Source organism: Streptococcus cristatus (genome assembly GCF_003943535.1).
Taxonomy (GTDB): domain Bacteria; phylum Bacillota; class Bacilli; order Lactobacillales; family Streptococcaceae; genus Streptococcus; species Streptococcus cristatus_L.
Genome location: NZ_RJPU01000004.1, coordinates 115,344 through 165,158 on the forward strand (window position 1 = coordinate 115,344; position 49,815 = coordinate 165,158).

The following is a 49,815-nucleotide window of genomic DNA, read 5'->3' on the forward strand; positions in this document are numbered from 1 at the left end:
AGCTAACGGTTTTACCGTTACAAGGTCGTCAATACGAAAGAAATTTCCGGCCTTGTATGAAATAGCGAGACTTGTTAATAAACAGGTCTCTTTTTTGTTTATTTTGAAAGAGGCCCATCAAAAGGAGGAGACATTTTGTCAAAAGAACAAAAGCGCCAAGCTTTTTATACGCAAAGTCCTGAGGAAGTTTTGCAAGCTATGGAAGCTTCCGAACAAGGGTTGACCAGCAGCCAAGCCCAGCAACGTTTGGCGGACTACGGTCGCAATGAATTGGAAGAAGGAGAGAAAAAGACTCTCTTGATGAAATTCATCGAGCAGTTCAAGGATTTGATGATTATCATCTTGTTGGTAGCGGCGGTCTTGTCTGTCGTGACGTCAGGTGGTGAGGATATTGCGGATGCTGTGATTATCCTAGCCGTTGTCATCATCAATGCTATCTTTGGTGTTTATCAAGAAGGCAAAGCTGAAGAAGCCATTGCGGCTCTCAAATCTATGTCCAGCCCAGCTGCGCGTGTCCTACGTGATGGTCATGTCACAGAAGTGGATTCTAAGGACTTGGTACCTGGTGATATCGTCAGACTGGAAGCCGGTGATGTTGTCCCAGCAGATATGCGACTTTTGGAAGCTAATTCCCTGAAAATTGAAGAAGCCGCTCTGACAGGTGAGTCTGTGCCAGTTGAGAAAGATTTGACTGTCGACGTAGCTGCAGATGCTGGTATTGGCGACCGGGTCAATATGGCCTTCCAAAACTCCAATGTCACTTATGGACGAGGAGTGGGGGTTGTTGTCAATACAGGGATGTACACTGAAGTCGGTCATATCGCAGGTATGTTGCAAGATGCAGATGAGACTGATACGCCACTTAAGCAAAATCTCAATAACTTGTCTAAGGTTCTGACCTATGCGATCTTAGTGATTGCTGCGGTGACCTTTGTAGTCGGTGTTTTCATTCAAGGAAAAGATCCGCTTGGTGAATTGATGACATCTGTAGCCTTGGCAGTGGCAGCTATTCCAGAAGGTCTGCCTGCTATCGTTACTATCGTCTTGGCTTTGGGAACACAGGTTCTGGCTAAGCGTAATTCGATTGTCCGTAAATTGCCAGCAGTAGAAACGCTTGGCTCAACTGAAATTATCGCTTCAGATAAGACCGGTACCCTGACCATGAATAAGATGACGGTCGAAAAAGTTTTTTACGACGGAGTCCTGAATGAAGCTGGCCAAGATATTGAACTTGGATTGGAGCTGCCGCTCTTACGTTCTGTTGTCTTAGCCAATGATACCAAGATTGACCAAGAAGGCAAGCTGATCGGTGACCCAACGGAAACAGCCTTCATCCAGTATGCTTTGGACAAGGGTTATGATGTCAAAGGATTTTTAGAGAAATATCCTCGTGTAGCTGAGCTGCCATTTGACTCAGACCGTAAGCTCATGTCTACCGTTCACCCATTGCCAGACGGGAAATTCCTCGTGGCAGTCAAGGGAGCTCCTGATCAACTCTTGAAACGTTGTGTTGCGCGTGATAGGGCTGGAGATATTGCAGCGATTGATGATGCTACTTCACAGTTGATCAAGTCTAATAACTCAGAAATGGCTCACCAAGCTCTGCGTGTCTTGGCTGGTGCTTACAATATTATTGATGCAGTTCCGACTGACCTGACGTCTGAAAATCTAGAAAATGATTTAATCTTTACTGGTTTAATCGGTATGATTGACCCAGAACGTGCCGAAGCAACAGAAGCGGTTCGCGTAGCTAAGGAAGCTGATATCCGTCCGATTATGATTACCGGTGATCATCAAGACACAGCAGAAGCCATTGCTAAGCGCCTAGGAATCATTGAGGCAGGAGATACGGAAGACCATGTTCTGACAGGTGCTGAGCTCAACGAACTTTCTGATGCGGAATTCGAAAAGGTTGTTGGTCAATACTCTGTCTATGCCCGGGTTTCTCCTGAGCATAAGGTTCGTATCGTGAAAGCATGGCAAAACCAAGGTAAGGTCGTTGCCATGACAGGTGACGGTGTTAATGACGCGCCAGCTTTGAAGACAGCTGATATCGGTATCGGTATGGGAATTACAGGTACAGAAGTTTCTAAAGGAGCTTCTGACATGATTCTGGCGGATGATAACTTTGCGACAATTATCGTTGCAGTCGAAGAAGGACGGAAGGTCTTCTCAAACATCCAAAAGACCATTCAATACCTTCTTTCTGCTAATACAGCTGAAGTGCTGACTATTTTCTTGGCAACCCTCTTTGGTTGGGATGTCTTGCAACCAGTTCATCTGCTTTGGATCAACTTGGTAACGGATACTTTCCCAGCTATTGCTCTGGGAGTTGAGCCTGCTGAGCCAGGTGTCATGACTCACAAGCCTCGTGGCCGTAAGTCTAGCTTCTTCTCTGGTGGTGTCATGAGTTCCATCATCTATCAAGGACTGCTGCAAGGTGCTCTAGTGTTGGCAGTTTATGGCTATGCTATTGCTAATCCTGTACATATTGGTGATGTAAAAGCGATCCATGCGGATGCCCTTACCATGGCTTTTGCGACCCTTGGACTTATTCAGCTCTTCCATGCTTACAATGTGAAATCTGTTTACCAATCTATCTTTACAGTTGGGCCATTCAAGTCTAAGACATTTAACTGGTCTATTCTGGTTTCTTTCATTCTATTGGTTTCAACCATTGTGATTGATCCGTTGGAAAAGATTTTCCATGTGACCAAGTTAGATGTGACTCAATGGGCTGTTGTCCTGATCGGCAGTTTCTCAATGATTATAATTGTTGAAATTGTTAAGTTCATCCAACGTAAATTAGGTATGGACAAGAATGCTATTTAACAGCAAAAAGTCATCTGCGGATGGCTTTTTTACGTACAAGGCGATATAATCAAATTCAAAGAAAGCAACTCGAAAGGACGGTGAAAGTATGTATCAAAACTTACGAAAGAAGTTGGAAGAAGCTTCTCCTTTATATTATGAAGAAGAAATCTTATGGTTACTGGATCATATTGGTCATCCAGAAGCGACAATCCGTGATAAGTTAGTCTTTTCGTCCTTAGCGAGGGGACTTCAGTCTGAGCTGTTTTCAGCTGAACAGTTTCGTTTCTTGGCTCAAGAAGCAGTCAAAAGGCAAGGACTTTTTTACAAGAGTGACGAAAATGGTCAAGCAACCTTAACACGTTCCTTCACGGCTTTGCTTTATGCTAATCTCTTAAACTGTGATGGTAATCCAAACTCTTTGTATTATCAGGCTTTATCAGTACAAGAAAGAACCTATTTACTAGATAAGGGGCTAAGCTATTTGTCAGTAGAAAGAGACACAAGGGGTTACTCCAGGAAATACGGTTGGGTTCATGCCTTCGCTCATGGAGCAGACTTATTGACAGAAGTGGCTTGTCATCCGGACTTTCCCTCCAGTAGGACGCCAGAGATTTTAGAGGTCCTTCATCAAGTGTTTAAAAGAGTTCCAGTCCGTTTCGGAAATGATGAGGATTGGCGCTTAGCTCAGGTGCTCTATCAAGCCGTCCTGAGAAAAAACTGTCCCAGCATGAATTGAGACTGTGGCTTCGATCACAGAGTTTTCCATTGGATAGCAACCAAGACTTCCTTGCTTTTTCCAATTTTCGCTCCTGCTTATTAGAAGTCTATGTGCAGTTGGACAGTAAAAAGCAGCTCTCAGATGAGCTGAGAACTGCTATTCAACATTTCCATTACTGAACTTCAATCACCGTTAAAGCATCTCGCAATTCGTCTGCTAGGTGTTTTTTCTTATAGTCTCGAAATTCGACTAAATCTTTAACAGCATTATAACGCTTGTGCAGGCGGTACATCTGGGGAATCTGATACTGAGGAAAGTCATTAAAAAAGTTCCGAGTTAGTTCCCATTCACGGATGTAGCCCAGAGGACGCATATGATAGCAAACACTTTCGATGACACGGCTTTGGTGGCGGTGATGAAGATGGCCGAAAACAACCTCTTTCACCTTGTATTTGATAAAGAGCCGATGAAAAGCTTGGCTTCCTAGGAAGGCGTTGAAGCGCTGGAAGTAGGGATGGTCGTATAGAAAATCTTGATGGGGGACAAAATGCAGAGCAACAATAATGGGACCATCTAAAGTCATCAGCAGTTTTTCTAACTCTTGTAGCGTCTGAGCTGTAATGCTAGGGTCGTCGAGTTGACGCTTCAATCTGCGGTCAAACCAGAAATTAGTCTTGGTTCTCAGATGCTCTTCCTTGCTTTTTTCTGGAACAAAGCTATAGTCGTACCAGCCAGAAAAGCTGACGAGCTTGGTTTGGCCAAACTGCTGGACCTGAAAATCATAGTTTGAAATTTCTCGCTCAGAAAGTCCCAGCATATCGTGATTTCCCAGATTAAAAGAAAGGGGAATCTCTTGCTTCAAAGTTTCAAGAAAGGGCAAACTGATCTTGGTCAGGTCGTTGGACAGGTCCCCAGCGATGTGTAGGTGGTCAATCCCTTCCTCTTTTAAAAGCTGGCGAAGAGCTTGGTGCTCAAAATCCCCAAACTGATTGGAGTCCAGATGGAGGTCGCTCATAAATCCGATTCTTGTCATGATTTTAGTCTAGCATATTTTGCAAAACTTGGAAATATTTAAGCGTCTTATGGAGAGCCTTACCTCTATTCGAATACCTAATAGATTATTAAAACCTTGTAATCCAGGATAATTCTTCCAATCCCATGTCATTATATTACTTTTTTAACAATTCCGTAACAAGCCGCTCCCATTCTTGCCTATCTACTAAAAATTGTATAAAATGAAGGTGCTTCATTATCGGATTAGGCAAATGTCTGAAAATGTGTTATAATAAAACGATATATGAAAAGAGGTATTTATGGACATTTCAGAAATTCGTCAAAAGATTGACGCAAATCGTGAAAAATTAGCTTCTTTCAGGGGGTCTCTTTGACTTAGAAGGTCTGGAAGAAGAAATTGCCATCTTAGAAAATAAGATGACGGAACCCGACTTTTGGGATGATAATATTGCAGCCCAAAAGACATCTCAAGAGCTCAATGAACTCAAGCAAACCTATGAAAATTTTCATCAGATGACCGAGCTTTTTGATGAATCGGAAATCTTGCTTGATTTTCTGGCTGAGGACGACTCGGTTCAGGAAGAGCTGGAAGAAAAGTTGACCGAGCTTGAGAAAATGATGACCAGCTATGAGATGACTCTCTTGCTGTCAGAGCCTTATGATAATAACAACGCCATTCTTGAAATTCACCCAGGATCTGGTGGTACAGAGGCTCAGGATTGGGGCGATATGCTGCTGCGGATGTACACGCGCTTTGGTAATGCCAAGGGCTTCAAAGTAGAAGTCTTGGATTATCAGGCTGGTGATGAGGCGGGTATTAAGTCAGTGACCCTTTCCTTTGAAGGGCCGCATGCTTACGGTCTACTCAAGTCAGAAATGGGTGTTCACCGCTTGGTTCGGATTTCGCCATTTGACTCGGCGAAACGCCGTCATACTTCCTTTACCTCAGTAGAGGTTATGCCAGAGTTGGATGATACGATTGAAGTAGAAGTCCGTGATGATGACATTAAGATGGACACTTTCCGTTCGGGCGGAGCCGGCGGACAGAACGTCAATAAAGTATCAACTGGTGTGCGATTAACCCATATTCCTACAGGAATTGTCGTACAGTCTACCGTTGACCGAACCCAGTATGGCAACCGTGACCGAGCTATGAAAATGCTGCAGGCTAAGCTCTATCAGTTGGAGCAAGAGAAAAAAGCGGCAGAAGTCGACTCACTCAAGGGAGATAAAAAAGAGATTTCTTGGGGCAGTCAGATTCGTTCTTATGTCTTTACTCCTTATACCATGGTCAAAGATCATCGAACTAGCTATGAAGTAGCTCAGGTAGATAAGGTTATGGACGGAGACTTAGACGGATTTATTGATGCCTATTTAAAATGGAGACTCAACTAAAAACAGAGTGAAATCGCTAGATAAAAACTCTGATGAAAGGAATTGTACTAATTCATGTCAATGATTGAAATGAAAGACGTTGTTAAAAAGTATGACAACGGGACAACTGCTCTACGTGGTGTATCTATACATATCGAACCAGGTGAATTTGCCTATATTGTAGGACCATCAGGAGCAGGTAAATCAACCTTTATTAGACTCCTCTATCGTGAAATTAAAATCGATAAAGGAAACCTTGCTGTAGCAGGTTTTAACTTGGGAAAAATCAAGAAACGGGATATTCCAATGCTACGCCGTAGAGTCGGTGTGGTTTTCCAAGACTATAAACTACTTCCTAAAAAGACCGTTTATGAGAATATTGCCTATGCTATGGAAGTTATCGGTGAGCATCGTAGAAATATTAAGAAACGCGTCATGGAAGTTTTGGATCTGGTTGGCCTTAAGCACAAGGTTCGTTCCTTCCCTAATGAGTTATCAGGGGGAGAACAGCAACGGATTGCGATTGCGCGTGCCATTGTTAACAATCCCCAGGTCTTGATTGCTGACGAGCCGACTGGTAACTTGGATCCAGATAATTCATGGGAAATCATGAATTTGCTGGAGCGCATTAACCTGCAAGGAACTACAGTCCTGATGGCGACTCACAATAGTCAGATTGTAAATACCCTACGTCACCGCGTCATTGCTATCGAAAATGGTCGTGTGGTGCGTGATGAGGCGGAAGGAGAATACGGATACGATGATTAGAAGGTTTTTCCGTCATTTGATTGAATCGCTTAAGAGCCTTAAGCGGAATGGTTGGATGACAGTCGCAGCTGTGAGTTCAGTTACGATTACTCTCAGTTTAGTTGCTATCTTTGCCTCTGTTATTTTAAATACCGCAAAGCTAGCGTCTGATATTTCAAACAACGTTCGTATTGTTGTCTATATGCGCAAAGACATCGCTGACAACAGCAAAACAATCGTTAAAGAAGGTCAGACAGTTAAAAATAATGATTACCACAAGATTTATGACGCCCTAACTTCGATGGATCATGTCTCAAAGGTTACTTACTCAAGTAAAGAAGAGCAGTACGAAAAGCTGACAGAGACGATGGGAAGTGAATGGAAGGTTTTTGAGGGGGATTCAAACCCACTTTATGATGCTTACATTGTCGATACGACAGAGCATAAATATGTAGATTCCGTTGCGGCAGAAGCCAAGAAGCTGGAAGGTGTTTCGGAAGTGCAGGATGGTGGAGCTAATACGAAAAAACTCTTTGCCTTATCTGATTTTATCCGAGTATGGGGACTGGTCGGGGCAGGCTTGCTCATCTTTATTGCAGTCTTCCTGATTTCCAATACTATTCGGATTACGATTATTTCACGGAGTCGTGAGATTCAGATTATGCGTTTGGTAGGGGCAAAAAATAGCTATATTCGCGGTCCCTTCCTCTTTGAAGGTGCTTGGATTGGCTTGCTAGGTTCAGTTTTACCAGTAGCCTTAGTTTATTTTGGTTATAATATGGCCTATCAAACCATGAATAAAAATCTTGTTGCGCAAAATCTTTCCATGATTGAGCCACACTTGTTTGTCCCAGCTATGATTGGAGCTGTGTCAGTCTTGGGAATCTTAATTGGTTCACTTGGTTCATCCATCTCCATGAGACGCTTCTTGAAGATTTAATAAAAAAACAGCCGTGTAGGCTGTTCGGATTGAAAACAAACATCATTTGGTGTTTGTTTTTTTATTGTGTTAAAAATATAAATTATTGTTATCGCTTTGTTTTCGATAGGCTGAGTCTGATTATAATGAGGGTCAAAAAGAATGCAGACAGGAGGCCTTTTGTGGTACTGTTTAGAAAAGGCTTGTCAAAAACATAAAAATTATAAGCAGAAAAACCTAATCCAAGGAGAGTTAGTATAGCTGAAATAGCCAGCAGAATTAACCAAATTTTTCTTTTCTCCATTATGAAGACCATCCTTTCTTTTCTATGAACTAAGTATATCATAATAAGCAAAAAGTGACATGACATGGAAGTCCGATTGTAGAGCCTATTTCCTGACTTTTCATTCTAAATTCATCTGCAGATGTAGAAATAGTCATTTACTAGATAAAAAATGAGGCAGTCTTGATTTCTGCCTCGTTATTAGTTTATTAGAAAAATGGATTGAAATTCTTTTCGTGGCCAATCGTTGTGTCATTTCCATGGCCGGGATAGACACGATAGTCTTTGGGCAAGACAAATAATTCTTCGCGGATGCCAGCAAGGAGCTGGTCCATATTACCAGTCGGTAGATCTGTACGGCCGATGGTTTCACGGAAGAGAGCATCACCAGTCAGAACGACCTGATCTTCTGGGAAAATAATGGAAACTCCTCCGATAGAATGACCAGGTGTCTGCACAGCATAGAAATGAAAGTCGTCCAGTTGGTAGTCTTGGTGATAGGTGAAATAATGTTCGGCAGGTCTGAGAATGACATCTTCCAAATCTGCATGGCGGTCAAGACCAGATAGATTATCAGTAGGAGTATAGAGCCAGCTTGCTTCGCTCTCCGCTACATAGACGGGCGGATTGGCAAAGTTATCTCGGACCTTATCCAGACTCATGATATGATCGTAATGCGTATGAGTCAGTAAAATAGCTGTGATGGGCTTAGCAATTTCTTCTAGCTTGCGTTGGATTTTTCGCCAGTCGCTGCCGGGGTCAACTACGATGACATGACGGTCATTTTCAAGGATATAAGTGTTTTCAAAAGCGATGAGATTGACAATTTTGTGAACTTTCATTGGGCTTCCTCTGTGTATGTTTTCTCAATAAAGAGTGTAACAAAAAAGCAGAAATTTTGCACAAAATTTATTTTGAGGCTCAGCTTATTTTCAGATGTCTCAGGCTGGCATTTGTGATATAATCATAGCAGTATGACACAATCGAACTATAAATATGCTGTCATCGACTTGGAGGCTACAGGTGCGAACAGCAATGCAAAAATTATTCAAATCGGCATTGTCATCATTGAAAACGGGGTGATTTGCCAAACGTATGAAACAGATGTGAATCCGCATGAGGACTTGGATGAGCATATTAAACAGCTGACAGGATTGGATGATCAGCGCTTGCGCCAAGCTCCTGATTTCTCGCAGGTTGCCCGTGAGGTTTATGAGCTGATTGAGGATGCGATCTTTGTCGCCCATAATGTCAAGTTTGATGCCAATCTATTGGCGGAAGCTCTCTTTTGGGAAGGTTTTGACCTGCTGACTCCAAGAGTAGATACGGTGGAACTAGCTCAGGTTTTCTATCCGACTTTTGATAAATATGCCTTGGGGAACCTGTGCGAACTTCTGGAGATTCCTCTGGAAAATGCTCATACCGCTTTGGCAGATGCTCAGGCGACAGCTCAGCTATTTCTAAAAATCCAGAAAAAGATGGCAGGACTGCCAAAAACTTTGCTAGAGAAGGTTCTGGAATTTTCCGATAGTCTCATCTATGAGTCACGGCTAGCGATCGAAGAGATTTTTCAGTCGATGCCAGACTATTCTGGTCAGGCTTTGCAGGAGACGTACGGTATCTTTTTGAAAAAGCCGAGAATCCTGCCGCCTGAAAAGAAACTTTCTCAGGACTTTCTGACCAACCTTTATCTGCTGGGATTGGACGAGCGCCCTGAGCAGTTGAGATTTGCGCAATATGTGACTGAGGCGCTTAGTCAGACTGCGGCTAGCTTTTTGGAGGCCCAGACAGGGCTTGGCAAGACCTTTGGCTATTTATTGCCTATTTTGGCTCATGGTCGGGAAAGAGTCTTGGTGACCGTTCCAACGAAGATTTTACAGGATCAACTGATACAAAAGGAAGGTCGACTCTTAGAGGAAGTCTTTCATATCTCCTTTCATAATCTCAAAAGTCCCGAAAATTATCTGAAATTAGATTATTTTTATCAAAGTCTCTCGGTCTTGGATGATAATCGACTTGTTAATCGTTGTAAAATGCAGCTTTTGGTTTGGCTGACAGAAACGGAGACGGGTGATTTAAATGAAATAGGCCAGGCTTACCGTTTCGAGTCTTACTTTAGCCAGATACGCCATGATGGGAAATTAAGTAAGCATTCGCTCTTTTATGAAGAGGATTTTTGGCGACTGGGGCAGGTCAAAGCAGCTAGCAGTCGTGTCGTGATTACCAATCATGCTTATCTTTTGACACGCCTTGAAGATGACCAGTCTTTGCTGGACAATCGGATGCTGGTGGTGGACGAGGCTCAAAAAATGTTTTTTGCCTTGGAAAGTTTTTCGCAGGCCAGTATCAATTTGACCAAGCAATTGCAAACTATCAGCCAAGCTCTGCAGACAGAAAAACGGATTTTACAAGAAAGACTCTTGCAAAGCATCCAATTTGAATTGGCAGATGCTGCTGAAAAGCATCGGGGCAAGACCAGTGAATTGGATTCACAGAAGATAGCCAAGCTGCGTCAAGATGTGTCTGAGCTGGATGAAAGCTTGCTACCAGAGCTCAGGGAATTGTTTTCAACCAAGTACCAATACTACTGGCTAACGGAAGAACAATTTGCAGATCATCGTGTGACAAGGCTTCATGCTGGGCGCTCAGAACTCATGAGATTTAAGGATTTCCTGCCTGAGACAGTTAAGGTTATCTTAGTCTCCTCTACTTTAGAGATTAATTCCAAGGTAAATTTGCCTCAGTTATTGGGCTTTGAGGATTATCATTTTTATAAACTTCCTCAGCAAAAGAAGCCCCTGCAGAAACTTTTCTTAGATCTAGATTTTCCAGATGTGGTGGAGTTATCAACGCAGGAATATGCTGAGAGGATTGTCGCAAGCTTAGAGAGCTTAGCTCCACTGAATTTGCCGATGGTGGTTCTCTTTACCTCCAAGGATTTATTGCTGGCCACTTCAGACCAGCTGACCATGCCGCATTTGGCCCAGTATAAGAACGGCGAGCCAGCCAATATCAAGCGGCGCTTTGACAAGGGAGAGGCCTCTGTCCTACTGGGAGCTGCTAGTTTCTGGGAAGGAGCGGATTTTGCTCAGCAAGAGCAAATCATTCAGCTCATCACGCGGATTCCTTTTGATAATCCCAAAGATTTCTTTGTGCAAAAAATCAATCATCATCTGAAGGCAGAAGGCAAAAATCCTTTTTACGATTATCAGTTGCCGTCAGCTATTTTACGATTGAAGCAGGCCATGGGGCGAACCCGTCGCAATGAACACCAGAAGTCGGCGGTTATTCTTCTGGACAATCGTATTTCAACCAAGCGCTACGGTCGGCAGATCCAGCAAAATCTAAACCAGCTGGCATCTCTAGAAATGCTGTCGCAGCGGGATATTGTAAAGGAATTAAAAGAATTTTTCGACTAAAACTGCTTGAAAACAGTCAATTTTATCTGGCTGTTTTTCTAAATGATTGCAAATTTTCTCAGCTACTGATGCCAAAAATCTGCTATAATGAAAAGACTAGGAAGAAGGTTGTGACGTGAAAAAGAATCTACTAGGAATTGCTCTATCGTTTGCGATAGCAGCTATTTCCATTTGTTTAGGAAATTGGTTTCCGCTGATTGGATCCAGTGTGTTTGCTATTGTCTTAGGAATTTTGCTCAGTAATTTATGGAAACTTCCAGTTGCCTTTCAGCCGGGCTTGACTTATTCAGGAAAGAAACTGCTTCAATATTCTATTATCTTTTTAGGTTTTTCCATGTCCATTGGCAAGGTCTCTGCAACGGGCTTGTCCTCTCTGAAGATTAGTATTTTAACTATTTTGATTGCTTTCTTGGCGGCCTATGCAGCTGGAAAGTTCTTTAAGATGAGACGCGTTTTAACCATTTTAATTGGCTTTGGAACAGCAATCTGCGGTGGTTCGGCTATTGCAGCCGCTTCGCCCATTTTAGAAGCAGAAGAAGAGGATATTGCACTTTCTATTTCAACCATCTTCTTTTTCAATATTTTAGCTGTTTTCATCTTTCCTTTTTTAGGGCATCTCATGCAAATGTCCGATGGATATTTTGGAACTTGGGCAGGTACGGCTATCAATGATACTTCGTCAGTCGTTGCGGCAGGTTATACTTACAGTCAAGCGGCGGGAGATTTGGCAACCATTGTCAAACTGAGCCGAGCCTTGATGATTGTACCCGCCTGTCTCATCTTTGCAGGCTATCGATATGTCCGAGATAAGCGGTCGGCTCAAAAAGTAGACCTCAAGAAGATTTTTCCTTGGTTTATTTTGTGGTTTGTCTTGGCTTCTGTAGTGAGTAGTTTGGGAATTTTCCCATCAAATCTAGTTCCTTACACGAAGCTGTTGTCCCAATGGCTGATGGCTATGGCCTTAGCCGGGATTGGAGCCAAGGTTTCATTCAAACAGTTCAAGGAAGCTGGAGCGGGTCCTTTATTAACCGGAGCTTTTGCTTGGTTCTGCGTCGCAGTTTCTAGCTTGATTATCCAATATTTTTTGTAAGAAAGGAAAATTATGCCTTCACAGCAAAGAACATTTGAGTCTCGGATTGATTACAGCTTGCTTTTACCTGTCTTGCTCTTACTATCAATCGGAGTTACGGCTATTTATATAGCGGTTAGTCATGATTATCCAAATAATGTCTTGCAGATTGTTGGTCAGCAAGTTGTTTGGATTTTATTAGGCTTTCTGATTAGCTTTATCGTTATGTTTTTTAACACTAAGTTTCTTTGGAAGATGACACCTTTTCTGTATATTCTAGGCTTAGGACTTATGGTTCTTCCGCTTGTATTTTATAGTGAGAGCTTAGTGGCTTCTACAGGGGCGAAAAACTGGGTATCTATTCGCGGTGTTACTCTCTTTCAGCCATCTGAATTTATGAAAATCTCATATATTTTGATGCTTTCGAGAGTTGTAGTGAAGTTTCTGCAGCAAAATAAGAACTATGAGCGGACCATTGCTTTAGATCTCTTTTTGATTGTAAAATTAGCATTATATACCTTGCCGGTTTTGTTGCTTTTGGCCTTGCAGAGTGATTTAGGAACAGCCCTAGTATTTGCTGCAATTTACTGCGGCATTGTTCTCTTATCTGGTGTTTCGTGGAAGATTATTCTACCGGTTTTCTTGACAGTATCCCTTCTTTTTACTGTCTTTATGTTGATCTTTATTTCAAATGGTGGCCGCGCTTTTCTCCATGGTTTAGGGATGCCGACTTACCAGATTAATCGGATCTCAGCCTGGCTCCATCCGTTTGAATATGCTCAGACAGTAACCTATCAGCAGGCACAAGGACAGATTGCTATTGGAAGTGGTGGTTTGCTAGGTCAAGGATTTAATGTCTCAAATCTTCTAGTACCTGTCCGTGAAAGTGATATGATTTTCACCGTGATTGCGGAGGATTTTGGTTTTCTTGGTTCGAGTTTGGTGATTGTTATTTATCTGTTCTTGATTCATCGTATGCTTCAGATTACTATTAAGTCCAACAATCAGTTCTACACCTATATCTCGACCGGTCTCATTATGATGCTGCTCTTTCATATTTTTGAAAATATTGGTGCTGTGACAGGGATTTTGCCTTTGACAGGGATTCCTCTTCCTTTCATTTCTCAAGGTGGCTCCTCCATCGTCAGCAATCTCATCGGAATCGGTCTCCTACTGTCTGTCTCTTATCAAAATAGCTTAGAAGAGGAGAAGCATGCGGTGACTCCGCCTGTTCGTAAAAAAATTGTACTTAGAAAAATAAAATAAGAAGTGGATACCTTGTATCCTAGAAAGGTGTTGTACATGAAAAAAGTAGCTCTCATGTTAGCCAATGGCTTTGAAGAAATTGAAGCCCTCACTGTTGTCGATGTCTTGCGTCGCGCAGGCTTTATCTGTGATATGATTGGTTTTGAGAAGTCTGTGACAGGCTCTCACCAGATTACTGTCAAAGCCGATCAAGTCTGGAATGGGGATTTATCCGCATATGATATGGTCGTTCTTCCGGGTGGTATGCCAGGATCAACAAATCTGCGTGATGACGACCGCTTGATGGCAGTTCTGCAGGAATTTCAAGCAGAAGATAAATTTGTCGCAGCGATCTGTGCGGCTCCTATTGCCCTTGATCGCGCAGGGCTCCTGAATGGCAAGAACTTCACTTGCTACGATGGAGTGGAAGCCAATATTGAGAACGGTAGCTATCAGAAGCAGACCGTTGTCGTAGATGGCAAGCTGATCACCAGCCGTGGCCCATCCACAGCCCTGCCTTTTGCCTATGAGTTGGTTCACCAATTAGGCGGAGATGCGGATCAATTGGCAAGTTCTATGCTTTTTAAAGACGTTTTTGAGAAGTAAAAAATTCACTCGATTTTCGAGTGAATTTTTTCTGTCTAAGTTGGATGAAAAATCTATGAAAATATGCTATTTCATCATAAATAAAAGCCCTTTTTTTCAAAAAATATGATATAATAAAGGGTATGAATTATCAAGATTACATCTGGGATTTGGGTGGGACTCTCTTGGATAATTATGAGACTTCAACCGCAGCTTTTGTCCATACCTTGCAGGATTTTGGTCTGACTGGGAGTCATGATGAAGTTTATAAGGCTCTCAAGGTCTCAACAGATTATGCGGTCCGCCAGTTTGCCCCTGGAAATAAGGAATTTTTAAAGGCTTATAAGGCAAATGAGGCCAAGGAATTGGAGCATCCGATCTTATTTGAGGGGGCCTCAGAATTATTAGCGCAAATTATCCAGCAGGGTGGCAGAAATTTTTTGATTTCTCACCGAGATGATCAGGTGTTAGAGATTTTGCAGAAGACGCAGATCAGTGCTTATTTTACAGAAGTAGTGACGGCTACTAATGGTTTTAAACGCAAGCCAGACCCTGAGTCTATGCTGTATTTAAAAGATAAATACCAGATTGAGTCTGGATTGGTTATAGGAGATCGGCCGATTGATATCGAAGCTGGTCAGGCGGCAGGATTTAGCTGCTATCTCTTTGATAATATGAGAAATCTTGAAGAATTTGTAGATATTGAACTAGAAAAGGAATAACATGACAGAAGAAAAGCAACAAGACATACAAGCGCAAGAATATGACGCCAGTCAGATTCAGGTCTTGGAGGGCTTAGAAGCCGTTCGGATGCGCCCTGGTATGTATATCGGTTCGACCTCCAAGGAAGGTCTGCACCACTTAGTATGGGAAATTGTTGACAACTCGATTGATGAGGCCTTGGCTGGCTTTGCCACTCACATTCAAGTTTTTATTGAAAAAGATAATTCGATTACAGTTGTTGACGATGGTCGAGGCATTCCGGTTGATATTCAGGAGAAGACAGGCCGTCCGGCTGTAGAAACCGTCTTTACTGTCCTTCACGCAGGAGGAAAATTCGGCGGTGGCGGCTACAAGGTTTCAGGAGGTCTGCACGGTGTAGGCTCTTCCGTTGTAAATGCCCTGTCCACTCAGCTGGATGTCCGCGTTTATAAAAACGGCCAGATTCATTACCAAGAATACCGTCGCGGTCAAGTCGTTGCTGACTTAGAAATCATTGGTGAGACTGACCGTACAGGTACGACCGTTCACTTTACGCCAGATCCAGAGATTTTCACTGAAACAGTAGAATTTGACTTTGAAAAGCTCAATAAGCGGGTACAAGAACTGGCCTTCCTCAATCGTGGTCTCCGAATTTCCATCACTGATAAGCGAGATGGAATGGAGCAGGTCAAGGATTACCACTATGAAGGTGGGATTGCCAGCTATGTTCAATACATCAATGAAAAAAAGGATGTAATCTTTGAAACGCCGATTTACACTGATGGCGAAATGGACGACATTACGGTTGAAGTGGCCATGCAGTACACGACCGGCTACCATGAAACAGTCATGAGCTTTGCCAATAATATCCACACCCATGAGGGTGGAACGCATGAGCAAGGTTTCCGGACCGCCTTGACACGGGTCATCAATGACTATGCCAAGAAAAATAAACTTCTCAAAGAAAATGAGGACAATCTGACTGGGGAAGATGTGCGTGAGGGACTGACAGCAGTTATCTCTGTTAAGCACCCCAACCCTCAGTTTGAAGGTCAGACCAAGACCAAGCTGGGCAATAGCGAAGTAGTCAAGATTACCAATCGCCTCTTCAGTGAAGCTTTCTCAGATTTCCTTTTGGAAAATCCTGCGGTGGCTCGAAAAATCGTTGAAAAGGGAATTTTGGCTTCTAAGGCTAGAATTGCTGCCAAGAGAGCTCGGGAAGTAACCCGCAAGAAGTCTGGTTTGGAAATCTCTAATCTGCCAGGGAAATTGGCTGATTGCTCGTCCAACAACCCACAGGAAACAGAACTCTTCATCGTGGAGGGGGACTCAGCGGGTGGTTCAGCTAAATCTGGGCGTAACCGTGAATTTCAGGCTATTTTGCCGATTCGCGGTAAAATTCTCAACGTTGAAAAAGCCAGCATGGATAAGATTCTGGCTAATGAAGAAATCCGCAGTCTCTTTACTGCTATGGGAACTGGTTTTGGGGCTGACTTTGATGTCAGCAAGGCTCGCTATCATAAATTAGTCATCATGACCGATGCGGACGTGGACGGAGCTCACATTCGGACTTTGCTCCTGACTTTGATTTACCGCTACATGAAGCCAGTTCTGGAAGCAGGCTATGTCTACATCGCCCAACCACCCATCTACGGTGTCAAGGTCGGCAGCGAGGTAAAAGAATACATCCAGCCAGGTGCTAACCAAGAAGAAGAACTGCAAGCTGCTCTTGAGCGCTATAGCGAAGGTCGCTCTAAGCCGACGATTCAGCGTTACAAAGGTTTGGGAGAAATGGATGACCATCAGTTGTGGGAAACGACCATGAATCCAGAACACCGTCTAATGGCGCGAGTTTCTGTCGATGATGCAGCGGAAGCTGATAAGATTTTTGATATGCTGATGGGAGATCGTGTAGAGCCTCGTCGTGACTTTATCGAAAAAAATGCAGTATATAGCACACTTGATGTCTAAAAAGTTAGAAAAAACAACCATTACAAATGAATTTGTGATATAATCAATATGTTTGCTTTTTAGTAAAAGAATGAAGGAGTTTTATATGTCTAATGGACTGATTATTCTCATTATTGTAGTAGCAGCACTATTAATTTTAGGCTATTTTACTGCTATCTATATGAGAAAACGAAATGAAGCGAAGCTTCGAAGTTTGGAGGAGAAAAAAGAGGAGCTTTACAATCTTCCCGTGAATGATGAAGTGGAAGAAGTTAAAAATTTACATTTGATTGGGCAAAGTCAAGTGACTTTCCGTGAGTGGAATCAAAAATGGGTAGACCTCTCTTTAAATTCATTTGCTGATATTGAGAACAATCTCTTTGAGGCAGAGGGCTACAATAATTCTTTCCGTTTCCTCAAAGCCAAGCATGCGATCGAAAATATTGAAAGCCAAATTGATTTAATCAGTGAGGATATTCATGCGATTCGTCAAGCTTTAGAAGATCTTAAAAAACAAGAATCTAAAAATAGCGGACGAGTTTTACATGCCCTAGATCTATTTGAAAATTTGCAGCATACTGTGGCTAGCAATCCTGACGCTTATGGACGAGCTCTTGCAGAAATTCAGAAGCAAATGGAAAATATTGAGTCTGATTTCTCTCAATTTGTTACTCTTAATTCTTCAGGGGATCCTGTGGAAGCGGCAGAGATCTTAGACAAAACAGAAGATCGCATCTTGGCACTAACACAGATCGTCGAAAAAGTTCCAGCAATTGTAGAAGACTTGACTGAGAAATTACCAGATCAATTAGAAGATTTGGAGTCTGGCTACCGTAAATTATTGGAAACCAATTATCATTTTATTGAGACTGACTTAGAGGCGCGTTTCCAACAACTTCGTGCTAGTTTGAAACGAAATGAAGAAAATATTGCGGCTTTGGAGTTGGATAATGCCTTGTATGAGAATGAACAAATTCAAGAGGAAATCGATGCTCTGTATGCTATCTTTACTCGAGAAATTGAGGCTCATAAAGTCGTTGAGAAGTTGGTGAACTACCTTCCTGACTATTTAGAACACACTAAAGAGAATAACCAACAGCTTCAAAGTGAAATGGAACGTTTATCACATTCCTTCTTGCTACCAGAACCTGAAATAAATCATATCAAGGATTTGAAATCTGAATTATCTGCTCAAGAAGCAGTGGTACACTCTTCACTTGAAGATACAGCTGAAATGAAGAAACCTTTCTCATTGGTTAGAGAAGAGTTGGAAGCTATTCAAGATCGATTGAAAGAAATCGAAGATGAACAGATTGAACTTGGTGAGCAACTAGAAAAGATCGAAAAAGACGATGTCAATGCCCGTCAAAAAGTTACGATTTACGCCAATAAATTGCATACGATTAAGCGATTTATGGAAAAACGTAACTTACCGGGTATTCCAGAGTCCTTCTTAACAATTTTCTTTGGAGCAAGCGACTATATTGAGGAGCTGGCTAGAGAGTTGGAGGCAACTCGTGTGAATATTGAATCTGTTAACCGTTGGTTAGAGATTCTGGCAAATACAATGAATGAATTGGAAGAAGAGACATATCGAATTGTTCGAAATTCTACCTTAACAGAGCAGTTGCTACAATACTCTAACCGTTATCGTTCCTTCGATGATAATGTGCAGGCAGCCTTCAATGAATCCCTTCATGCCTTTGAAGTTGAATTTGATTATGCAAAATCTTTGGAAATTATTTCAAAAGCCTTGGATATTGTTGAGCCTGGAGTTTCAGCACGTTTTATCAATTCATATGAAAAAACACGCGAAAATATTCGCTTCTAAGAAAGTTCCTTCGGGAACTTTTTTCTTTGCAATCTAGCTTGTCTTGTCACTGAAAATCTTGTATAATACAACAAATCACAGAAAACATGAGGTGAGTAGATGGGTCAGGTCAAAGGTTTATTGGTTATGGATGTAGATAGCACTCTTATTATGGAAGAGGGCATTGATTTACTGGGCGAGGAAGCAGGAGTTGGGCAGCAAGTAGCTGATATTACCGAGCGAGCCATGCGCGGGGAATTAGATTTCGAGGCTGCCTTACGGGAGAGGGTTTTACTCTTGGAGGGACTTCCGGAAACTATCTTTTCTCGGATAGCTGACAAGATTCATTTCACGCCTGGCGCCAAAAAATTAGTAGATGGGCTGCATGCGCGTGGCTACAAGGTTGGTTTGGTGTCAGGTGGTTTTCATGAAACGGTGGATAGACTGGCTGAGGAGCTAGGAATTGACTATGTAAAGGCCAATCGCTTAGAAATCAAGAACGGCTTCCTGACAGGTCGTGTTTTAGGAGAGATTGTTAGCAAAGATACTAAAGTTCAGATGCTGAAAGAATGGGCTCAAGAAAACGATTTGGAATTAAATCAAACCATTGCTATGGGGGATGGCGCCAATGATTTGCCTATGATTCAAACGGCAGGCATTGGAATTGCTTTTAACGCCAAGCCAATTGTAAGAGAGCAAGCACCCTATCAAATCAATGTTTATGACCTCTATCAAGTAATGGATATTTTAGATGGGAAGGAAAAATAGGAGGCACGATGCATATCTTATTAGCACCAGATTCTTTTAAGGAAAGTTTGTCTGCCGTTCAGGTAGCAGAAGCCTTGAAAGAAGGTTTCTCCCAAGCCTTGCCAGAGGCGACTTTTGACTTACTGCCTATTGGAGATGGTGGCGAAGGGACTGTGGCTGCCTTGATTTCGGCTATGAAGCTAAAAGAGTTTCGTCACTGGGTGACTGGACCTTTCGGCCAGCCAGTCGAAATGAAATATGCAAGACAAGACCAGCTCGCTCTCTTTGAAATGGCAGATTTAGTGGGACTGGCTTTAATTCCTAAAGAAAAACGTGATCCCTTAGGCTTGGAAACGAGAGGTCTGGGAGAGCTGATTCTTCATTTAGCTGAAAATGGAGTCAGGAAGATTCTGGTCGGTGTTGGAGGATCGGCAACGAACGATGGAGGTATCGGTATGGCAGCTGGTCTGGGCTATGAATTTTTTGATGAAAACAATCATCAACTGCGGCCTGTCGGCTCTTCTCTAGGGAGAGTTGTCCGAATTTCTGCGGACCGTGTTCCAACTTGTCTGAATGATATTGACATCGAAATTTTGACAGATGTGTCCAATCCTTTATGTGGCCATCAGGGAGCAACGCAGATCTTTGGACGGCAGAAAGGCCTGTCTGAATGGCTTCTTTCATCTGTCGATCAGGAAATAAAGAAGTTTTATGAGCTGGCCAATCCGCAGATTTTCATCCAAGCTGGTGCTGGTGCAGGAGGAGGCATGGCAGCAGGGCTGGTCACATTTGCCAAGGGGAAAGTCGTGTCAGGAATTGATACCTGCCTGGATTTGCTGGATTTTGACCGCAGGGTTAAAGAAGTGGACTTGGTTGTTGTTGGTGAGGGGCGCATGGATAAGCAGTCTTTGGCAGGAAAGGCCCCAGTTGGAATCGCAAGGCGGACACCAAAAGAGATTCCTGTTCTTGCAATCTGTGGCAGTTTGGCTGATGATTTGCCTCCATTTCCTAGGGAGAATATCCATGCAGCTTTTCCCATTATCTCGCAAGTGGTGGATTTGGACGTAACCTTAGCTCAAGCGAGGGAAAATCTGGTTCGTACAGCTCGCAATATTGGCAACCTATTAGCTATCAAAAAAGGCGGAAGTTAATCCGCTTTTTTCAGAAAATATTCGACTTCTTTGACGATTAAGCCGTTTGCAAATTCAAATAGATCGCAGGAAAGGTCTCCGTGGTCATTGACCAAAATTGTTAGAATCCGACTTTGCTCGGAATTGCTGTGATAGTATTGGCAACAAAACTGTGTGGAACTGTCCTGATAAGCCTCCTTTATCCTGTGGAGGTAGCCTTCTTTTCCTTGAATGATTTCTGGGGATTCTCCATGTAACTCCCAGACGGTATGCTCGTCTAAAAAAGTTTGATAAATGTCCCAGTCACGCTGATTTCCGCCTCGAAAAAGGTAAATAATTTCTCTAAATTTGTCATTTATGAAACATTTTTTTCCAAAGGGAGGTTTTCTTGTGGGTAGACGATTTACTCTCTGCTGGGTGGAGAACGTCGGCAAATTGCTTGCTTAAGTCCTTTTCTTCAACGGTCACAGGATGATCACTATGGATAACCAAACCGAAAGGAGAGGATTGGCAAAAAGCAGAGACGATAGTGGCCTCGCAGCCTGAGTCTTTGGCTGTTTTTAGGTAGAAAACTTGTTGGCTGGATATGACTTCAGGCGATATTTTGACTGTGACGGGCTGATAGTTTTCAGTGATCTTCTCAACTATTTCTTTAAAATGCTGCTTTAGAAGAGAGGAATTTGCATCTGTAATAGAGCAATAAGCAATCACCCGCTCTTCAAAAGTTTCCAGAAATTTACGCTGTTCATCAGGATTGAGCTTAGCATTCCCCTGAGATTTTTCCATGATAATGTTATTTAGATCTGTCATATTTCTAGTATATCATAAATAAAGGATTTCTGATTTTCAAACTGTTAAGAATAAGATAGGATGTAACCGATTGCATTTCAAAAATTGTGATTTTTCAAGCAAAGCTGCTGTTTTTCCTTGAAAAAAAAGTGCTTTTGAGGTATCATAGACTAGTAAATAATTTTAAACAATAAGGAGAGTCAAAATGTCAATTATTACTGATGTTTATGCTCGCGAAGTCCTAGACTCACGCGGTAACCCAACACTTGAAGTAGAAGTTTATACTGAATCAGGTGCTTTCGGACGTGGTATGGTTCCTTCAGGAGCTTCTACTGGTGAACACGAAGCAGTTGAACTTCGTGATGGTGACAAATCTCGTTACGGCGGTCTTGGTACACAAAAAGCAGTTGACAACGTGAACAACGTTATCGCTGAAGCTATTATCGGTTACGATGTACGTGACCAACAAGCTATCGACCGTGCAATGATCGCTTTGGACGGTACTCCAAACAAAGGTAAATTGGGTGCGAACGCAATCCTTGGTGTGTCTATCGCTGTAGCTCGTGCTGCTGCTGACTACCTTGAAATCCCACTTTACAGCTACCTTGGTGGATTCAACACTAAAGTTCTTCCAACTCCAATGATGAACATCATCAATGGTGGTTCTCACTCAGACGCTCCAATCGCTTTCCAAGAATTCATGATCGTACCTGCTGGTGCACCATCATTCAAAGAAGCTCTTCGTTGGGGTGCTGAAATCTTCCACGCTCTTAAGAAAATTCTTAAATCTCGTGGTTTGGAAACTGCTGTTGGTGACGAAGGTGGATTTGCTCCTCGTTTCGAAGGAACTGAAGATGGCGTAGAAACTATCATTGCTGCTATCGAAGCTGCTGGTTATGTTCCAGGTAAAGACGTATTTATCGGATTTGACTGTGCTTCATCAGAATTCTACGATAAAGAACGTAAAGTATACGACTACACTAAATTCGAAGGTGAAGGAGCTGCTGTACGTACTGCTGCAGAACAAATCGATTACCTTGAAGAATTGGTAAACAAATACCCAATCATCACTATCGAAGATGGTATGGACGAAAACGACTGGGATGGTTGGAAAGCTCTTACTGAACGTCTTGGTGGTAAAGTTCAATTGGTTGGTGACGACTTCTTCGTAACAAACACTTCTTACCTTGAAAAAGGTATCGCAGAAGGCGCTGCTAACTCAATCCTTATCAAAGTTAACCAAATCGGTACTCTTACTGAAACATTCGACGCTATTGAAATGGCGAAAGAAGCTGGTTACACTGCCGTTGTATCACACCGTTCAGGTGAAACTGAAGATTCAACAATTGCTGACATCGCAGTTGCAACAAACGCAGGACAAATCAAGACTGGTTCACTTTCACGTACAGACCGTATCGCTAAATACAACCAATTGCTTCGTATCGAAGATCAACTTGGTGAAGTTGCTGAATACCGTGGATTGAAATCATTCTACAACTTGAAAAAATAATTCATTCTAATGGAATGAAGCAAATCCCTTGAGGCTAACTCAAGGGATTTTTAATAAATAAGGGGAGACTTTTGGGATGTTTTATTTCATTTTGTATATCCTAAGCAGAGAGTGGCTAGCTCTTACTATTTTATTTATAGGCCTCTTTTTGGCTTATAAACGCAAATCATGCTCTCTGGCGCTTTTGGCAGTTCTTTTATTTCTTATAATCACTAGTATATTCTGGTATCTTCAGTTCAGCCCATGGTTTGCTTTTCCCTTTTTATTTCTTGTTTCCTATTTATTGGTAAAAAGATATAGGTGGGTTCTTTATCCCGCTCTTGCTCTAGGAGCATTGTTAGTGGCATTTTCTCCTATTCTTGGGATATTTTTTACGGTTTATGTTCCGGTGAACCATTATGCCTATCTTGAGGAAAAAGGGCAGACAGTAGTGGTTCGGGAAGATTACTATGGAGCATTTTTTAGTAAGAGCGATATAGAAATTATAACCTATGTAAATGGTCAACTTCCTTATGCAAATAAGATGGTTTATGAAAAGGTTGACTTACATGATTTTAATAAGGACAAAGATGTCGATAAGGATGTTTTTCTTGCTCAACCTTTGACAAGGGAGCGGTTGGAAGAATTAGAGAATTTTATGAATCGGAAATAGACTAATAAGGCTCGATCAAATATAAAAGCTGTTGGAATTTTATCCAACAGCTTTTTTTAATTAAGATTTTAGAAAATAGACTTAACTTTGTTGATGACGTCGTTGAGCCCTTTTGAATTTGCTACTAAATCTTTTGCCTTATCTAAGTATTCGCCTAGCTCATCTTTGTGATCTTCGACAAACTCCTTAGCTGCGTCAAAATCTTTCTTTTCGATCAATTCTTTGACTTGGTTAAACAATTCTACTGGATTCATCTTGAATGCTCCTTTGATAATTTTTTTGATTATTGGAAGGTCACGCAGACAGCTTCTGGCACATAGAAATCATGAGAAATTTCTGTTAATCGGCCTGTTTCAGGATCGCGTTTGAAGACAGTTGCGTTGTCCGAATCTTGGTGGACAGCGATGAGGTAGTTTTGGTCAGGTGTAATATTGAAATCGCGTGGATTTTTGCCCTTTGTTGGCGTGATTTCAATGAGCTGTAGACTTCCATCAGCTAGAATTTGATAAACAGCTATTGAGTCATGGCCGCGGTTAGAGCCATAGAGGAATTTCCCATCAGCAGAGAGACGGATGGCTGCTGTGCCGTTAAAATCTTCAAATCCGGCTGGGAGAGTTGAGATGGTCTGTAGGTGTTCAAACTGACCAACGCCATCATAAATCAATACTTCGATGGTAGAATTTAATTCGCAGATAAGGTAAGCAATTTTATAGTGGTTATGAAAGACAATGTGGCGTGCCCCAGCTCCAGCAGCACATGTGTAGGTGGCCAATTTGTTCAGTTGTCCGTCTTCCGTTACATCGTAGGTAGTGACTTGATCTGTTCCGAGGTCACAAGTAATCAGATATTGATCGGGAGTCAAGTCAGCATAGTGGACATGGGCAGAGGCTTGATTGGCGTGAGGTCCTTGCCCGACATGAGTGTCTGAATCACCCAGTTTTAGACTGCCATCTTCTTGCTGCTTGTAGACCAGCACTTGTCCCTTGTGGTAGTTAGCTCCGTAGACAAGACCTCTTTCATTATCTACAGCAACATAGCAAAGCGGAGCGCCTTCCTCAACCACGTGATTGAGCAGCTGCCCTTCTTGGTCATAGGCAGCAATCCCACCTCGTCCATCTTTTGCGCCAACGGTGTACAGATGCCCAGCTTGGTCAAAGGCTAGGTAAGTTGGGCTTGGCTCTTCAGCTACTAATTCTAAGTTTGAGAGTTGTCCCTTTTCAGTGTCAAAATCTGCCTTATAAATTCCTTTGGAATCTCGTCGGGTGTATGTTCCAAAATAAACTGTTTGAGTCATGTTTCCACCTCATTCTTTTAAAATCAATCTATTATACCATAAAACGACTTAAGAAGCTGTTTGGATAGGAAAAGTCCTGCATCTAGAGGAAAAGTCCAAATTTTATCAAAAAATAGATAAAAAACAGATGGTGGGTAGGAAGGGGATAGACCACTTTGATAGAATGGAATTGTTCAAAAAAACAAATACGATCAGGAAAGCTCAAAATTCCTGTTTTCTAAAACAAAGGAGAAATCAAATGAACGTAAAAAAATTCGCTATGCTTGTAACTCTTATCGGAATGTCTGTCTTCTTCCTAGCTGCATGTGGCTCTAAGAATGCTGATAATAAAGAAATTAGCGATGGGAAAAAAGTAGATTTTAAGAAAGATGCTGTTGATCAAAAAACGAAAACAGTAGACGGCAAGGAAGTGACAGAGTACACCATGCCGGACGGAAACGTGATTCAAATCCCAGCGGATGGAGAAGAATTACCAACAGATGAATCTGAATCAACTGATAAATAAAAGTTAGAACTTGTAGGTTGGAGGCAATATGTTTCAAATAAAAAAAATGAATCGTAAAACCATTCTATTGGGAAGCACGGTCATTCTTGCTTGTGCAGGGCTGGGAGGCTATGTACTTCTTCATCAGGTTAATCAACAACAAGCCATGAAAATGGTCGATAATAAGATTGATTCACTGACGGTCCAAGATGCTGTTAATAACAGTAAAAAAACAAGCCTGGTTTTATCTGGAGAAGTAGTTGCTAACAATAGTAGTAAGGTCAAGATTGACCCATCAAAAGGTGAAGTTAAGGAAGTATTCGTTAAAAATGGCGATACTGTTACACAAGGCCAGCCCCTCTTTTCCTATGTGACCTCTCAAGAATTGACAGCCCAGTCTGCTCAGTATGATGCTCAAGCTAAGGCCAATAGTATTACGGCTGCACAAACTAGCGCATCTATCAAATGGGAAACCTATAACCGAAAGCTAGCTAATCTCAATACTCTTAAGAATAAATACAATTCTAGTAAGGATGAGTCTTTGTTAGATCAGATAAAATCTGCTGAAGATGAACTGGCTCAAGCGCTAAGTGACGCTAAGACTGCTGACAATGAAGTAACGAATGCTCAGATTGAGGCCGAAAAGGCTCAGGTGACAGCTCAGACGGAATCAGACCGTATGAAATATGATACCGTGACGGCTGATACAGCGGGAACCATTACGTCGATGAACGAAGACTTGCCAACTCAGTCTAAAGCTAAAAAGGAAGAAGAAACCTTTATCGAAATCATGGACAAGTCCAAAACTTTGATCAAAGGGACTGTCAGCGAATTTGACCGTGAGAAGCTGAGCGTGGGTCAGAGAGTAGATATTGTAGACCGCAAGGATCCTAAGAAGCGCTGGAGTGGCACCGTCACTCAGGTCGGCACCTTGACAACTGCGAATGCTGGAAATAGCAATGGTGGAAATAAACAACAGGAAAACCCCAACCAAGGCAAGTTCCCTTATACTGTCGAGCTGGATCAGGGTGGTGAAATGCCACTTGTAGGCTCCCATTCTTATATCAATGTTGTAGAAAATGCTCCTGAAGCCGGCAAGGTTGTTGTCAATAAAGCCTATACTTTCAGTAAAAATGGTAAGACCTATGTCTGGAAGGTAGAGGGCAAAAAGGTGAAAATGAAGGAAGTTAAGACCAAGAAAGTTTCTGACCGTTTGGTAGAGATTACAGAAGGTCTGACTATGCAGGATACCATTTCGACGCCTAGAGAAGGCATGAAAGACGGGATGGAGGTAGGACAGAATGTTAAAGCTTAAGAACATCCACAAATCTTATCAACAGGGCAGTCAGGAATTTCCGATTTTGAAAGGAATTGATTTGCATGTGAAAGAGGGGGATTTTCTAGCGATTATGGGGCCGTCTGGATCAGGTAAGTCCACTTTGATGAACATTATCGGCTGTTTGGACAAGGCTAGCGCAGGTTCTTATCATATCGAAGGGACTGACGTCTCTGACTTATCCGACAACCAACTATCTGATTTGCGTAATCAGAAAATTGGCTTTGTTTTCCAGAATTTCAACCTCATGCCCAAGCTGACAGCCTGTCAGAATGTTGAACTGCCTCTGACTTACATGAAAGTTCCTAAAAAAGAGAGACGCGAGCGCGCTTTGGAAATGCTACGATTGGTCGGTCTGGAAGAAAGAAGTGACTTCAAGCCTATGGAGCTGTCCGGTGGTCAAAAGCAACGGGTAGCCATTGCGCGTGCCCTAGTGACCAATCCCAGCTTCATCTTGGGAGACGAGCCGACTGGGGCGCTGGATACCAAGACCAGTGTTCAGATTATGGAGCTGTTCAAGCAATTTAATGAACAAGGCAAGACCATTGTCATCATTACCCACGAGCCGGAAGTGGCTCAGCTTTGCAAGCAAACGGTTGTCTTGCGGGACGGTAATATAGAGACTCGGGCATTAGGATAGAAGGGGGCTATATGGAAGATATTTTTGTAGCTCTAAACTCCATCCTGTCCCACAAAATGCGCTCTATGCTGACCATGCTGGGGATTATCATCGGGATTGGCGCAATTATTGCTATCTTTTCCATCATTGAAGGAAATACAGAAAATACCAAGCGCCAGCTGATCGGTGGCACCAATAATACCATTAAGGTTGTTTACGATAAGAAGAGTTCGATTGACCCTTCTATTCCAGAGAAATCCCAAGCGCAGAAGCCTTCCTACATTCCCTTCATGGGAGAGGATGTCTTATCCAAAATCAAGGAAATTCCTGGAGTTAAAAATGCTTTGATGACCTATGGGGCAGACGAAAAGATTTACTATCTCAGCCAAAAGTCATCTAGCAAGGTTCAGGCAGTTTCCCAGTCAGTAGCTGATATCAAGCAGCAACGGCTGTTGGAAGGGGAAGGCTTTGACTCAGAAGCCTTCAAAAATCAAGAGCAAGTAACCTACCTAGAAAAGTCTCTTTATGATACTCTTTTTCCTAAGGGAGACGGCATCGGTAAGTATGTAGAAGTCAAGGGCAATCCTTTTAAAGTTATCGGCGTCTTTGAGTCTACTGAGCAGAGTGGCCTAACCTCTGGTTCGGAAAAGGTAGCCTATATTCCTCTGCAACAATGGCATCGGATTTTTGATACTATCAATGTCAGCCCAGAAGTCACCGTTCAGACCCACAAAGCCGATGATTTGAAGAAGGTAGCCAAGAAAGTTAGTGATTACCTCAATCAGCAGATGCCTCAGTCAGACTATATGTTTGGTGTGCTAAATCTGCAAGAATTTGAGCGTCAACTGGATAACCTCAACCAGTCTAACTTTGTCTTGCTAGCGGGTATTGCCAGCATCTCCCTTTTAGTCGGAGGTATTGGGGTTATGAATATCATGCTGGTCTCAGTGACAGAGCGGACGCGTGAAATCGGGATTAAAAAGGCTCTGGGAGCTCGGCGAAAAATCATTCTCAAGCAGTTCCTGATCGAAGCGGTCATCCTGACTCTGATGGGAGGAGTTATTGGTGTGGTAGCAGGTATCGCCTCTGGCTTTGCTATTACCCAGTCTCTGGCCTACCCATATATTTTATCTCTATTTTCGGTCTTTGTAAGTTTGCTCTTTTGTTGTATAATAGGAGTAGTATTTGGGCTCCTGCCGGCTGTGAAAGCATCCAAGCTGGATCCAATTGAAGCCCTGCGATTTGAATAAATAAAGGAGAATCAAGCGTATATGCACAAGATTTTAGTAGTGGAAGACGATACTACGATCAATCAAGTCATTTGTGAATTTTTAAAAGAAAGTAACTATGCAGTTACACCAGTCTTTGATGGAGGCGAGGCTTTGCTTCAATTTGAAGCAGAGTCTTTTGACTTAGTTATTTTAGACATGATGTTGCCAACCATGAGTGGACTGGATGTCCTCAAGGAAATTCGCAAGACTTCTCAGATTCCGGTCATGATCCTGACAGCACTAGATGATGAGTACACTCAGCTAGTCAGCTTTAACCATCTCATCAGCGACTATGTGACCAAGCCTTTCTCACCACTGATCTTAGTCAAACGGATTGAGAATATTCTGCGACGAAATACGGTTGCTTCAGAGATTACTGTTGGTGAATTGACCGTCTCTATCGATGATTGTACTGTTTATTGGCAGGAAGAAAAGATGCCACTGACCAAGAAAGAGTACGAAATCTTGCAGGCTCTAGCCAAGAGAAAGGATCACTTAGTGACCCGCGATCAGCTCATGAATACCATTTGGGGCTATAGCGAGCTGGACAGCCGTGTACTGGATAATCACATCAAGAACATTCGTAAGAAGATTCCAGGTATTCCTCTGAAAACCATCACAGGTATGGGCTATCAGCTTGGAGGAGAAGACACGTGAAGATTGTCAAAAAGAACTTCCTCTTAACGACTTTCATCATCTTTGTCGTTGTGACGATCGTTCTATCCACCCTTTATTTCGCCATGCCGGTTTATTACCAGCAGGTCAAGGGGGGAGAAGCCCAGCGTGAGTTTGCTCAGGTAGCCAAGCAGGTCAAGGGAAAGTCTAGCCAAGAAATTAGTGAGCTTTTGAGCAATTATAGCAAAAAAAACAATCAAATCTGGTTCACCTTGCTGGCTAAAGACAATACGATTCTTTATCCAGCGCTCGAAACGAATGGGGACAGCTCTCTCCAGCTGACCATTGTTCCGACCATTGCCAATAGCAATTATGAGAGTAAGACCCTGTCAGAAAGTTTTCGGACGTCGGATGGCAAAGAAGTAGTCCTGCGAGGGGAATACTCCCTACAACCCGTTTCGGATGCCAGTCGGATTTTACTCAATCTCTATCCCTTTGTATTATTCTTGTCGCTGAGTCTGGGTGGGCTTGCCGCCTATCTCTATAGTCGGACCTCCAGTCAGCGGATTAAGGATATCTCTTCTAGCACTCGACAAATGACGAGTCTGCTTCCAGACGTTTCCTGTCAGGTGAAAGGGCATGACGAGATTGCTGATTTGGCTCAGGATATCAATCACTTATATGCTAACCTCTTAACTAGTATGGAAGCCCTGCGCTTGGAAAATGAAAAAGTCGCAGAAAGCGAGCGTGAAAAGGCAGAATTTCTCCGAATGACTTCCCACGAACTCAAGACACCCATTACCAGTATGATGGGAATGATTGACGGGATGATTTATGGAGTTGGTGATTTTAAAGATCGGGACAAATACCTACAGAAGTGCCGCGAAATATTGGAAGAACAATCAGGCTTAGTTCAGTCTATCCTAGCCATTTCAAAACTGGAAATGACCATGGAGACAGAGCGAGAAATCTTCTCTCTCAAAGAGCTGCTTGAAGCAAATATCAGTACCTACAAGGTTCTGGCGGACCTCAAGCACTATCATTTTAATGTCCAACTCTCAGAAGCAAAAGTCCGAGGTAATAAGACTTATTTACTAAAGGCTATTAAAAATCTGATTGACAATGCCTTCCATTATACGGTGGAAGGTGGAGAAATCTTGGTTCGTTTAGAAGATGGGATGTTAATTGTAGAAAATGAAGCTGAGCGAGTGTTGGATGAGTCACAGATTCAGCAGATTTTCCAGCCATTTTATCGACCGGACTACAGTCGCAATCGCAAGGATGGTGGTACAGGACTGGGACTCTTTATCGTGCAGCAAATTTTGGAAAAGCACCATCTCACTTATCGCTTTGAAGCAGTTGAGAATAAGTGGATGCGCTTCACAATTTTTTTACCTCAAAGGGAACAGATATGAGGCTGGGCCAAAAGTCCTAGCCTCTCAATTGTCTTTGGATTGTCGAGCAAGACGCAGTGGTTGAGTGGGCTCTACTAGGCTGATTTCATCAGCTTTTACAGCCCTACTAAACTGTGCGGAGGTGGGACGACGAAATCGAATTCTAACGAATTACCGATTTCTGTCCCACTCTCATTTTTGCTTGGATTTTTATAGCATAAATGTTTGAAAAGCACTTTTATTCAAGTTTTGTTTTAAATTTAAAAGAAAAGTGCGAAAAACGCTTACAATATCACAAAATAATTGACTATTACCTTTATTAGGAGTAAACTAATGGGGTACATTTAAAAAATATAAAAGGAGAATTCATCATGAATTTAACATTTTTAGGACTTTGTATTGCCTGCTTTGGCGTCTCATTAGCTGAAGGTTTGATTATGAGTAATCTGTTTAAAGCAGCTTCACGTCAGCCAGAAATGGTTGATCAATTAAGAAGCTTGCTCATCATGGGTGTCGCTTTTGTTGAAGGTACTTTCTTCGTTACTTTGGTTATGTCTTTCATTATCAAATAGTTTTTTCTATTTTAGAAAAGGGGGTGTCAAACCTTGGAAGAGAGTCTTAATCCGACTATTCAGCTAGGCCCAATATCCTTTGATTTGACCCTGCTTGCTATGTCACTTGTGACCGTTTTGATGGTCTTTGGCTTTATCTACTGGGGCAGTAGAAAAATGTCCATCCGACCAAAAGGAAAGCAAAACTTACTTGAGTACGTCTATGATTTTGTCATTGGCTTTACTAAAGAAAATATTGGGGAACACTACATCAAAGATTATTCTTTGTTTATGTTTTCCTTGTTTCTTTTTATTGCAGTTGCCAATAATATCGGTTTGATGGCTAAAATTCAAACCACCAATGGCTACAATCTCTGGACCTCACCGACGGCAAATTTGGGCTATGACCTAGCCTTGTCCTTTATCATTACATTGATTAGTCATGTGGAAGGAATCCGTCGTCGTGGTTTTAAAGATTACTTAAAAGCTTTTGCAACACCTGGATTTATGACTCCAATGAATATCTTGGAAGAATTTACCAATTTTGCCTCCTTAGCTCTGCGGATTTTCGGAAATATCTTTGCAGGGGAAGTTTTAGCTGGCTTGTTGCTTACCTTGTCACAACAAGCATTTTATTGGTATCCAGCTGCTTTCCTAGGTAGTATGTTATGGACAGCCTTCTCGATATTTATTTCATGTATCCAGGCCTATGTCTTTACCATGCTGTCTTCGATGTATATCGGTAAGAAAATAAACGGTGAAGAATAGTAAGTAGAAAGGAAGAAAAGGAATGCACGTAACTATCGGTGCCATTATTGGTGACTTTATTCTCATCGCTGGTTCCTTCCTTTTATTAATTTTTTTAGTAAAGAAGTTTGCCTGGGGCAATATTACCAGTATCTTAGAAGAACGTTCTAAAAAGATTACGGATGATATTGACGGGGCTGAGTCAGCCCGCAAAAAGGCTGAGGAACTTGCGCAAAAACGTGAGAATGAATTAGCAGGAAGTCGTCAGGAAGCAACGACGATTATCGAACATGCTAAGGAAACAGCTGAAAAAAATAAGGCTGGAATTTTAGCGGATGCAGCTGAAGAAGCTGGACGTTTGAAAGCAAAAGCCAATCAGGAAATTGCTCAAAGCAAGGCAGAAGCCTTGAATAGCATTAAAGACGATGTGGCTGACCTAACAGTAAGTCTTGCAAGTAAGATCTTGAGCCAGCAGCTTGATACAAAAGCACACAGTGAGCTCATTGATCGTTATATTGATAAATTAGGAGATGCTTAATGGACAAAAAGCACTATGCGGTAATTGAAAAATATACCTTGCCTTTTGTTCAATTAGTATTTGAAAAAGGTCAGCAACAAGATGTTTTTGAAAAACTAAGCCAAATTAGGACCGTGTTTGAGGAAACAAATCTTGCTGACTTTTTATCACATATTGGCGTTGATGATGGAGAAAAGGAGAAGGCTCTTCGACTTTTTCAAAACTCAGATTCACAGCTGATTGATAACTTTATCGAAGTCGTTATTCTCAATCATCGAGCAGATTTGTTCTACGATATGTTGGTAGAAATTCAGCATCAGATTGAGAAACAAAGCAATGAATTTGAAGTGACGGTTAAATCTGTTCAAGCCTTGACAGAAAGTCAAAAAGACAGATTGAAACCAATGATTGAGCAAAAAATGGGCCTCAAGGTTCGCTCGCTCAAGCAGGAATTGGATGACAGCCTGATTGGTGGCTTCGTCATTTCAGCCAATAATAAGACAATTGATGCAAGTATAAAACGTCAATTACAACTCGTAAAAGAAAATTTGAAATAGAAAGTGGTGTGAATTTTGGCGATTAACGCACAAGAAATCAGCGCTTTAATTAAGCAACAAATTGAAAATTTCCAGCCAAATTTTGACGTCACAGAAACTGGGGTCGTCACTTATATTGGTGATGGAATCGCTCGTGCCCACGGTCTTGATAATGCCATGAGTGGCGAGCTCTTGATTTTTGAAAATGGTTCTTATGGTATGGCCCAAAACTTGGAGTCAACCGATGTCGGAATCATTATTTTGGGTGATTTTACAGATATTCGTGAGGGCGATACGATTCGCCGCACGGGTAAAATCATGGAAGTTCCTGTCGGAGATGCTTTGATTGGTCGTGTCGTAGATCCGCTTGGTCGTCCTGTTGACGGCTTGGGTGAGCTTGCTACGACTAAAACGCGTCCTGTGGAAGCGCCAGCTCCAGGAGTCATGGAGCGGAAATCCGTTTCTGAGCCTCTACAAACAGGTCTAAAAGCCATTGACGCACTGGTACCAATTGGTCGTGGCCAGCGGGAATTGATTATCGGTGACCGTCAGACTGGTAAGACCAGTATTGCCATCGATGCGATCCTCAACCAAAAAGGGCAAGATATGATCTGTATCTATGTTGCCATTGGTCAGAAGGAATCTACTGTCCGTACACAGGTGGAAACTCTTCGCCAGTACGGAGCCTTGGATTATACTATCGTGGTAACAGCGTCAGCTTCTCAGCCTTCTCCATTGCTTTTCTTGGCTCCTTATGCCGGTGTAGCAATGGCTGAAGAATTTATGTACAATGGCAAGCACGTCCTCATCGTTTATGATGACTTGTCAAAACAAGCGGTAGCTTATCGTGAACTTTCTCTCTTGCTTCGCCGTCCGCCAGGTCGTGAAGCCTTCCCAGGGGATGTTTTCTACCTTCACAGCCGTCTGCTTGAGCGTTCGGCTAAGGTTTCTGATGAGCTGGGTGGTGGTTCAATCACAGCCCTACCATTTATCGAGACACAAGCAGGAGATATCTCAGCCTATATCGCGACCAACGTGATTTCAATCACGGATGGTCAGATTTTCCTTAGCGATAGCCTCTTTAATGCAGGTATCCGCCCAGCTATTGACGCCGGTTCTTCTGTATCTCGGGTAGGTGGATCTGCACAAATCAAGGCCATGAAGAAGGTTGCAGGAACTCTGCGTATTGACCTTGCTTCATATCGTGAGCTGGAAGCCTTTACCAAATTTGGTAGTGACCTCGATGCAGCAACTCAGGCTAAGTTGAACCGTGGGCGCCGTACGGTAGAAGTATTGAAACAGTCAGTTCATGAGCCACTGCCAGTTGAAAAGCAAGTTGTGATCCTCTATGCGTTGACTCACGGCTTCCTTGATGCAGTACCAGTAGATGAGATTCTTCGGTTTGAAGCAGAGATTTTTGCTTACTTTGACGCTCATCATGAAGACATTTATGAAACCATTCGTCAGACAAAAGATTTGCCGAGTGAAGAAGTGCTGGACGCCGCTATTACTGAATTTATCAATCAGTCTAACTTCAAATAAGAATAGAGGTGTCAGATGGCAGTTTCATTAAATGATATCAAAAATAAAATTGCATCCACAAAAAACACCAGTCAAATCACAAACGCGATGCAGATGGTTTCTGCATCTAAGTTGGGAAAATCCGAAGAAGCAGCAAAGAACTTTCAAGTCTATGCTTCTAAGGTTCGGAAACTCTTGACCGACCTTTTGCATGGTCATGAGGCAGAAAATGTTAGCCATCATCCACTGCTCAAGAGCAGACCGGTTCAGAAAACGGCTTATATCGTCATTACATCTGATCGTGGTTTGGTCGGTGGCTACAATGCAACCATCCTCAAATCAATGATGGAATTGATTTCTGAATACCATGAAAAGGATGACTATGTCATTATTTCGATCGGTGGAATGGGAGCTGATTTCTTCCGAGCACGAGGTATTCAGCCGATTTATGAATTGCGCGGCTTAGCCAATCATCCGAGTTTTGATGAAGTTCGGAAAATCATTTCCAAGACTATTGAAATGTATCAGAATGAGCTTTTTGATGAACTTTATGTGTGTTATAACCACCATGTCAACAGTCTGACCAGTCAGATGCGGGTAGAGCAGATGTTGCCAATCGTCGATTTGGATCCTAGTGAAGCAGATGAGAACTATATCCTTAATCTAGAACTAGAATCCAGTCGAAATGCGATTTTGGATCAGCTTTTGCCTCAGTTTGCTGAAAGTATGATTTACGGGGCTATTATTGACGCAAAAACTGCTGAAAATGCTGCTGGTATGACAGCCATGCAGACAGCAACGGATAACGCAAAAAAAGTTATCAATGATTTGACCATTCAGTATAACCGTGCTAGACAAGCAGCTATCACGCAGGAAATTACTGAAATTGTGGCGGGTGCAAGTGCACTGGAATAGTGTCACAGAAAATAAATAGTATAAAGAGGAGAAAAGAATGAGCTCAGGCAAAATTACTCAGGTTATCGGACCAGTTGTAGACGTAGCGTTTGCAGCTGGTGACAAGCTACCTGAGATCAATAATGCACTTGTAGTCTATAAAAATGACGAAAAAAAATCAAAAATCGTCCTTGAAGTAGCTCTTGAGCTTGGTGATGGAGTGGTTCGGACCATCGCTATGGAATCAACGGATGGGTTGACTCGTGGCATGGAAGTGCTAGATACTGGCCGTCCAATTTCTGTACCAGTCGGCAAAGAAACACTTGGTCGCGTCTTTAACGTTTTGGGAGATACCATTGACTTGGATGCTCCTTTTGCGGATGATGCAGAGCGCCAGCCAATCCATAAGAAAGCTCCAACCTTTGATGAGTTATCTACTTCATCAGAAATCTTAGAGACAGGTATCAAGGTTATCGACCTTTTAGCCCCTTATCTTAAAGGTGGTAAAGTGGGACTCTTCGGTGGTGCCGGAGTTGGTAAGACCGTCCTGATTCAGGAATTGATCCACAACATTGCCCAAGAGCATGGTGGTATTTCCGTGTTTACCGGTGTTGGGGAACGTACCCGTGAAGGGAATGATCTTTATTGGGAAATGAAAGAGTCTGGTGTTATCGAGAAAACAGCCATGGTCTTCGGTCAGATGAATGAGCCGCCAGGAGCGCGTATGCGGGTTGCTTTGACTGGTTTGACGATTGCAGAATACTTCCGTGATGTGGAAGGGCAAGATGTCTTGCTTTTCATTGACAACATCTTCCGCTTCACGCAAGCGGGTTCTGAAGTTTCTGCCCTTTTGGGTCGGATGCCGTCAGCCGTTGGTTACCAACCAACACTTGCGACAGAAATGGGACAATTGCAAGAACGTATCACATCGACTAAGAAGGGTTCTGTAACCTCGATCCAGGCCATCTACGTGCCAGCCGATGACTATACTGACCCAGCGCCAGCGACAGCTTTTGCCCACTTGGACTCTACAACCAACTTGGAACGTAAATTGGTTCAATTGGGGATTTATCCAGCCGTGGATCCGCTCGCCTCAAGCTCTCGAGCTCTTTCTCCTGAGATTGTTGGTGAAGAGCACTATGCAGTGGCTGCCGAAGTGAAACGCGTATTGCAACGTTATCATGAATTGCAGGATATCATTGCCATCCTAGGTATGGATGAGTTGTCAGATGAAGAAAAGACTTTGGTTGCGCGTGCGCGCCGGATCCAATTCTTCCTGTCTCAAAACTTCAACGTTGCGGAGCAATTTACTGGTCAGCCGGGATCTTATGTGCCTGTAGCTGAGACAGTTCGTGGCTTTAAAGAAATCCTCGAAGGCAAGTACGATAAGTTACCAGAAGATGCCTTCCGTGGTGTCGGTTCAATTGAGGATGTCATTGCTAAAGCTGAAAAAATGGGATTCTAAGAGGTGAATGATGGCTCAAATGACAGTACAAATCGTTACACCGGATGGTCTGATCTATGACCACCGTGCTGCATTTGTTTCCGTAAAAACGATTGACGGAGAAATGGGGATTTTGCCTCGCCATATCAATACAATTGCTGTTTTGGAAGTGGATCAAGTCAAGGTACGCAGAATCGATGATGATAAGCATATTGACTGGATTGCGGTCAACGGTGGCATTATAGAAATCGCTGATAATGTGATTACCATTATCGCGGACTCAGCTGAGCGTGAGCGTGATATTGATATCAGCCGTGCCGAGCGAGCTAAGCTACGTGCTGAGAAAGAGATCGAAGAAGCCCAAGACAAGCATTTGATTGACCAAGAGCGACGTGCTAAAATCGCTCTCCAGCGTGCCATCAACCGTATTAACGTTGGAACAAGAATGTAGTGAAAAAAGAATGGAATTTCCATTCTTTTTTATTGTCCCATACTCCTTTCCGCTAGAAATAGCTCTTCTTATGGTATAATAAAATCTATGATAGAATTAATGTTTCGATTATGCAGTCATCTGCTCTTTATCTTTATGGCTTTTCATCTTTTGTCTACAGTGGTCTGTTGGGAAAGATTTCTAAAAGTAAATGCCGATAATGCCATCAAAATTCGTTTTTTGATTTTGTTGCTGAGTATTGCCTTGGGCTACATGGCTAGCCTGTTTTTTATTGGTATTTATGACATGAGTCGGGCAATTTTTAATGGAGCATTATAAGGTCAGATTGTTGATTTTATGATATGATAGTAAGGATGAATTTTTAAGATTTGGAGTAACTAGTTAGTATGGAAAAAATTATTATTCAGGGTGGAAATAACCGTCTGGTTGGCAGAGTTAGGATTGAAGGAGCTAAAAATGCGGTGTTGCCGCTGTTGGCGGCAACAGTCTTGGCCAGTGAGGGAAAAACAATACTCAAGAATGTGCCAGTCCTTTCGGATGTTTTTACCATGAACAATGTTGTTCGTGGCTTGAATACGCAGGTAGACTTTAACCAAGATGAAAATACTGTAGTTGTAGATGCGACTAAACCATTGACCGAAGAGGCTCCTTATAAGTATGTCAGCAAGATGCGGGCTTCGATTGTTGTATTGGGTCCCATTCTTGCTCGTAATGGGCATGCAAAAGTATCCATGCCGGGCGGTTGTACGATTGGTAGCCGTCCGATCGACCTCCATTTGAAGGGCTTGGAGGCAATGGGTGCTCAGATTACGCAGACTGCGGGTTATATCGAGGCCAAGGCAGACCGCTTGATGGGAGCCCATATCTACATGGACTTCCCAAGTGTTGGCGCGACACAGAATATTATGATGGCGGCAACTTTGGCTCAAGGTACCACTGTTATTGAAAATGCTGCTCGAGAGCCTGAGATTGTTGATTTGGCTTTATTGTTAAATAAAATGGGCGCTAAAGTCAGAGGGGCAGGAACGGAGAATATAACAATCATCGGTGTTGAAAAACTTCATGGAGCTGAGCACAATGTCGTGCAAGACCGTATCGAAGCTGGAACCTTTATGGTTGCTGCTGCCATGACAGGTGGTGATTTGTTGATTGAGGATGCGATTTGGGAGCATAATCGTCCGCTTCTGTCAAAGATGCAAGAAATGGGTGTAGAAGTGACGGAAGAAGACGAAGGGATCCGTGTTCGCTCGGATGTTTCAAAGTTAAAAGCTGTTTCTGTCAAGACCTTGCCCTATCCAGGATTTCCAACCGATATGCAGGCTCAGTTTACTGCCTTGATGGCGATAGCTCAAGGAGAGTCTGTCATGGTTGAGACGGTCTTTGAAAATCGCTTCCAGCACTTAGAAGAGATGCGACGGATGGGTCTTCACTCCGATATTATGCGGGATACCGCTCGGATTTGGGGTGGTAGCAGCCTGCAAGGAGCAGAAGTGATGTCGACAGATCTTCGAGCTAGTGCGACCTTGATTTTGATGGGCTTGATTGCTGAAGGGGAGACAAAAGTCAGCAAATTAGTCCATTTGGACCGTGGCTATTATAAATTTCACGAAAAGCTGGCAGCTCTTGGTGCTAACATCAAACGCGTAAAGGAAGAAGATGATGAGTGAAAATTGGAAATATTTGGCTAGACAACTAGGCATCATTGCCTTGGTGCTGGTAGTCGCTTTTATCATTTTTTGTCTTGGTCTGGTCATCGGATATGGTGTGATTGGAAATGCAGATAATCCTTGGTCTATCTTATCACCAGATACTTGGAAAGAGCTTATTTCTAAGTTTACTGGTCAGTGATCTGCCGAGAGTGTTCGTTAATTTACCGACTGTGCAGAATCTTTGCACAGTCCTTTTAAATGGATAGGAAAATATGCCAAAAAGAAAGAAATTACAAAAAAAGAGCACTAAATCTACTCAGACTATAGCTGGGCTTCTGGTTGCTCTGACGTTATCACTGGGAGCTTATTTTTTTGGAAATGGCACTCAGTCACCAGCGGTAAATACATCGTCAGTCATTAGTCAAAATAGGGATACCAGCACACCAGATCAAGCGCTGGCTGAGAGTGTTCTCACTGACTCAGTGCGTTCGCAACTCGGTGGAAAAATCGAGTGGAATGGAGCTGGAGCTTTCATTATCGATGGGAATAAAACGAACTTAAATACCAAAGTGTCGAGTGCGCCTTATGCGGATAATAAAACGAAGATGGTTCAGGGGCAGACGGTTCCAACAGTTGCCAATGCCTTGCTTGCCAAATCGACCCGCCAGTATAAATCACGGGAAGAAACGGGAAATGGTTCCACTTCTTGGGTTCCTGCTGGTTGGCACCAAGTCAAACATCTATCAGGTGAATACAACCATGCAGTAGATCGCGGGCATCTCTTGGCTTACTCTCTCATCGGTGGCTTAAAGGGCTTCGATGCTTCCACTAGCAATCCAGCCAATATCGCAGTCCAAACAGCCTGGGCCAATCAGGCCAATAAAGACAACTCGACGGGACAGAATTATTATGAAACTCAGGTTCGTCGTGCCTTGGATCAGAATAAGCGAGTCCGCTATCGTGTCACTTTAATCTATGTTTCGGAAAATAATCTGGTGCCATCAGGCTCGCATTTAGAAGCTAAGTCCAGCGATGGAAGTTTGGAATTCAATGTCTTTGTTCCCAATGTCCAATCAGGAATTGCCCTTGATTATCGCACTGGCAGAGTGAGCATTAGATAAATGTAATTTAAAAAATATTATCCATTTGAAGTTAGCAGCTAGGATTGATTGTAGATTTCAAATGGATTTTTCTATCTTTCTTCTAAGAATAATCTACATTTCTACTGTAAAATAATTTGACACTTCTTAAAATATTTGATATATTAAAAAAGAGTATATTAACATAAAATAAGAAAGGGATAGAAGGGGTTTATAACAGCCTAAAAATTTTAAGGTTTATTGTAAACGCTTACTATTGGTGGTTGTCAAATGGATAGAGATTTATTTGATAAAAGATGTAAGTTTGGGATTCGCAAGCTAACTTTAGGTGTTTGCTCTGTTATAATCGGAGCAATCTTGTTTGGGGTCAATCAAGTATCGGCTGACAGTCTAGCAGATACAACAACTAGCCCAGCAGGAGTAGTTGCGGTATCTCAACCAAGTGTGGCACCTCCTGCTACTGAAGTTACGGGAGAGACAACATCTTCTGAGGTAAATGGGAAAGTAGAAAACGAGGATAAGCCTGCAGCAGCAACTGCTACTGCACCAGTATCTACAGAAAATGTAGCTACACCCGTATCTCCATCAACAGATACAGGTACCACTTTAGAAAAACCTTCTGATGCAACTGCTGAGACAGAAGAAACGGTTGAAAGAGACTATTATTCCCGTTCTTTAAAGAATGTCAAGCCTGTCTTGGAAAAAGAAGATATTACGATTAACAAAACAGATCACGCCAAAGAGGATCTATCCAGCGAGCTAGATAAAGTAAAAAAATTAAAGAATGCAACGGTTCATTTGGAGTTTAAGCCAGATGCAAACTCACCAAAGTTTTATAGTGTATTCTCTGCTTCTAGCTCCTCGCATGTCAACGAATACTTTACTCTTGCGGTCAATAATGGAACAGCAGTTGTCGAAGGTCGTGATCGCAATGGGCAGCAATTCTATGAAAATTATAACAATGCCCCTCTGAAAGTCAATGCTGGTCAGTGGAACTCCATCACCTATACAGTAGAAAGACTAAAACCAGATTCGCCAGAGGGTCGCGTGCGCCTCTATGTCAATGGGGTTCTATCAAGAACCAGCTATCAGTCAGGGAAATTCCTGAGTGACATGCCGGATTTGACCAACATGCAGCTGGGTGCTACAGTGCGTGGTAAGCAAAACCATTGGCCAGGAACGTTTGCCGTTCGAAATCTAACTATTTATGACCGCGCTCTTTCGCCAGAGGAAGTAGCTCAGCGTAGCCAAATTTTAAAACGGAAAGAACTCGAAGGACAGCTAGCTCCTGGTGCCTCCCTGAGTGAAAAGGCAGATGTATTTGAGAGTGGAGCTGGCGGTCAGGCTAATAGTCAAGGAATTAAAAGCTATCGAATCCCAGCCTTGTTAAAGACTCAGAAAGGCACCTTGATTGCAGCTGCGGATCAGCGCCGCTTGCATGCGTCAGACTGGGGGGATATCGGCACAGTTATTCGCCGTAGTACAGATGGCGGCCAGACTTGGGGGCCAGAAAAGACGATTGTCAATTTGCGCAATAATCCCAAAGCAACGGATCCGAATCAAGGTTCCCCTGTAACCATTGATGTGGCTATGGTTCAGGATAAAGACGGAACCATTCATGCCATCTATGATATGTTTACAGAAGGGCGGGCTGTTTTTGACCTGCCTGCTAAAAACGAAGAAGCCTATACAACGGTTGATGGTAAGATTTATCAGATTCTTTATCACGAAAATGGTCAAAAATATACAATTCGTGAAAATGGAACAGTCTATGATGCAAACGGTGCAGCGACAACCTATCGTGTAGTGGTCAATCCACAGGAAAAAGACTATCGAGATAAAGGTGACCTTTATGACGGAGATCGCCTGATTGATAATATTTATTTCACGACTAAGAAAGATTCGCCTTTCCGTGTCGCTCGGACTAGCTATCTATGGACATCAGTGAGTAAGGATGATGGACTGACTTGGTCTGCTCCGCGTGATATTACTCCTATGGTCAAGGAAAACTGGATGAAGTTCTACGGGGTCGGCCCTGGTACAGGCATTCGTCTTCATACAGGCCCGCACAAAGGACGTTTAGTTATTCCGACTTATTCGACTAACGAATCTTCCCATTTACATGGTTCTCAGTCTTCTCGGGTTATCTATTCAGATGATAATGGACAAACTTGGCATTCTGGAGCAGCAGTTAATGATGGTCGCAGAGTGAATAATACAGAGATTCAATCCAGCACCATGAATCATCCTTCGGCTCAAAACACTGAAGCAACCATCGTGCAGTTAGCAAACGGCCAGCTAAAAATGTTCATGCGTGGATTGACGCGAGACCTGCAAGTTGCAACCAGTGAAGATGGAGGTGCTACTTGGCTTCCTGAAGTGAAACGCTACAAAGATGTGCCTGATGTCTATGTACAAATGTCAGCGATTAGCACAGTCAAAGATGGACAAGAATATGTGATTTTGGCGAATGCAAGCGGGCCTGGCAGAAATAATGGTCATGTTCGAGTTGCCAGAGTGGATCAGGCTGGCAATCTGACTTGGATTGCTCATCGGGAAATCAATAAAGGAAAATTTGCCTACAACTCTCTGCAACAAATCAATGATCAAGAGTTTGGCTTGCTCTATGAAGGAGCGGAAGGGAATAAAAATGACTATACTCTCTCCTTCAAGAAGTTTAACTGGGATTTCTTACTGAAAAACAGTGTTTATCCTACAGAGGCTAAGGTAGTCAGCGCGAAATACACAGAAGAAGGACTCGTTGCCCTGCGTTTTGATCACGAAGTGATTGTCAATGAAGCGCCAGTATTTGAGCTAGAAAACGGCAAGGAAGCTACCTTTGTTACTCAGGCAGACAGTAAGACACTCCTGTTTTACGCAGATGATGATTCGGCTGGTCAGAAGATTACTAAGATAAAATCAGGCAACATCGAAAGTATTCATAATTTGGCTGTTTCTGTAATCGGAACGAGACTTCCAGCCGCAGGTTCGGCTCCAGAAGCAGTCACACCTTATATTGCACCAACACCAACAGTTCCAGATCCTGATTTAGTTGCAAGATTTGCAGCTAAGAAGACAGCTGAGTGGACTCCTGTCGGAACAACAGAGCAGCATGGAACAGTCACTACGGTTGAGAAGAACGGTGTACGTTATAACCAACTCTCCTCAAAATCTACTCATGATAACAACCAAAACCCAGCTCTCTTCCAGAAAGAAGGCTTGCAGGTAGATCAAGAAGGAAATGCTAGCGTCAACTTAACTTTTGTAGAAAATTCTGAAACAAACCACGGCCGCTTTGGTGTCTTTATGAAATATAAAGATACATCAAACAATGTCTTTGTCGGTTATGACAAAGAAGGCTGGTTCTGGGAATATAAAACGCCAGGCAATGGCAATAGTGCTTGGTATCGTCAGACTCGTGTACCAGCACCGAAAAAAGGTTCAAGCAATAACTTGGTGGTAACTCTGAAAGCAGATGGTCAGCTCAATGCGACCAATAATGGCGAGCAACTCTTTAATACAGTGACCTTACCAGCTGCAGTCAAGGAAAATCTCAAGAATGAGCGCAAGATTTTGGTCAAGGCCGGTACTTATCAGGGCACTGAACTGACTTCTGTTTTGATAAAGACAGATAACCAAGAAGGCATGACCCCAACTCAGCCGACAGGAGAAAAGGAAACAGGTCCTGTTGTAGATGACTCTAAAGTCACTTATGATAAGATTCACTCAGCAACGATGGAAGTTCTGATTGATAAGGCGTTCCCGCGTGTCAAGAGCTACACAGTCAACAAGCACACACTGACAGGTCAAGTCAAACAGCTGGATCAAGTCACTATTAACTCTCATGCTATCAAGCCGAAAGTGACTTACCGCAAGGTTGATGAGCAGACAGCTGAGTATGATTTGGTCTTGAAGGATCCAGAGCATTTGATTGATGCAGAAATGACCGTTCGCTTGAAAGTAGTGGACAACCAGTTGCACTTTGATGTGACAAGAATCGTCAACCACAATCAAGTCGAGGCTGGTAAGCCAGTCGATGATGTTAGAAAATTAATTTCTTCTATCAACTTTGCAGATAATGCTTTAGTATCTGTATCTAGCGAGCAGGCAGGTGCCAAGTTTGATGGAGCGACCATGTCCAACAATACCCATGTCAGCGGAGATGACCATATCAATGTGACCAATCCGATGTCGGATTTGCGCAAGGGCTACATGTACGGATTTGTCTCAACAGACAAGCTGGCGGCTGGTGTATGGAGTAACTCTCAAAACAGCTTTGGCGGTGGATCAAACGATTTTACACGCTTGACTGCTTACAAGCAAACAGTGGGTAACGCTAACTATGTCGCAATCAAGAGCTCACCATGGCAATGGCAAAAAGAGCATAAAGGAATCGTTTACCCAGATTATACTTTGGAATTGCCAAGTGCTAAGGTGGTCGTGACCGAAGACGCCAACAAGGATAATCAAGTAGACTGGCAGGATGCTGCTGTAGCTTATCGTCAAATCATGAACAACCCGCAAGGCTGGGAAAAGGTTAAAGACATTACCGCTTATCGGATTGCCATGAACTTTGGCTCTCAAGCACAAAATCCATTCCTGATGACTCTGGATGGTATTAAGAAAATCAATCTTCATACCGATGGACTTGGCCAAGGTGTCCTCTTGAAGGGATATGGAAATGAAGGGCATGACTCAGGTCACTTGAACTATGCAGATATTGGTAAACGAATCGGTGGAGTTGAAGATTTCAAAACTCTGATCGCCAAGGCTAAGGAATATGGTGCTCACATAGGTATCCACGTCAACGCATCAGAAACCTATCCAGAATCCAAATATTTCAAAGAGGAAATCCTACGCAAGAATCCTGACGGTAGCTATAGCTATGGCTGGAACTGGCTGGACCAAGGTATCAATATTGATGCTGCCTATGACCTCGCTCATGGTCGACTCAAACGCTGGCAAGATTTGAAAGAAAAACTTGGCGAAGGATTAGACTTTATCTATGTTGATGTCTGGGGTAATGGTCAGTCAGGTGATAATGGTGCTTGGGCAACTCATGTCTTGGCAAAAGAAATCAACCAACAAGGCTGGCGCTTTGCGATTGAGTGGGGCCATGGTGGTGAGTACGACTCTACCTTCCAGCATTGGGCAGCTGACTTGACCTATGGTGGCTATACCAACAAGGGGATTAACAGTAGCATTGTCCGCTTTATCCGCAACCACCAAAAAGATTCTTGGATTGGTGACTACCCGTCCTATGGCGGCGCAGCCAACTATCCGCTGCTTGGTGGTTACAGCATGAAGGATTTTGAGGGCTGGCAAGGACGGAGTGACTACAATGGCTACGTGACCAACCTCTTTGCTCATGATGTCATGACCAAGTATTTCCAACACTTCACTGTCACAACATGGAAGAATGGTAATCCGGTTACCATGAATGATAATGGCGGTAGCTACAAGTGGACACCAGAAATGGAAATCGGTCTAACAGACAAGGACAACAATCAAGTTACTATTCGCCGTAAATCAAACGATGTGGCAAATCCAGGCTACCGTGAGAGAACAGTTACACTTAATGGTCGCGTGATTCAAGACGGCTCAGCTTATCTAGTACCATGGAATTGGGATGCCAACGGTAATAAGCTGGAAAAAGCTCAAGAAAAGATGTATTATTACAATACAAAAGCAGGCCAGACAACTTGGACCCTGCCGAGTGATTGGAATGATAAGGTTTACCTCTATAAGCTGACCGACCAAGGTAAGGTTGAAGAGCAAGAGCTGACAGTGACGAATAATCAGCTGACGCTGGATCTTTTGGCAAATCAGCCATACGTTCTCTATCGTACAAGACAGGTCAACAAGGAAATGTCTTGGAGCGAAGGAATGCATATCTATGACCAAGGCTTCAACAGTGGCAAGCTGGATCATTGGACAATTACAGGCGACAAGTCTAAGGCTGAGATTGTCAAGTCACAGGGTGCCAATGATATGCTCCGTATTCAAAACAATACAAGCACTGTGACTCTGACTCAGAAATTAACGGGTCTCAAGCCAAATACTAAGTATGCTGCTTATGTCGGAGTGGATAATAGAAGTGATGCTAAGGCAAGTATCACAGTCCAATCAGGTGGTAAGACAATCACCAACTATACTAATAAATCTATTGCTCAAAACTATGTTAAGGCATATGCTCACAATACAAATCGTAGCAATGCGACAGTGGACAACACCAGCTATTTCCAAAATATGTATGTTTACTTCACGACAGGTGATGACGTGTCCAATGTGACTCTGACCCTGAGCCGTGAAGCAGGTGAAAAAGCAACTTACTTTGATGAAATTCGAGTCTTTGAGAATAATTCTACAATGTATGCCGGCGGTCATGATAACCAAAAAGGTGTCTTCAAACAGAACTTTGAAAATGTCGGTCAAGGGATCTTCCCATTTGTTATCGGTGGTATCGAAGGTGTTGAGGACAATCGGACTCACTTATCAGAAAAGAACGCACCATATACACAACGTGGCTGGAATGGTAAGAAGATTGATGATGTTATCGAGGGCGACTGGTCACTCAAGACCAATGGTTTAGTTAGCCGTCAACGCATGGTTTACCAAACTATTCCGCAAAACTTCCGCTTTGAAGCAGGTAAGACTTACCGAGTAACCTTTGACTACGAAGCGGGCTCTGATGGCACTTACGCCTTTGTCAGCGGCAATGGTGAAGTAACTTGGAAGCAAGCAGGTAACCAATGGACTAGTGATTTGGGCAATGCACAAGTGCATGAGCTACCAAACACTTGGAAAGGCCCTCAAAAAGCCAAAAGAGCGACCTTCCTCGTTACGGGAGCGCCAGATGGCAATACTTGGATTGGTATCTATTCTACTGCTAGAGGTGGGAATACAAATGGTGATGCAGGCGGAGATGCAAACTTCCGTGGCTACAATGACTTTGTAATGGATCGTCTACAAATTGAAGAAGTCGAGCTGACAGGTAAGATGCTGATTGACGAAGCAGTGAACAACTACCTGCCACTAGTTGCCAGAACGAATTACACTACTGAGTCTATGAATGCGTTGAAAGATGCGGTTTATAATTTGACTCAGCAGGATGATGACATCTCAGTTGATGTTGCTAGACAGGCAATCGCTGCAGTGGATCACCTCAAGGCTGCCTTGGTAGAGAAGAAGACTTCCCTCAAAGCAGCAGACTTTGAATCTCTGGAAGCACCTGCACAGCCAGGAGAAGAGTTAGCTAAAGCCTTTGATGGTAACCGCTCTAGCCTGTGGCATACACCGTGGTCTGGTGGTGGTGCTAATAAACCGGCTACTATGGTCTTGAGAGAACCAACTGATTTGACAGGTTTGACTTATGTACCACGTTCTTCAGGATCAAATGGTAATCTCAAAAATGTAACTCTGGTGGTAACGGATGAAGCAGGTCAAGAACACCGTTTCTCAGCCAATAATTGGCCAAATAATGCAGCAACTAAAACTATTGACTTTGGTCGGGTTATCAAGGCTAAGAAGATTGTCTTGACAGGTACTCAGACTTATGGCGATAGCGAAAATGAATACCAATCAGCGGCGGAACTAGTCTTTAATCTACCAACAACAAGCGAGGCTGCTCTGGACACAAGTGCTTATGATAAGGCTCTTGCGCGTGCTAAGATGTTGACAAGTCAGGCTAATCGTGAAGCAGTAGAAGAGTTCTTGCAGGTGGCTGCTTACGTGACAAATAACCACTTGTTAACTCCGACTCGCTTGGCAGAATTTACAACTTATCTCAATAGTTTAGAAGATACACCAGCTACACCGCCAGTTCACAAGACGACTCCAGACGAAGGAGTTAAGATTCCAGTTGTCGAACAGCCACGCTTGGATGTGGTAACTGAAGCTCTACCGTTCAACACCGTTGAGCGCGAAAATCCACAATTGCCTAAGGGCACACGAAAAGTTGTCCAAGAAGGCAAGAACGGCGAAAAGACTACGCTTGTGGAAGTGACGATTGAGAATGGCCAAGAAACTGGTCGTGTGACTCGCGATAGCTTTGTTTCCAAAGCCCCAGTCGACAAGATTGTGGAAATTGGCAAGCCAGTTGAGCAAATCACTCCAGCTGAAGGCGTTAAGAATCTGGTTGTCGAGCAACCACGACTTGATATCGTGACAGAAGTTCTACCGTTTAATACCGTCGAACGTGAAAACCCACAATTGCCGAAGGGCACCCGAAAAGTTGTCCAAGAAGGCAAGAACGGCGAAAAGACTACGCTTGTGGAAGTGACGATTGAGAATGGCCAAGAAACTGGTCGTGTGACTCGCGATAGCTTCGTTTCCAAAGACGCAGTTGATAAGATTGTGGAAGTTGGCAAGCCAGCTGAGCAAGTGACACCAGATCAAGGTCTTAAGAATCTGGTTGTCGAGCAGCCACGCCTATATATTGTGACAGAGACTCTGCCGTTTAATACTGTTGAACATGAAAGTGCTCAATTACCTAAAGGTACCCGAAAAGTTGTCCAAGAAGGCAAAGCTGGCGAAAAGACCGTGCTTGTTGAAGTGACGATTGAGAATGGCAAGGAAAGCGGTCGTGTGACTCGCGATAGCTTTGTTTCCAAATCCCCAGTCGACAAGATTGTGGAAGTTGGCAAACCAGTTGAGCAAGTTACACCAGATCAAGGCGTTAAGAAACTGGTTGTCGAGCAGCCACGCTTGGATGTGGTGACTGAAGAGGTTGGCTTTAATACCGTCGAACGTGAAAATGCTCAATTGCCTAAGGGCACCCGAAAAGTTGTCCAAGAAGGCAAGGCTGGCGAAAAGACCGTGCTTGTTGAAGTGACGATTGAGAATGGCAAGGAAAGCGGTCGTGTGACTCGCGATAGCTTTGTTTCCAAATCCCCAGTCGACAAGATTGTGGAAGTTGGTAAACCAGTCGAGCAAATCACTCCAGCTGAAGGTGTTAAGAATCTTGTTGTCGAGCAGCCACGCTTGGATATTGTGACAGAGACTCTACCGTTTAATACTGTCGAACGTGAAAACCCACAATTGCCGAAGGGCACCCGAAAAGTTGTCCAAGAAGGCAAGGATGGTGAGAAGACCACACTTGTAGAAGTGACCATCGAAAATGGTCAAGAAACCGGTCGTGTGACTCGCGATAGCTTTGTTTCTAAAGATCCAGTAGATCAAATCGTGGAAGTTGGAAGCAAGGAAGAGAAACCAAACAAACCAACTACACCAGAGAAGCCTGTAGAGCCATCTAAACCATCTAAGCCAGAAAATAACTTGCGTATCTTGACGGATGAAGCTACCAAGGTTCAAGTGATTGGCATGAAGTCTACGCTTGATCAAGTTGTAGCCTTGAAGGTCAAGAAAGTAGCAGCTCAAAGCCTAGAAGGTAAGCTCTACGATGCTTATGACATTAGACTAGAAGACCAATTTGGCAAAGCTGTTCAGCCTAAGGGCAAGGTCTTTGTCAGCCTTCCAGTTGCATCTAATAAAGATGTTGAAAATGTCTTCTTTATGACAGCGGCTAATCAGCTTGATGCGGTATCCTTCCAGCAAAAAGGTCATTATATCGAGTACATGACAGATCAGCTAGGTGTTTATGCGGTTGTTTACAAGTCAACTGCAACCCCGCAGATGCAGGAACAAGTGCACGGAGCTAAAGGAGCTAGTCCGAGTCAAGGTCCAGCCACTAAGTCAGCAACCTTACCAAGTACAGGCACAGCAACAGATTCAGCCTTCCTTCTCGGCCTTCTGTTAGCATTGACAGGATTATTCCTGATGAAGAAGAAGGAAAATATGTAAAAAAACATTTCCGACACAAAGTTTGGTACATAGCCATTAGTCTATGTACCAGCGATTTAAGGGCGGAACATGGCTTGAGAAAAGATATAGTGTAAGTTATGTTCCGTCTGTTTT

40 protein-coding genes and 5 pseudogenes are annotated in these 49,815 nt (G+C 42.9%); 38 read left to right on the top strand and 7 right to left on the bottom strand.

Annotated features, from left to right (window positions below):
* Positions 1-135 precede the first annotated feature (135 nt).
* Positions 136-2,832, top strand: coding sequence for a cation-translocating P-type ATPase (locus tag D8790_RS07170; RefSeq protein ID WP_125388116.1), 2,697 nt, complete (start codon positions 136-138; stop codon positions 2,830-2,832).
* A gap of 88 nt (positions 2,833-2,920) precedes the next feature.
* Positions 2,921-3,711 (top strand): annotated as a pseudogene (locus tag D8790_RS07175) (DUF2785 domain-containing protein).
* Here D8790_RS07175 and D8790_RS07180 read toward each other — a convergent pair.
* Positions 3,705-4,565 carry a metallophosphoesterase gene (locus D8790_RS07180; RefSeq protein ID WP_125388117.1) on the bottom strand — a complete coding sequence of 287 codons (861 nt, stop codon included), beginning with the start codon at positions 4,563-4,565 and terminating at the stop codon, positions 3,705-3,707. The pseudogene D8790_RS07175 and the gene D8790_RS07180 sit on opposite strands and share 7 nt — an antisense overlap.
* Positions 4,566-4,845: 280 nt before the next feature.
* Here D8790_RS07180 and prfB point away from each other — a divergent pair.
* The 3 genes from prfB (at position 4,846) to ftsX (ending at position 7,607) form a co-directional block, all read left to right on the top strand.
* Positions 4,846-5,941 (top strand): peptide chain release factor 2 gene (gene prfB, locus D8790_RS07185; RefSeq protein WP_111705360.1). Its coding sequence is split into 2 segments (ribosomal slippage): positions 4,846-4,917 and positions 4,919-5,941, totalling 1,095 coding nucleotides; the frame shifts between segments, so codons are not numbered across the junction.
* Positions 5,942-5,995: 54 nt separating this feature from the next.
* On the top strand, positions 5,996-6,688 hold the full coding sequence (gene ftsE, locus D8790_RS07190) for a cell division ATP-binding protein FtsE (protein WP_045496731.1): 693 nt from the start codon (positions 5,996-5,998) through the stop codon (positions 6,686-6,688).
* Positions 6,681-7,607, top strand: coding sequence for a permease-like cell division protein FtsX (gene ftsX, locus D8790_RS07195; RefSeq protein WP_125388118.1), 927 nt, complete (start codon positions 6,681-6,683; stop codon positions 7,605-7,607). The genes ftsE and ftsX overlap by 8 nt, the downstream gene beginning before the upstream one ends.
* 88 nt (positions 7,608-7,695) lie before the next feature.
* On the opposite strand, the gene D8790_RS10900 is transcribed toward ftsX, so the two are convergent.
* Positions 7,696-7,890: a hypothetical protein gene (locus tag D8790_RS10900; RefSeq protein WP_125388119.1), complete on the bottom strand. Its 195-nt coding sequence runs from the start codon at positions 7,888-7,890 to the stop codon at positions 7,696-7,698.
* Between the two features lie 188 nt (positions 7,891-8,078).
* Positions 8,079-8,711: an MBL fold metallo-hydrolase gene (locus D8790_RS07205; RefSeq protein WP_125388120.1), complete on the bottom strand. Its 633-nt coding sequence runs from the start codon at positions 8,709-8,711 to the stop codon at positions 8,079-8,081.
* A 132-nt stretch (positions 8,712-8,843) separates the two neighbouring features.
* Here D8790_RS07205 and D8790_RS07210 point away from each other — a divergent pair, with 132 nt between their 5' ends.
* The 9 genes from D8790_RS07210 (at position 8,844) to D8790_RS07250 (ending at position 20,547) form a co-directional block, all read left to right on the top strand.
* The gene (locus D8790_RS07210; protein WP_125388121.1) at positions 8,844-11,288 is read left to right on the top strand and encodes a bifunctional DnaQ family exonuclease/ATP-dependent helicase; all 2,445 of its coding nucleotides are present in this window, start codon (positions 8,844-8,846) and stop codon (positions 11,286-11,288) included.
* A gap of 115 nt (positions 11,289-11,403) precedes the next feature.
* The gene (locus tag D8790_RS07215) at positions 11,404-12,378 is read left to right on the top strand and encodes a YeiH family protein (RefSeq protein ID WP_125388122.1); all 975 of its coding nucleotides are present in this window, start codon (positions 11,404-11,406) and stop codon (positions 12,376-12,378) included.
* Between the two features lie 12 nt (positions 12,379-12,390).
* Positions 12,391-13,623: an FtsW/RodA/SpoVE family cell cycle protein gene (locus D8790_RS07220; protein ID WP_048763819.1), complete on the top strand. Its 1,233-nt coding sequence runs from the start codon at positions 12,391-12,393 to the stop codon at positions 13,621-13,623.
* 36 nt (positions 13,624-13,659) lie between these two features.
* Positions 13,660-14,208, top strand: coding sequence for a DJ-1 family glyoxalase III (locus tag D8790_RS07225; protein ID WP_125388123.1), 549 nt, complete (start codon positions 13,660-13,662; stop codon positions 14,206-14,208).
* Between the two features lie 122 nt (positions 14,209-14,330).
* A complete protein-coding gene (locus D8790_RS07230; RefSeq protein ID WP_185761931.1) occupies positions 14,331-14,909 on the top strand; it encodes an HAD-IA family hydrolase in 579 nt (192 codons plus the stop codon).
* Between the two features lies 1 nt (position 14,910).
* A complete protein-coding gene (gene gyrB / locus D8790_RS07235) occupies positions 14,911-16,860 on the top strand; it encodes a DNA topoisomerase (ATP-hydrolyzing) subunit B (RefSeq protein WP_125388125.1) in 1,950 nt (649 codons plus the stop codon).
* Positions 16,861-16,945: 85 nt separating this feature from the next.
* Complete coding sequence (gene ezrA, locus D8790_RS07240; RefSeq protein ID WP_125388126.1) at positions 16,946-18,670, top strand: septation ring formation regulator EzrA; 1,725 nt, start codon at positions 16,946-16,948, stop codon at positions 18,668-18,670.
* A gap of 99 nt (positions 18,671-18,769) precedes the next feature.
* Complete coding sequence (serB, locus tag D8790_RS07245) at positions 18,770-19,417, top strand: phosphoserine phosphatase SerB (protein ID WP_125388127.1); 648 nt, start codon at positions 18,770-18,772, stop codon at positions 19,415-19,417.
* 8 nt (positions 19,418-19,425) lie between these two features.
* Positions 19,426-20,547 carry a glycerate kinase gene (locus D8790_RS07250; RefSeq protein ID WP_125388128.1) on the top strand — a complete coding sequence of 374 codons (1,122 nt, stop codon included), beginning with the start codon at positions 19,426-19,428 and terminating at the stop codon, positions 20,545-20,547.
* Here the strand turns inward: D8790_RS07250 and D8790_RS10905 are convergent.
* Both D8790_RS10905 and D8790_RS07260 read right to left on the bottom strand, forming a co-directional pair.
* Positions 20,544-20,881 (bottom strand): annotated as a pseudogene (locus tag D8790_RS10905) (nuclear transport factor 2-like protein). The gene D8790_RS07250 and the pseudogene D8790_RS10905 sit on opposite strands and share 4 nt — an antisense overlap.
* Positions 20,878-21,336 (bottom strand): DUF1694 domain-containing protein, encoded by a 459-nt coding sequence (locus D8790_RS07260; protein WP_125388129.1) that lies wholly within the window; start codon positions 21,334-21,336, stop codon positions 20,878-20,880. Before D8790_RS07260 ends, D8790_RS10905 begins: the two are co-directional and overlap by 4 nt.
* Before the next feature lie 184 nt (positions 21,337-21,520).
* On the opposite strand from D8790_RS07260, the gene eno reads away from it, so the two are divergent.
* The gene (gene eno / locus D8790_RS07265; RefSeq protein WP_015604660.1) at positions 21,521-22,825 is read left to right on the top strand and encodes a surface-displayed alpha-enolase; all 1,305 of its coding nucleotides are present in this window, start codon (positions 21,521-21,523) and stop codon (positions 22,823-22,825) included.
* A gap of 76 nt (positions 22,826-22,901) precedes the next feature.
* Complete coding sequence (locus D8790_RS07270) at positions 22,902-23,477, top strand: hypothetical protein (RefSeq protein ID WP_125388130.1); 576 nt, start codon at positions 22,902-22,904, stop codon at positions 23,475-23,477.
* 68 nt (positions 23,478-23,545) lie between these two features.
* Here the strand turns inward: D8790_RS07270 and D8790_RS07275 are convergent, their stop codons facing one another.
* Complete coding sequence (locus tag D8790_RS07275) at positions 23,546-23,731, bottom strand: hypothetical protein (protein WP_125388131.1); 186 nt, start codon at positions 23,729-23,731, stop codon at positions 23,546-23,548.
* A 29-nt stretch (positions 23,732-23,760) separates the two neighbouring features.
* On the bottom strand, positions 23,761-24,771 hold the full coding sequence (locus D8790_RS07280) for a lactonase family protein (RefSeq protein ID WP_125388132.1): 1,011 nt from the start codon (positions 24,769-24,771) through the stop codon (positions 23,761-23,763).
* A gap of 238 nt (positions 24,772-25,009) precedes the next feature.
* Between D8790_RS07280 and D8790_RS07290 the strand changes: the two genes are divergently transcribed.
* The 22 genes and pseudogenes from D8790_RS07290 to D8790_RS11055 all read left to right on the top strand — a co-directional run bounded on the left by D8790_RS07290 (position 25,010) and on the right by D8790_RS11055 (position 49,701).
* Entirely contained in the window at positions 25,010-25,276 is a 267-nt protein-coding gene (locus D8790_RS07290; RefSeq protein ID WP_005592220.1) for a hypothetical protein, read from the top strand.
* Between the two features lie 28 nt (positions 25,277-25,304).
* Complete coding sequence (locus D8790_RS07295) at positions 25,305-26,570, top strand: efflux RND transporter periplasmic adaptor subunit (RefSeq protein ID WP_125388133.1); 1,266 nt, start codon at positions 25,305-25,307, stop codon at positions 26,568-26,570.
* Complete coding sequence (locus D8790_RS07300; RefSeq protein WP_005589728.1) at positions 26,557-27,231, top strand: ABC transporter ATP-binding protein; 675 nt, start codon at positions 26,557-26,559, stop codon at positions 27,229-27,231. Before D8790_RS07295 ends, D8790_RS07300 begins: the two co-directional genes overlap by 14 nt.
* Before the next feature lie 11 nt (positions 27,232-27,242).
* Entirely contained in the window at positions 27,243-28,460 is a 1,218-nt protein-coding gene (locus D8790_RS07305; RefSeq protein ID WP_125388134.1) for an ABC transporter permease, read from the top strand.
* A 21-nt stretch (positions 28,461-28,481) separates the two neighbouring features.
* Positions 28,482-29,138 carry a response regulator transcription factor gene (locus tag D8790_RS07310; RefSeq protein ID WP_015604682.1) on the top strand — a complete coding sequence of 219 codons (657 nt, stop codon included), beginning with the start codon at positions 28,482-28,484 and terminating at the stop codon, positions 29,136-29,138.
* Entirely contained in the window at positions 29,135-30,511 is a 1,377-nt protein-coding gene (locus D8790_RS07315) for a sensor histidine kinase (protein WP_125388135.1), read from the top strand. The genes D8790_RS07310 and D8790_RS07315 overlap by 4 nt, the downstream gene beginning before the upstream one ends.
* A gap of 350 nt (positions 30,512-30,861) precedes the next feature.
* The gene (locus D8790_RS07320) at positions 30,862-31,062 is read left to right on the top strand and encodes a F0F1 ATP synthase subunit C (protein WP_005589732.1); all 201 of its coding nucleotides are present in this window, start codon (positions 30,862-30,864) and stop codon (positions 31,060-31,062) included.
* Positions 31,063-31,095: 33 nt separating this feature from the next.
* Positions 31,096-31,809 carry a F0F1 ATP synthase subunit A gene (gene atpB / locus D8790_RS07325; RefSeq protein ID WP_125388136.1) on the top strand — a complete coding sequence of 238 codons (714 nt, stop codon included), beginning with the start codon at positions 31,096-31,098 and terminating at the stop codon, positions 31,807-31,809.
* Between the two features lie 22 nt (positions 31,810-31,831).
* Positions 31,832-32,326 carry a F0F1 ATP synthase subunit B gene (gene atpF, locus D8790_RS07330; RefSeq protein ID WP_005589735.1) on the top strand — a complete coding sequence of 165 codons (495 nt, stop codon included), beginning with the start codon at positions 31,832-31,834 and terminating at the stop codon, positions 32,324-32,326.
* The gene (locus tag D8790_RS07335) at positions 32,326-32,862 is read left to right on the top strand and encodes a F0F1 ATP synthase subunit delta (RefSeq protein ID WP_125388137.1); all 537 of its coding nucleotides are present in this window, start codon (positions 32,326-32,328) and stop codon (positions 32,860-32,862) included. Before atpF ends, D8790_RS07335 begins: the two co-directional genes overlap by 1 nt.
* Before the next feature lie 15 nt (positions 32,863-32,877).
* Positions 32,878-34,383 (top strand): F0F1 ATP synthase subunit alpha, encoded by a 1,506-nt coding sequence (atpA, locus tag D8790_RS07340; RefSeq protein WP_125388138.1) that lies wholly within the window; start codon positions 32,878-32,880, stop codon positions 34,381-34,383.
* 15 nt (positions 34,384-34,398) lie between these two features.
* Positions 34,399-35,277 carry a F0F1 ATP synthase subunit gamma gene (locus D8790_RS07345; RefSeq protein ID WP_125372930.1) on the top strand — a complete coding sequence of 293 codons (879 nt, stop codon included), beginning with the start codon at positions 34,399-34,401 and terminating at the stop codon, positions 35,275-35,277.
* Between the two features lie 37 nt (positions 35,278-35,314).
* Complete coding sequence (gene atpD / locus D8790_RS07350; RefSeq protein ID WP_005589740.1) at positions 35,315-36,721, top strand: F0F1 ATP synthase subunit beta; 1,407 nt, start codon at positions 35,315-35,317, stop codon at positions 36,719-36,721.
* A gap of 7 nt (positions 36,722-36,728) precedes the next feature.
* Positions 36,729-37,151 carry a F0F1 ATP synthase subunit epsilon gene (locus D8790_RS07355; protein ID WP_005589741.1) on the top strand — a complete coding sequence of 141 codons (423 nt, stop codon included), beginning with the start codon at positions 36,729-36,731 and terminating at the stop codon, positions 37,149-37,151.
* Positions 37,152-37,238: 87 nt separating this feature from the next.
* Positions 37,239-37,469, top strand: coding sequence for a DUF1146 family protein (locus D8790_RS07360; RefSeq protein ID WP_125372931.1), 231 nt, complete (start codon positions 37,239-37,241; stop codon positions 37,467-37,469).
* A 68-nt stretch (positions 37,470-37,537) separates the two neighbouring features.
* Positions 37,538-38,818 carry a UDP-N-acetylglucosamine 1-carboxyvinyltransferase gene (murA, locus tag D8790_RS07365; protein ID WP_125388139.1) on the top strand — a complete coding sequence of 427 codons (1,281 nt, stop codon included), beginning with the start codon at positions 37,538-37,540 and terminating at the stop codon, positions 38,816-38,818.
* A complete protein-coding gene (locus D8790_RS07370) occupies positions 38,811-38,999 on the top strand; it encodes a DNA-directed RNA polymerase subunit beta (protein ID WP_125388145.1) in 189 nt (62 codons plus the stop codon). Before murA ends, D8790_RS07370 begins: the two co-directional genes overlap by 8 nt.
* 73 nt (positions 39,000-39,072) lie before the next feature.
* Positions 39,073-39,921: a DNA/RNA non-specific endonuclease gene (locus D8790_RS07375; protein ID WP_125388140.1), complete on the top strand. Its 849-nt coding sequence runs from the start codon at positions 39,073-39,075 to the stop codon at positions 39,919-39,921.
* A gap of 249 nt (positions 39,922-40,170) precedes the next feature.
* Positions 40,171-42,495 (top strand): annotated as a pseudogene (locus tag D8790_RS10910) (sialidase domain-containing protein); the annotation flags it as partial.
* A 171-nt stretch (positions 42,496-42,666) separates the two neighbouring features.
* Positions 42,667-47,979: pseudogene (locus D8790_RS10915) on the top strand (SpGH101 family endo-alpha-N-acetylgalactosaminidase); the annotation flags it as partial.
* A 93-nt stretch (positions 47,980-48,072) separates the two neighbouring features.
* Positions 48,073-49,089 (top strand): annotated as a pseudogene (locus D8790_RS11050) (G5 domain-containing protein); the annotation flags it as partial.
* Between the two features lie 444 nt (positions 49,090-49,533).
* Positions 49,534-49,701 (top strand): LPXTG cell wall anchor domain-containing protein, encoded by a 168-nt coding sequence (locus D8790_RS11055; RefSeq protein WP_376739454.1) that lies wholly within the window; start codon positions 49,534-49,536, stop codon positions 49,699-49,701.
* The last annotated feature ends 114 nt before the right edge of the window (positions 49,702-49,815 follow it).

Excerpts from the sequence above, each read along its gene's own strand:
- D8790_RS07220 (WP_048763819.1), top strand. The coding sequence starts at position 12,391 with ATGCCTTCACAGCAAAGAACATTTGAGTCTCGGATTGATTACAGCTTG.
- D8790_RS07275 (WP_125388131.1), bottom strand. The coding sequence starts at position 23,731 with ATGAATCCAGTAGAATTGTTTAACCAAGTCAAAGAATTGATCGAAAAG.
- D8790_RS07270 (WP_125388130.1), top strand. The coding sequence starts at position 22,902 with ATGTTTTATTTCATTTTGTATATCCTAAGCAGAGAGTGGCTAGCTCTT.
- gyrB (WP_125388125.1), top strand. The coding sequence starts at position 14,911 with ATGACAGAAGAAAAGCAACAAGACATACAAGCGCAAGAATATGACGCC.
- D8790_RS07290 (WP_005592220.1), top strand. The coding sequence starts at position 25,010 with ATGAACGTAAAAAAATTCGCTATGCTTGTAACTCTTATCGGAATGTCT.
- D8790_RS07310 (WP_015604682.1), top strand. The coding sequence starts at position 28,482 with ATGCACAAGATTTTAGTAGTGGAAGACGATACTACGATCAATCAAGTC.
- D8790_RS07260 (WP_125388129.1), bottom strand. The coding sequence starts at position 21,336 with ATGACAGATCTAAATAACATTATCATGGAAAAATCTCAGGGGAATGCT.
- ftsX (WP_125388118.1), top strand. The coding sequence starts at position 6,681 with ATGATTAGAAGGTTTTTCCGTCATTTGATTGAATCGCTTAAGAGCCTT.
- D8790_RS07320 (WP_005589732.1), top strand. The coding sequence starts at position 30,862 with ATGAATTTAACATTTTTAGGACTTTGTATTGCCTGCTTTGGCGTCTCA.
- D8790_RS07305 (WP_125388134.1), top strand. The coding sequence starts at position 27,243 with ATGGAAGATATTTTTGTAGCTCTAAACTCCATCCTGTCCCACAAAATG.
- D8790_RS07280 (WP_125388132.1), bottom strand. The coding sequence starts at position 24,771 with ATGACTCAAACAGTTTATTTTGGAACATACACCCGACGAGATTCCAAA.
- D8790_RS11055 (WP_376739454.1), top strand. The coding sequence starts at position 49,534 with ATGCAGGAACAAGTGCACGGAGCTAAAGGAGCTAGTCCGAGTCAAGGT.
- D8790_RS07250 (WP_125388128.1), top strand. The coding sequence starts at position 19,426 with ATGCATATCTTATTAGCACCAGATTCTTTTAAGGAAAGTTTGTCTGCC.
- ezrA (WP_125388126.1), top strand. The coding sequence starts at position 16,946 with ATGTCTAATGGACTGATTATTCTCATTATTGTAGTAGCAGCACTATTA.
- atpF (WP_005589735.1), top strand. The coding sequence starts at position 31,832 with ATGCACGTAACTATCGGTGCCATTATTGGTGACTTTATTCTCATCGCT.
- atpD (WP_005589740.1), top strand. The coding sequence starts at position 35,315 with ATGAGCTCAGGCAAAATTACTCAGGTTATCGGACCAGTTGTAGACGTA.
- D8790_RS07300 (WP_005589728.1), top strand. The coding sequence starts at position 26,557 with ATGTTAAAGCTTAAGAACATCCACAAATCTTATCAACAGGGCAGTCAG.
- ftsE (WP_045496731.1), top strand. The coding sequence starts at position 5,996 with ATGTCAATGATTGAAATGAAAGACGTTGTTAAAAAGTATGACAACGGG.
- D8790_RS07335 (WP_125388137.1), top strand. The coding sequence starts at position 32,326 with ATGGACAAAAAGCACTATGCGGTAATTGAAAAATATACCTTGCCTTTT.
- murA (WP_125388139.1), top strand. The coding sequence starts at position 37,538 with ATGGAAAAAATTATTATTCAGGGTGGAAATAACCGTCTGGTTGGCAGA.
- D8790_RS07375 (WP_125388140.1), top strand. The coding sequence starts at position 39,073 with ATGCCAAAAAGAAAGAAATTACAAAAAAAGAGCACTAAATCTACTCAG.
- eno (WP_015604660.1), top strand. The coding sequence starts at position 21,521 with ATGTCAATTATTACTGATGTTTATGCTCGCGAAGTCCTAGACTCACGC.
- D8790_RS07345 (WP_125372930.1), top strand. The coding sequence starts at position 34,399 with ATGGCAGTTTCATTAAATGATATCAAAAATAAAATTGCATCCACAAAA.
- D8790_RS10900 (WP_125388119.1), bottom strand. The coding sequence starts at position 7,890 with ATGGAGAAAAGAAAAATTTGGTTAATTCTGCTGGCTATTTCAGCTATA.
- D8790_RS07210 (WP_125388121.1), top strand. The coding sequence starts at position 8,844 with ATGACACAATCGAACTATAAATATGCTGTCATCGACTTGGAGGCTACA.
- D8790_RS07205 (WP_125388120.1), bottom strand. The coding sequence starts at position 8,711 with ATGAAAGTTCACAAAATTGTCAATCTCATCGCTTTTGAAAACACTTAT.
- D8790_RS07230 (WP_185761931.1), top strand. The coding sequence starts at position 14,331 with ATGAATTATCAAGATTACATCTGGGATTTGGGTGGGACTCTCTTGGAT.
- D8790_RS07225 (WP_125388123.1), top strand. The coding sequence starts at position 13,660 with ATGAAAAAAGTAGCTCTCATGTTAGCCAATGGCTTTGAAGAAATTGAA.
- D8790_RS07180 (WP_125388117.1), bottom strand. The coding sequence starts at position 4,565 with ATGACAAGAATCGGATTTATGAGCGACCTCCATCTGGACTCCAATCAG.
- D8790_RS07295 (WP_125388133.1), top strand. The coding sequence starts at position 25,305 with ATGTTTCAAATAAAAAAAATGAATCGTAAAACCATTCTATTGGGAAGC.
- D8790_RS07360 (WP_125372931.1), top strand. The coding sequence starts at position 37,239 with ATGATAGAATTAATGTTTCGATTATGCAGTCATCTGCTCTTTATCTTT.
- serB (WP_125388127.1), top strand. The coding sequence starts at position 18,770 with ATGGGTCAGGTCAAAGGTTTATTGGTTATGGATGTAGATAGCACTCTT.
- D8790_RS07355 (WP_005589741.1), top strand. The coding sequence starts at position 36,729 with ATGATGGCTCAAATGACAGTACAAATCGTTACACCGGATGGTCTGATC.
- D8790_RS07370 (WP_125388145.1), top strand. The coding sequence starts at position 38,811 with ATGAGTGAAAATTGGAAATATTTGGCTAGACAACTAGGCATCATTGCC.